The sequence below is a fragment of the Achromobacter sp. Marseille-Q0513 genome (genome assembly GCF_018195695.1).
Classification (GTDB): Bacteria; Pseudomonadota; Gammaproteobacteria; order Burkholderiales; family Burkholderiaceae_B; genus Achromobacter.
On record NZ_JAGTJY010000007.1, the window covers coordinates 11,603 to 68,888 of the forward strand.

General features: G+C 66.2%; 49 protein-coding genes and 2 pseudogenes. 17 read left to right on the forward strand and 34 right to left on the reverse strand.

What is annotated here, in order from left to right:
- From KDH83_RS32440 to KDH83_RS03140, 5 genes and pseudogenes are all read right to left on the reverse strand, one after another.
- Nucleotides 1–459: pseudogene (locus tag KDH83_RS32440) on the reverse strand (3-oxoacyl-ACP synthase); the annotation flags it as partial.
- A 28-nt stretch (nt 460–487) separates the two neighbouring features.
- Entirely contained in the window at nt 488–1,396 is a 909-nt protein-coding gene (locus KDH83_RS03125) for a fatty acid desaturase (protein ID WP_212312712.1), read from the reverse strand.
- Nucleotides 1,380–2,156 carry a sterol desaturase family protein gene (locus KDH83_RS03130; protein ID WP_212312713.1) on the reverse strand — a complete coding sequence of 259 codons (777 nt, stop codon included), beginning with the start codon at nt 2,154–2,156 and terminating at the stop codon, nt 1,380–1,382. The genes KDH83_RS03125 and KDH83_RS03130 overlap by 17 nt, the downstream gene beginning before the upstream one ends.
- A gap of 144 nt (nt 2,157–2,300) precedes the next feature.
- Nucleotides 2,301–3,194 carry a 4-hydroxy-tetrahydrodipicolinate synthase gene (dapA, locus tag KDH83_RS03135; protein ID WP_212312714.1) on the reverse strand — a complete coding sequence of 298 codons (894 nt, stop codon included), beginning with the start codon at nt 3,192–3,194 and terminating at the stop codon, nt 2,301–2,303.
- Between the two features lie 336 nt (nt 3,195–3,530).
- Complete coding sequence (locus KDH83_RS03140) at nt 3,531–4,016, reverse strand: GAF domain-containing protein (RefSeq protein ID WP_212312715.1); 486 nt, start codon at nt 4,014–4,016, stop codon at nt 3,531–3,533.
- Nucleotides 4,017–4,174: 158 nt separating this feature from the next.
- Between KDH83_RS03140 and KDH83_RS03145 the strand changes: the two genes are divergently transcribed.
- From KDH83_RS03145 to KDH83_RS03165, 5 genes are all read left to right on the forward strand, one after another.
- Entirely contained in the window at nt 4,175–5,374 is a 1,200-nt protein-coding gene (locus KDH83_RS03145; protein ID WP_212312716.1) for a PLP-dependent aminotransferase family protein, read from the forward strand.
- A gap of 97 nt (nt 5,375–5,471) precedes the next feature.
- Nucleotides 5,472–6,398: a 4-hydroxybenzoate octaprenyltransferase gene (gene ubiA, locus KDH83_RS03150; RefSeq protein ID WP_212312717.1), complete on the forward strand. Its 927-nt coding sequence runs from the start codon at nt 5,472–5,474 to the stop codon at nt 6,396–6,398.
- A gap of 109 nt (nt 6,399–6,507) precedes the next feature.
- Nucleotides 6,508–6,906 carry a DUF1090 domain-containing protein gene (locus tag KDH83_RS03155; protein ID WP_212312718.1) on the forward strand — a complete coding sequence of 133 codons (399 nt, stop codon included), beginning with the start codon at nt 6,508–6,510 and terminating at the stop codon, nt 6,904–6,906.
- 432 nt (nt 6,907–7,338) lie between these two features.
- A complete protein-coding gene (locus KDH83_RS03160) occupies nt 7,339–7,722 on the forward strand; it encodes a DUF4148 domain-containing protein (protein ID WP_212312720.1) in 384 nt (127 codons plus the stop codon).
- Between the two features lie 223 nt (nt 7,723–7,945).
- Entirely contained in the window at nt 7,946–9,064 is a 1,119-nt protein-coding gene (locus tag KDH83_RS03165) for a saccharopine dehydrogenase C-terminal domain-containing protein (protein WP_212312722.1), read from the forward strand.
- An 87-nt stretch (nt 9,065–9,151) separates the two neighbouring features.
- Here the strand turns inward: KDH83_RS03165 and glcC are convergent, their stop codons facing one another.
- Nucleotides 9,152–9,916 carry a transcriptional regulator GlcC gene (glcC, locus tag KDH83_RS03170; protein WP_212312724.1) on the reverse strand — a complete coding sequence of 255 codons (765 nt, stop codon included), beginning with the start codon at nt 9,914–9,916 and terminating at the stop codon, nt 9,152–9,154.
- A 247-nt stretch (nt 9,917–10,163) separates the two neighbouring features.
- On the opposite strand from glcC, the gene KDH83_RS03175 reads away from it, so the two are divergent.
- The 3 genes from KDH83_RS03175 (at nt 10,164) to KDH83_RS03185 (ending at nt 14,272) form a co-directional block, all read left to right on the forward strand.
- Entirely contained in the window at nt 10,164–12,338 is a 2,175-nt protein-coding gene (locus KDH83_RS03175) for a malate synthase G (protein WP_212312726.1), read from the forward strand.
- A 213-nt stretch (nt 12,339–12,551) separates the two neighbouring features.
- On the forward strand, nt 12,552–13,169 hold the full coding sequence (locus KDH83_RS03180) for a TetR/AcrR family transcriptional regulator (RefSeq protein WP_212312728.1): 618 nt from the start codon (nt 12,552–12,554) through the stop codon (nt 13,167–13,169).
- Between the two features lie 248 nt (nt 13,170–13,417).
- Nucleotides 13,418–14,272, forward strand: a complete 855-nt coding sequence (locus KDH83_RS03185) for a cysteine hydrolase (RefSeq protein WP_212312730.1) — start codon at nt 13,418–13,420, stop codon at nt 14,270–14,272.
- Between the two features lie 262 nt (nt 14,273–14,534).
- Here the strand turns inward: KDH83_RS03185 and KDH83_RS03190 are convergent, their stop codons facing one another.
- From KDH83_RS03190 to KDH83_RS03245, 12 genes are all read right to left on the reverse strand, one after another.
- Entirely contained in the window at nt 14,535–15,137 is a 603-nt protein-coding gene (locus tag KDH83_RS03190; RefSeq protein WP_212312732.1) for a TetR/AcrR family transcriptional regulator, read from the reverse strand.
- 138 nt (nt 15,138–15,275) lie between these two features.
- On the reverse strand, nt 15,276–15,581 hold the full coding sequence (locus KDH83_RS03195; protein WP_212312735.1) for a DUF4148 domain-containing protein: 306 nt from the start codon (nt 15,579–15,581) through the stop codon (nt 15,276–15,278).
- Nucleotides 15,582–15,660: 79 nt separating this feature from the next.
- The gene (locus tag KDH83_RS03200) at nt 15,661–15,966 is read right to left on the reverse strand and encodes a DUF4148 domain-containing protein (protein WP_212312737.1); all 306 of its coding nucleotides are present in this window, start codon (nt 15,964–15,966) and stop codon (nt 15,661–15,663) included.
- A gap of 228 nt (nt 15,967–16,194) precedes the next feature.
- Entirely contained in the window at nt 16,195–17,391 is a 1,197-nt protein-coding gene (locus KDH83_RS03205; protein ID WP_212312739.1) for a glycosyltransferase, read from the reverse strand.
- 43 nt (nt 17,392–17,434) lie between these two features.
- Nucleotides 17,435–18,445, reverse strand: a complete 1,011-nt coding sequence (locus KDH83_RS03210) for a hypothetical protein (protein ID WP_349291595.1) — start codon at nt 18,443–18,445, stop codon at nt 17,435–17,437.
- Between the two features lie 418 nt (nt 18,446–18,863).
- Nucleotides 18,864–19,991, reverse strand: a complete 1,128-nt coding sequence (locus KDH83_RS03215) for a glycosyltransferase family 1 protein (protein ID WP_212312741.1) — start codon at nt 19,989–19,991, stop codon at nt 18,864–18,866.
- A complete protein-coding gene (gene asnB, locus KDH83_RS03220) occupies nt 19,975–21,858 on the reverse strand; it encodes an asparagine synthase (glutamine-hydrolyzing) (RefSeq protein WP_212312743.1) in 1,884 nt (627 codons plus the stop codon). The genes KDH83_RS03215 and asnB overlap by 17 nt, the downstream gene beginning before the upstream one ends.
- A 22-nt stretch (nt 21,859–21,880) precedes the next feature.
- Complete coding sequence (locus tag KDH83_RS03225) at nt 21,881–23,290, reverse strand: hypothetical protein (protein WP_212312745.1); 1,410 nt, start codon at nt 23,288–23,290, stop codon at nt 21,881–21,883.
- The gene (gene wzy, locus KDH83_RS03230; protein ID WP_212312747.1) at nt 23,218–24,654 is read right to left on the reverse strand and encodes an O-antigen polysaccharide polymerase Wzy; all 1,437 of its coding nucleotides are present in this window, start codon (nt 24,652–24,654) and stop codon (nt 23,218–23,220) included. The genes KDH83_RS03225 and wzy overlap by 73 nt, the downstream gene beginning before the upstream one ends.
- 188 nt (nt 24,655–24,842) lie before the next feature.
- Complete coding sequence (locus KDH83_RS03235) at nt 24,843–25,661, reverse strand: hypothetical protein (protein WP_212312749.1); 819 nt, start codon at nt 25,659–25,661, stop codon at nt 24,843–24,845.
- Between the two features lie 506 nt (nt 25,662–26,167).
- Nucleotides 26,168–26,683, reverse strand: coding sequence for a single-stranded DNA-binding protein (gene ssb, locus KDH83_RS03240; RefSeq protein WP_103271690.1), 516 nt, complete (start codon nt 26,681–26,683; stop codon nt 26,168–26,170).
- A 292-nt stretch (nt 26,684–26,975) separates the two neighbouring features.
- Nucleotides 26,976–28,160: an MFS transporter gene (locus tag KDH83_RS03245; protein WP_212312751.1), complete on the reverse strand. Its 1,185-nt coding sequence runs from the start codon at nt 28,158–28,160 to the stop codon at nt 26,976–26,978.
- Between the two features lie 131 nt (nt 28,161–28,291).
- On the opposite strand from KDH83_RS03245, the gene uvrA reads away from it, so the two are divergent.
- Entirely contained in the window at nt 28,292–31,150 is a 2,859-nt protein-coding gene (gene uvrA / locus KDH83_RS03250; protein ID WP_212312754.1) for an excinuclease ABC subunit UvrA, read from the forward strand.
- A 26-nt stretch (nt 31,151–31,176) separates the two neighbouring features.
- On the forward strand, nt 31,177–31,806 hold the full coding sequence (locus tag KDH83_RS03255; RefSeq protein ID WP_103271693.1) for a glutathione S-transferase family protein: 630 nt from the start codon (nt 31,177–31,179) through the stop codon (nt 31,804–31,806).
- 75 nt (nt 31,807–31,881) lie between these two features.
- Here KDH83_RS03255 and KDH83_RS03260 read toward each other — a convergent pair whose 3' ends face one another.
- Nucleotides 31,882–32,784, reverse strand: coding sequence for a LysR family transcriptional regulator (locus KDH83_RS03260; protein ID WP_212312756.1), 903 nt, complete (start codon nt 32,782–32,784; stop codon nt 31,882–31,884).
- Nucleotides 32,785–32,893: 109 nt separating this feature from the next.
- Here KDH83_RS03260 and KDH83_RS03265 point away from each other — a divergent pair, with 109 nt between their 5' ends.
- Nucleotides 32,894–33,901 carry a tripartite tricarboxylate transporter substrate binding protein gene (locus KDH83_RS03265; RefSeq protein ID WP_212312757.1) on the forward strand — a complete coding sequence of 336 codons (1,008 nt, stop codon included), beginning with the start codon at nt 32,894–32,896 and terminating at the stop codon, nt 33,899–33,901.
- Between the two features lie 42 nt (nt 33,902–33,943).
- Nucleotides 33,944–35,137 (forward strand): M20 aminoacylase family protein, encoded by a 1,194-nt coding sequence (locus KDH83_RS03270; RefSeq protein WP_212312758.1) that lies wholly within the window; start codon nt 33,944–33,946, stop codon nt 35,135–35,137.
- Nucleotides 35,138–35,279: 142 nt separating this feature from the next.
- On the opposite strand, the gene KDH83_RS03275 is transcribed toward KDH83_RS03270, so the two are convergent.
- Genes KDH83_RS03275 through KDH83_RS03285 form a run of 3 tightly spaced genes read right to left on the reverse strand, consistent with a single transcriptional unit; the run spans nt 35,280 to nt 38,012 of the window.
- Nucleotides 35,280–36,407: a deoxyguanosinetriphosphate triphosphohydrolase gene (locus KDH83_RS03275; RefSeq protein ID WP_212312780.1), complete on the reverse strand. Its 1,128-nt coding sequence runs from the start codon at nt 36,405–36,407 to the stop codon at nt 35,280–35,282.
- A gap of 34 nt (nt 36,408–36,441) precedes the next feature.
- A complete protein-coding gene (gene aroB, locus KDH83_RS03280) occupies nt 36,442–37,518 on the reverse strand; it encodes a 3-dehydroquinate synthase (RefSeq protein ID WP_212312759.1) in 1,077 nt (358 codons plus the stop codon).
- Nucleotides 37,515–38,012 carry a shikimate kinase gene (locus KDH83_RS03285; protein WP_249204802.1) on the reverse strand — a complete coding sequence of 166 codons (498 nt, stop codon included), beginning with the start codon at nt 38,010–38,012 and terminating at the stop codon, nt 37,515–37,517. Before KDH83_RS03285 ends, aroB begins: the two co-directional genes overlap by 4 nt.
- A 258-nt stretch (nt 38,013–38,270) precedes the next feature.
- On the opposite strand from KDH83_RS03285, the gene KDH83_RS03290 reads away from it, so the two are divergent.
- Entirely contained in the window at nt 38,271–40,715 is a 2,445-nt protein-coding gene (locus KDH83_RS03290) for a penicillin-binding protein 1A (RefSeq protein WP_212312761.1), read from the forward strand.
- Between the two features lie 134 nt (nt 40,716–40,849).
- On the opposite strand, the gene cyaY is transcribed toward KDH83_RS03290, so the two are convergent.
- Nucleotides 40,850–41,179, reverse strand: coding sequence for an iron donor protein CyaY (gene cyaY / locus KDH83_RS03295; protein WP_103271701.1), 330 nt, complete (start codon nt 41,177–41,179; stop codon nt 40,850–40,852).
- Between the two features lie 55 nt (nt 41,180–41,234).
- Between cyaY and KDH83_RS03300 the strand changes: the two genes are divergently transcribed.
- Nucleotides 41,235–41,399, forward strand: coding sequence for a lipoprotein (locus KDH83_RS03300; RefSeq protein ID WP_233772643.1), 165 nt, complete (start codon nt 41,235–41,237; stop codon nt 41,397–41,399).
- 96 nt (nt 41,400–41,495) lie between these two features.
- Here KDH83_RS03300 and ccsB read toward each other — a convergent pair whose 3' ends face one another.
- The 3 genes from ccsB to KDH83_RS03315 all read right to left on the reverse strand — a co-directional run bounded on the left by ccsB (nt 41,496) and on the right by KDH83_RS03315 (nt 45,744).
- A complete protein-coding gene (gene ccsB, locus KDH83_RS03305; protein WP_212312763.1) occupies nt 41,496–42,845 on the reverse strand; it encodes a c-type cytochrome biogenesis protein CcsB in 1,350 nt (449 codons plus the stop codon).
- Between the two features lie 7 nt (nt 42,846–42,852).
- Nucleotides 42,853–44,931 carry a cytochrome c biogenesis protein ResB gene (locus tag KDH83_RS03310; RefSeq protein ID WP_212312764.1) on the reverse strand — a complete coding sequence of 693 codons (2,079 nt, stop codon included), beginning with the start codon at nt 44,929–44,931 and terminating at the stop codon, nt 42,853–42,855.
- A gap of 111 nt (nt 44,932–45,042) precedes the next feature.
- Nucleotides 45,043–45,744 carry a c-type cytochrome gene (locus KDH83_RS03315; RefSeq protein ID WP_212312765.1) on the reverse strand — a complete coding sequence of 234 codons (702 nt, stop codon included), beginning with the start codon at nt 45,742–45,744 and terminating at the stop codon, nt 45,043–45,045.
- Between the two features lie 215 nt (nt 45,745–45,959).
- On the opposite strand from KDH83_RS03315, the gene yihA reads away from it, so the two are divergent.
- On the forward strand, nt 45,960–46,583 hold the full coding sequence (gene yihA / locus KDH83_RS03320) for a ribosome biogenesis GTP-binding protein YihA/YsxC (RefSeq protein WP_103271705.1): 624 nt from the start codon (nt 45,960–45,962) through the stop codon (nt 46,581–46,583).
- Nucleotides 46,580–47,596 carry a porphobilinogen synthase gene (hemB, locus tag KDH83_RS03325; protein WP_212312766.1) on the forward strand — a complete coding sequence of 339 codons (1,017 nt, stop codon included), beginning with the start codon at nt 46,580–46,582 and terminating at the stop codon, nt 47,594–47,596. The genes yihA and hemB overlap by 4 nt, the downstream gene beginning before the upstream one ends.
- Before the next feature lie 7 nt (nt 47,597–47,603).
- Here hemB and KDH83_RS03330 read toward each other — a convergent pair whose 3' ends face one another.
- The 7 genes from KDH83_RS03330 to KDH83_RS03360 form a co-directional block, all read right to left on the reverse strand.
- Complete coding sequence (locus KDH83_RS03330; RefSeq protein ID WP_349291596.1) at nt 47,604–48,557, reverse strand: DMT family transporter; 954 nt, start codon at nt 48,555–48,557, stop codon at nt 47,604–47,606.
- Between the two features lie 88 nt (nt 48,558–48,645).
- Nucleotides 48,646–49,356 carry an ABC transporter ATP-binding protein gene (locus KDH83_RS03335; RefSeq protein ID WP_212312768.1) on the reverse strand — a complete coding sequence of 237 codons (711 nt, stop codon included), beginning with the start codon at nt 49,354–49,356 and terminating at the stop codon, nt 48,646–48,648.
- A gap of 12 nt (nt 49,357–49,368) precedes the next feature.
- Entirely contained in the window at nt 49,369–51,156 is a 1,788-nt protein-coding gene (locus KDH83_RS03340) for a branched-chain amino acid ABC transporter ATP-binding protein/permease (RefSeq protein ID WP_212312770.1), read from the reverse strand.
- A complete protein-coding gene (locus KDH83_RS03345) occupies nt 51,153–52,076 on the reverse strand; it encodes a branched-chain amino acid ABC transporter permease (protein WP_212312772.1) in 924 nt (307 codons plus the stop codon). Before KDH83_RS03345 ends, KDH83_RS03340 begins: the two co-directional genes overlap by 4 nt.
- Nucleotides 52,077–52,107: 31 nt before the next feature.
- The gene (locus KDH83_RS03350) at nt 52,108–53,298 is read right to left on the reverse strand and encodes an ABC transporter substrate-binding protein (protein WP_103271710.1); all 1,191 of its coding nucleotides are present in this window, start codon (nt 53,296–53,298) and stop codon (nt 52,108–52,110) included.
- Between the two features lie 76 nt (nt 53,299–53,374).
- Entirely contained in the window at nt 53,375–54,136 is a 762-nt protein-coding gene (locus KDH83_RS03355) for a glucose 1-dehydrogenase (RefSeq protein WP_212312774.1), read from the reverse strand.
- Nucleotides 54,137–54,196: 60 nt separating this feature from the next.
- Nucleotides 54,197–55,942, reverse strand: coding sequence for an FAD-dependent oxidoreductase (locus KDH83_RS03360; protein ID WP_349291597.1), 1,746 nt, complete (start codon nt 55,940–55,942; stop codon nt 54,197–54,199).
- A 164-nt stretch (nt 55,943–56,106) separates the two neighbouring features.
- Between KDH83_RS03360 and KDH83_RS03365 the strand changes: the two genes are divergently transcribed.
- Nucleotides 56,107–56,958 carry an IclR family transcriptional regulator gene (locus KDH83_RS03365; protein WP_249204800.1) on the forward strand — a complete coding sequence of 284 codons (852 nt, stop codon included), beginning with the start codon at nt 56,107–56,109 and terminating at the stop codon, nt 56,956–56,958.
- A gap of 90 nt (nt 56,959–57,048) precedes the next feature.
- On the opposite strand, the pseudogene KDH83_RS03370 reads toward KDH83_RS03365, so the two are convergent.
- A pseudogene (locus tag KDH83_RS03370) lies at nt 57,049–57,286 on the reverse strand (protein-disulfide reductase DsbD); the annotation flags it as partial.

Consider the following 57,286-nt stretch of genomic DNA (forward strand, 5'->3'; position numbering starts at 1 on the left):
GGCCAGGGCGCTGGCGTGACCGCCCATTTCCACGCCCTGCGCGGCCGCCTGGATGGCCGACACGCCGGCGGCGCAGATGCCGTGCACCGACAGGGTTTCCATCGGATGCGCGGCCATCTCGCCCTGGATCATGTTGGCGAAGCCCGGCATCAGCGCGTCGCCGCCTGACGAGCCGCTGGCCAGCATCGACACGTCGGCCAGCTCGGATTCGTTGCGCCGCAGGCAGTCGCGGATGGCGTTGGCGGCGAGCTGCGCATTGCTGAACACGGTCTCGCCTTCCGGCCCGATGGCGTAATGGCGCTGCTTGATGCCGTTCTCGGCCAGGATGCGCTGCTTGATGCGCCCCGAGATGCGGTTCAGCGGCGCGATGTAGCGGTCCATGTCGTCATTGGACACGGGCTCGCCCGGCATGAAATAGCCGGCGCTTTCCAGGTAGACACGATGAAACGCGATGGGCATGACGACCTCTGGTGATGTGCGTGGCGGCCTAGCGGATGTGCTCGGCCGCCATGCGGGAACGGGTACGGAAGCGCGGGCTGAACGCGCCCAGCACGAAAACGCGGAACATGTAGGGGACCAGGCCGCCTTCGTTCAGCGCGGCGGGCACCTGGTCGCGGTAACGGCCGTAGTGCAGCTCGGTCAGCTCGGCCCAGTGCGCGCGCGAATGCTCGTGATGCGCGGTGTGCAGGCCGATGTTGAACAGCAGCGGATTGAGCAGGCCCTCGAAATTGCGCGCGTAGCTCAGCGCCGCGCCGCGTCCGGGACCGCCATCGGCGTGGGCGTGCTGCAGGTAATTGGTGGCCAGCAGCCAGTGCAGGCCGTGCAGCTGCGGCACGATCACGAACACCAGCGCCTTGGCCGGGTTCAGCGCCAGCAGCCCCGCCCACAGGCCCAGCCAGGCGCCGTACTGCGCCATGCAGTAGCGCCAGGCGCCGGGCCAGTGCCGGCGCAGCCGGCCCAGCCAGGTGAAGAACAGCGGATACAGCACCCAGACCGCCTGCGCCGGATGGATCAGGTAGCCCCACAGATGGTTGGTGTCGCCGCCGAAACGATAGGTGCGCGCCTTGTCGTCCGGACCGTGCTTGTAGCGATGGTGGTTGGCCACGTGCGCCGGATAGAACACGAAGGTGGGGTGTCCCTGCAGCAACGTGATCCAGAAGTCGGTGGCGCGGTTGGCCCAGCGCCCGCGCCACATGCGCAGGTGCGTGTGGTTGTGGTGGATCACGCCGATGCCCAGCGTGAGGAACAGCATCAGCGCATACAGCGGCCACCAGAAGCCGTGGATCCATTGCCAGGCCGCCAGCGCCGGCAGCGCGGCCAGATAGGCCAGGCTCTGCCAGTCGCGCCGGTTGCGCAGCGTGGGCAACGCAAAGCGCCGGCTACGCGCGTCCGCCAAGCGACTCTCGCTTCTGGTGAGCCTGCAGCTGGGCGGCGGCCGCGTCGGCCTTCAGCCGGGTGCGGAACAGCCGGTCCATGAAGGTGAACTGGAAACCGTAATTGCCGTTGTAGCAGGCATGATGCAGGTGGTGCCGGCGGCTGGCGGCGAACCAGTGCGCATAGGACACCTTGGGGAAGAAATCGTAGTTGGCGTGGCCGATGCAGTTGAAGAACAGGCTGAACAGCGGCACCGAGGCCAGCGACCAGAAGCTGAAGTCGTGCAGCATCATGGGCAGCATGATCACGTTGCCCAGCATCAGCGCCTCGATCGGATGGAAGCTGTAGGTCGAGAACGGCGTGGTCACCACCGAGCGGTGATGCGGCAGGTGAAAGCGCCGCAACGGCCGGGTGTGCAGCAGGCGGTGGTTGACCCAGAAGTGCACGTCGTTCCAGGCCAGCAGGAACAGGATCTCCAGCGTGATCTTCTGCCAGCTGGCGTCCGGATCCAGATGCGCCCAGCCCAGCTGCAGCAGCCCCCAGGGAAAGACCATGCCGGTGCCGAACAACAGCACCGACACGCCGGACTGCGCCAGCTCGCGGCGCAGCTGGCCCGGCGCCAGCGGACGCGGATCCAGCGGGCGCCCGATGCCGAGCGCGGGCAGGATGTGATGCGTCAGCAGCCAGGTGGCCGCGCCGAACAGCAGGTAGATACCGCCGAAAAACAGCAGCCCCGCCAGCATGACCTGCCAGACGGACAAGGCTTGAAAAGCTTGGGCCATGGAGTTTTTATTTCACCCGGAGAATGGCCGCATCATAAGCAATCCGTCAGCATCCGGGGGAGGCATGTATTACCAAATGAATCCGAAGCGGACAAAGCCTGCCGGACGCCCCATCCGCGCGGCCTGCAGGCGCCCGCGCCGCGCTCAACGCGGCGGAAACGCACGGTCCAGCTCGGCCACCGCCGCCTGCAGGCGGTCCGCCAGCGCGGCGCTGGCCGCCGGCATGGGCGCGCGCAGCTCGTCGGTCAGCAGGCCCTGCCGCGCCAACTGCGCCTTGACGGGTCCGGGATTGGGCTCGGCGAAGGCCAGCTGGATCATCGGCGCCAGCGCCAGGAACAGGGCGCGGGCCTGGTCCAGCCGCTGCTCCCGCACGGCGCGGTACAGCGCCACGAACAGGTCGGGCCGGATGTGCGCGGCGGCCGCGATGATGCCGGAGCCGCCCAGGCACAAGGTCGACAGCGTCTGCAAATCCTCGCCTGCCATCACTTGCAGCCGGCCGTCGGCGATCAGCGCCACGGTCTTTTCCAGCGAGCCGCCGCAGTCCTTGATGGCCGCGATGTTCGGGTGCGCCGCCAGCTCCAGCAGCGAGGCCGTGTCCAGCGTAGCGCCGGTGCGGTAGGGAATGTCGTACAGCGCCAGCGGGAAGCGCGAGGCGTCGGCCAGGCAGCGGAAATAGGCGGACGCACCGGCCTGTCCGGGCCGCACGTAGTACGGCGCGGGCGCCAGGATGCCCGCCAGCGGCCGCGTGCCGAAGGCCGACAGGCGGCGCAGCACATGGCCCTGGTGGTTGCCGGCCAGGCCCATCATCACGGGCAGGCCGTCGGCGACGTTCAGCACCGCGTCCAGCACGGCCAGCTGCTCGGCGTCGTCCAGCGCCGCGGCCTCGCCGGTGCTGCCGCACACGACCAGGCCGTCAACGCCGGCCGCGGCGTAGTAACGCACCAGCCGGCGCAGCGCGCCGCCATCGACGGCGCCGCCCGAGAACGGCGTGACCAGGGGAATCCAGATGCCCTGGAACGGGGATGTTTGAGTCGGCATGAGAGAACACTCCTTCGGTATGGACCGTGGTTGGACCGTACAGAAGTGCTCGGGAATGCGCTGGGAGGTCGCGGGCGGCGCCATGCGCCGCCAGGAAGGCCGCTGTTCCGTCGCCCATCTGACGGAACAGCATGCTCCGGTCAGATGAGCGGCTGTTTTTTGGATTTCAGGCCGGCAGCAGCCAGCGCCACGCACAGGGCGCGGAACGGGGCAGCGGATTGAATGGCCTGGATCATCATGAATCGGAAAGCGCCGCGCGGCATGCGCGGATGCGGAAATCTACCGGGCGGCAGGCAGGCTGTCAACGGCGCCGGCCGCCCGCTGCGCAACGGACGCTCAGCGCAGGCTGGCCAGGAAGATCGCGCACAGCGCTTCCATGCCAGCCTGGTCGTCGGCGTCGAAACGGTCGGGCACCGGGCTGTCCACGTCCCACACGCCGATCAACTCGCCGTCACGAACCAGCGGCACCACGATCTCGGAACGCGAGGCCGCGTCGCAGGCGATGTGGCCGGGAAACGCGTGCACGTCCGCCACGCGCTGCGTGCGTCGCTGGCTGGCGGCCGCGCCGCACACGCCGCGATTCAGCGGAATGCGCACGCAGGCCGGCTTGCCCTGGAACGGGCCCAGCACCAGCTCGGTGCCGTCGTAGAGATAGAAGCCCGCCCAGTTCAGCTGCGGCAAGGCCTGGTAGACCAGCGCGCTCAGGTTGGCGGCGTTGGCGATGCGGTCGTGTTCGCCTTCCAGCAGCGCGCGGGCCTGCGCGGCCAGCTCGGCGTACAGGGCAGGCTTGGAATCGGCGGAAATCGGGGCGGCTTCAAACATATGAGTAAATGTAACTGTACAGGCGCTTATCGATGCAAGTGATTTTAGGGCCCGCCAGCATAAAAGGGGCCGGCCCGCGCGCCTGTGTGACAATAGATTTTCGCCGGCGCCCGTGCCGGCATCCCTTTCCCAACCCTTCTTGGTCAAGAAGCCCATCCATGGACAAGCCTTTCGAACCTGCGTTTTCCTTCTCGGAACGCGCCCAGCAGCTCACCAGTTCCGCCATCCGCGAGATCCTCAAGGTCACCGAGCGGCCCGAAGTCATTTCGTTCGCCGGCGGCCTGCCTGCGCCCGGCGGCTTCCCGGTAGAAGTGGTACGCGCTGCGTTCGACAAGGTCCTGTCCACCAACGGCCGCGCCGCGCTGCAGTACGGCCCGACCGAAGGCTACGCGCCGCTGCGCAAGTGGGTCGCCGAAGACCTGACCCGCGCCGGCGCCGACGTGTCGCCCGACCAGGTCCTGATCGTGTCCGGCTCGCAGCAGGCGCTGGACCTGCTGGGCAAGGTGCTGATCGACAAGGACAGCAAGATCCTGGTTGAAGACCCCAGCTACCTGGGCGCGCTGCAATCGTTCAGCCTGTACCAGCCCAAGTACGTGCCGGTGCCCACCGATGACGGCGGCCTGATCCCCGAGGCCATCACCCCCGAGCTGGCCAGCGGCGCGCGCTTCCTCTATGCGCTGCCCAACTTCCAGAACCCCACCGGCCGCACGCTCAGCCTGGAACGCCGCATCGCACTGGTCAAGCGCGCCGCCGAGCTGAACCTGACCATCATCGAAGACGATCCCTACGGCGAACTGCGCTATGCCGGCGAGCCGCAGCCGGGCCTCTTGACGCTGGCCGCCGAATACGGCGCCAACGTCGTCCGCCTGGGCACGTTCTCGAAGGTGCTGGCCCCCGGCCTGCGCCTGGGCTTCATCGCCGCCGCGCGCCCCATCATCAACAAGCTGGTGCAAGCCAAGCAGGCGACCGACCTGCACACGCCCACGCTGACGCAGATGGCCGTGTACGAGATCGTCAAGGACGGCTTCCTGGAAGAGCACCTGCCCAACGTGCGCGAGATCTACCGCGCGCAGGGCAGCTGCATGCTGGACGCCATCCAGAAGGAATTCCCGGCCAGCGTCAGCTGGACCAAGCCGGAAGGCGGCATGTTCATCTGGGTCACGCTGCCCGAGCACATGGACAGCGCCAAGCTGCTGGAGAAGGCCATCGCCCAGAACGTGGCCTTCGTGCCGGGCGCGCCGTTCTACAGCGGCGGCGGCCGCGCCAACACCCTGCGCCTGAGCTTCGCCACGGTGCCGGAAGACAAGATCCGCACGGGCATCGCCATCCTCGGCAAGCTTCTGAAAGAGGCTGTGTAAGGTAAGCCCACCTGCGGTATCGAAGTCACGGCCGGGCAGATGCCCGGCCGTTGTTGTTTTATGCTGTCGGTTTTCCCCCTTCCTCAAACCCGTGACAGTGAGCGCCTCGCCCCAATCCCCCGTCGACCTCAGCGACATCGTCTTCACCGACTGGGTCGAACGCTGGCTGCCCAAGTCCTGGCGTCCCTATGCCCGCCTTTGCCGGCTGGACCGGCCCATCGGCACCTGGCTGACGCTGCTGCCCTGTATCGCCGCGCTGGTCCAGGCCGCGGGCGGGCTGCCTGACCTGCAACGGCTGATCGTGTTCTCGCTGGGCGCGCTGCTGATGCGCGGCATCGGCTGCACGGTCAACGACATGTGCGACCGCGACTTCGACAAGCACGTCGAGCGCACGCGCTTTCGCCCCCTGACCAGCGGGCAGCTGAGCATGCGCCAGGCGGTGGCGTTCCTGATCGGCCAGCTGCTGGTCTGCGGCTCGCTGCTGTTCTTCCTGAACGACATGAGCCGCTGGCTGGCGGTGGCCGTGCTGCCCTTCGTCTTCGTCTATCCGCTGTGCAAGCGCGTGACCTACTGGCCGCAGGTGGTGCTGGGCATCTGCTTCAACTGGGGCATGCTGATGGCCTGGTCCGACACGCAGAACCACCTGCCGCTGGCCGCCGTGGCCATGTGGCTGGGCGCGGTGCTGTGGCAGGTCGGCTACGACAGCATCTACGCCTATGTGGATGTGCGCGACGACCGCAGCCTGGGCCTGCATTCCACCGCCATGCGTTTCGGCGACCAGGGCAAACTGTGGATCGGCGGCTTCTACCTGGCCACCGTCGTGCTGTGGGCCTGGGGAGGCTACGCCATCGGCATGTCCTGGGCCTACTACGTCGGCATCGCCGCCGTGGCCCTGCACCTGGCCTGGCAGCTCAAGGTCTTCGACATCCAGCACCCCGCCCGCAACTTCCGCCTGTTCCGCGCCAACCTGTGGCTGGGCGCGCTGTTGATCGCGGCCGCGCTGGCGGGCACCTTGATCCGCTGAGCAATCAGCCATCGTCTGAAATCGCGGCCGGCTTTGCGCCGGGCACATTGCCCGGCGCCTCGCGCCGCGCGATGATGAAAGCTCCTTCGATCATCCAGGAGTTTTCCGCATGCGTGCCCTGTTCCCTACGCTCATGACGGCCGCCGCCCTTGCCCTGCTGGCCACGGGTCCCGCCCAGGCAGCCGACTGCTCGGCCGCGCGCGGCTGCGCCGCCAAGTTCTGCCAGATCGAAAACGACATCGCGCAGGCCCAGGCGCACGGCAACAGCCGCCAGGAAGCCGGCCTGCGCCGCGCGCTGGCCGAAGCCAAGGCGCACTGCACCGATAGCCGCCTGCAGAACCAGCGCGAAGCCGACGTGCGCGAGAAACAGAACAAGGTCGCCGAACGCGAAGGCGAACTCAAGCAGGCTCGCGCCAAGGGCAAGCAGGAAAAGATCGACAAGGCCCAGCGCAAGCTGGACGAGGCGCGCGCCGAGTACGACGCCGCGCTGGCCGACCTGAACCGCTAAACCCGACTACACGCAGCGCTTGGCGCCGGCCGGTATTGCCGGTCGGCGCCGCATGGCTGCCGCGGCGCCCACGCCGGCATCGACGACAAGAGGCAAGGCGGCGCTGAACGCGCCAGCCGTCGCGCCGGCTGGAGTCCGCCGCCGGCCATCCAGCAGCCTGACCCCACCCATCCCGCTGCTCCAACGCGACCGCGGCCCTCCCGGCGTCGCCCATTCGCTACATGTCATTCACTGGAAATATCGCCATCTATGGATCCATTTGGTGGAATCTATCTCCATTAGTACTGATTTTGGAAAGATGTTTTCAGGGAATCAGGGTTTATCCGGGGAGACATTGAGCACAGAATGCATCTCATCGGGACACAGCAAGCGAACCCCCCGCAATCAGGCCCGAGGTTCGGATCCCAAGCTCAAGACAAATGGAGGTCTGCTATGAAAACCCTTGCTACCGCTTTGATGCTGTCCATGTCCGTCATCGCCGCCGGCGCCCAAGCCGCTGAAACCGGCCCGTCGCGCGCCCAGGTCCAGGCCGAGCTGCAACAGGCCAAGGTGTCGGGCCAATACACCTTCGGCGAAGAAGGCTACCCCGCCCCCATCGCCCAGACGTCGAGCCTGAGCTCGCAGCAAGTGCAAGCCCAGCTGGCTGAAGCCAAGACCGCCGGCGTCGTCACCTTCGGCAACCTGGACTACCCGCCCGTCGCCCAGTCGCAAGCCAGCACGCTGAGCCGCGCCGAAGTCCAGAACGAACTGGCCCAAGCCAAGACGGCCGGCCTGGTGACCTACGGCAACCTGGACTACCCGCCCCTGGGCAGCTGATCCAGCCGCCGCGCGCCGGACCTACCCTCACGGGTCCGGCCCAGGCGCAGCAAAGCCCTTCCGCCACAAGGCGGAAGGGCTTTGTTTTTGTCGATTTGATGTCTTGTTTCGTCGAAACAACGTTACATATAGCCGTTACGGCGTTTTGTGCTCTACAAATCGACAGTACCCAGGCATAGCATGAGGCCATCCCAACCCGCTCCCTATCCGCAGGAGACGCCTCATGTCCACCGCCACCAAACCCGTCCTGTTGCTGGGCGCCGGAAAAATCGGTTTCGCCATCGCCCTGATGCTGGAACGCAGCGGCGACTATTCGGTCCTGGTGGCCGACCAGGATCCGGCCCGGCTCGCCGCCGTGGCCGAACTGGGCTGCGAAACCCGGCTGATCCCGGATGACGACGCGCTGGCGCGCGCCATCGAAGGCCGCCATGCGGTGCTCAACGCCTTGCCCTTTCACCGCGCGATCGCGGTCGCGGGCCTGTGCGCCAAGGCCGGCGTGCACTATTTCGACCTGACTGAGGACGTGGCCAGCACCCACGCCATCCAGGCGCTGGCGGCCGACGCGCGCAGCGTGCTCATGCCGCAATGCGGCCTGGCGCCCGGCTTCATCGGCATCGTCGGCAACGCGCTGGCGCGCCGCTTCGACACGCTGCTGGACCTGCGCATGCGCGTGGGCGCGCTGCCGCGCTATCCGTCCAACAGCCTGCGCTACAACCTGACGTGGAGCACGGAAGGGCTGATCAACGAATACTGCAACCCCTGCGAAGCCATCGTCGACGGCCAGCTCAGCAGCGTGCCCGCGCTGGAAGGCTATGAGACCTTCGCGCTGGACGGCGTCGAATACGAAGCCTTCAACACCTCCGGCGGACTGGGCACCCTGCCCGCCACCCTGCTGGGCCGCGCGCGCAACGTGGACTACAAGTCGGTGCGCTACCCGGGCCACTGCAACCTGATGAAGCTGCTGCTCAACGACCTGCGGCTGCGCGACCGGCGCGACCTGCTCAAGGACATCTTCGAGACCGCCATCCCCACCACCGAGCAGGACGTGATCGTGATCCTGGCCTCGGCCTCCGGCCACCGCCACGGCCGGCTGGAAGAAGAGTCGTATCCGATCCGCGTGTTCGGCGCCGACGTGGACGGCCACCGGCTCAGCGCCATCCAGCTGTCGACCGCCGCCGGCATCTGCGCGGCGCTGGACCTGGTGACGCAGGGCGCGCTGCCGCAACGCGGTTTTGTCGGGCAGGAGACGATCGCGCTGGAGAACCTGCTGCAGAACCGCTTTGGCCGCGTCTATGCCGGCAAGCCTCTGGCCCTGGATAGCGCGGTATTGAACGACCGCTGACATCCAGCGTCACGGCATTCGCCAGGCGACTGCGATCCGGCGCCTGGCGAATGCCGCAAGCCGGAGCGCGACCCTTCGCGCGCCGGCCTAGGCCCAGCCCTCCAGCCGCCGCGTCGCGCGCACCAGGCGCTGCTCTTCCTGCTCGATGTCCGCCAGGCTCTGGCGCACGCTGTCCACATGCTCGGCGGCAGCGCGGCGGGCCTGCTCGGGCTGGCGCGCGATCACGGCGTTGTACAGGCGCGCGTGCTGACGGTCGATTAGTTTTTTTTCCGGCTCGCGGTGATAAAGATTGTTCACGCAGGCGAAGACCGAGCCCAGCAGCAGGTCGGTCAGCGATTGCAGCGTGTGCACCAGCACCGGATTGTGCGAGGCCTCGCAGATCGCACGGTGGAAGGCGTGGTCCAGATGCGCGTGCGTGGCGGCGTCGGTCTCGATGCCCTGGGCGGCCATCATCTCGTCATAGCGCCGGCGGATCATGATGAAGTCCGCCTCGGTGCCGCGCAGCGCGGCCAGCCGGGCGGACTCGGCCTCCAGCAGCGAGCGCACCTCGAGCAGGTCGTACAGCGTGCGCGGCTGCGAGTTGAACAGGTGCATGAGCGGCCCGGCGTCCACCTTGGAGATCTGGGCCACGAACGAGCCCTTGCCCTGCGAGGTATGGATGATCTCGCGCGCGCGCAGCAGCTTCAGGCCTTCGCGCAACGCCGTGCGCGATACGCCCAGCTTTTCGGTCAGACGCCGTTCCGACGGCAGGGCCTGGCCGGCCTTGAGCACGCCGTCCAGGATCAGGCGCTCGATGCGCTCGGCCACTTCGTCCGCCACCTGGCGGGGTTTTTCTTCGGTTTCCGCGTACATGCCCACTCCGGACCAGTGGTATGACCAAGCGGCCGTCCGGCACGATCGCCTTGCATCATCCCTCTGTAAGTCGCTGATATGAAACCATAAAAAATTGATTCTTGCCAAAACTGGCGTAAACAAACTGGTATGACCAGCGGGTTTTCGTATGGACATCGGCACGCGCGCGGACGATCATGTGCGATGACCGATCCGTCCGGCGCCCCTCGCGGCGCCGTCCAGCCATACCCCTCAGTCAGAGATCAGCATGACGCAACGCATCGAGCATCACGGCCTGCAAGTGGCGGCCAATCTCAACCAGTTCATCGAACAGGAAGCCCTGCCCGGCACCGGCCTGGACGCCGCCAGCTTCTGGCAAGGCTTCTCGGCGCTGGTGCATGACCTGGCGCCGAAGAACCGCGCCCTGCTGGCCGAACGCGACCGCCTGCAGGCCGAGCTGGACGCCTGGCACCGCGCGCATCCCGGCCCCATCGCCGACCCGGCCGCCTACCGCAAGTTCCTGGAAGGCCTCGGCTACCTGCTGCCGCAGCCCGCCCAGGTGCGCGCCACCACCGAAAACGTCGATACCGAGATCTCGCAGCAGGCCGGTCCGCAGCTGGTGGTGCCGGTATCCAATCCGCGCTACGCGCTCAATGCCGCCAACGCCCGCTGGGGCAGCCTGTACGACGCGCTGTACGGCACCGACGCCATTCCCGCCACGCCCGGCGACGACGGCAAGGGCTACAACCCCGAGCGAGGCCGCGCCGTGATCGCGCGCGCCCGCGCCTTCCTTGATTCGGCCGCGCCGCTGGCGCAAGGCTCGCACGCCGACGCCACCAGCTACGCCATCGACAAGGGCCAGCTGCGCGTGACGCTGGCCGGCGGCGCCACGACGCTGAAGTCGCCGTCGCAGCTCATCGGCTACCAGGGCCAGGCCGACGCGCCGTCGGCCATCCTGCTCAAGAACAACGGCCTGCATTTCGAGATCCAGGTCGACCGCGGCCACGCCATCGGCGCCACCGACGCCGCCGGCGTCAAGGACGTGCTGCTCGAGGCCGCGCTCACCACCATCATGGACTGCGAGGATTCGGTCGCGGCGGTGGACGCCGAGGACAAGGTCCACATCTACCGCAACTGGCTCGGCCTGATGAAGGGCGACCTGACCGAGCAGGTCAGCAAGGGCGGCAAGACCTTCACCCGCAAGCTCAACGCCGACCGCCAGTACACGCGGCCGGACGGCTCGGCGCTGACGCTGCACGGCCGCTCGCTGATGTTCGTGCGCAACGTCGGCCACCTGATGACCAACCCCGCCGTGCTGGACCGCGAAGGCCGCGAGATTCCCGAAGGCATCCTGGATGCCGTGGTCACCAGCCTGGCCGCGCTGCAGGATCGCAAGAACAAGCTCAACTCCCGCACGGGCTCGGTCTACATCGTCAAGCCCAAGATGCACGGCCCCGTCGAAGCCGCCTTCGCCAGCGAGATCTTCGACCGCGTCGAAGACCTGCTGGGCCTGCCGCGCCACACGCTCAAGATGGGCATCATGGACGAGGAACGCCGCACCAGCATCAACCTCAAGGCCTGCATCGCGGCCGCCGCGCCGCGCGTGGCCTTCATCAACACCGGCTTCCTGGACCGCACCGGCGACGAGATGCACTCCAGCATGGAAGCCGGCCCGATGCTGCGCAAGGGCGACATGAAGTCCACCGCCTGGATCGCGGCCTATGAACGCAACAACGTGCTGGTGGGCCTGGACACGGGCCTGCGCGGCCGCGCCCAGATCGGCAAGGGCATGTGGGCCATGCCCGACCTGATGGCCGCCATGCTCGAGCAGAAGATCGCGCACCCGAAGGCCGGCGCCAACACCGCCTGGGTGCCCTCGCCCACGGCCGCCACGCTGCATGCGCTGCACTACCACCAGGTCGACGTGCAAGCCGTCCAGCAGGAACTCGAGCGCATCCGCCTGACCGACGTGCGCGACGAACTGCTCGGCGGGCTGCTGACCGTGCCGGTCGGCGACCGCGGCAAGTGGTCGGCCGCCGACATCCAGCAGGAACTGGACAACAACGTGCAAGGCATCCTGGGCTATGTGGTGCGCTGGATCGACCAGGGCGTGGGCTGCTCCAAGGTGCCCGACATCCACAACGTCGGCCTGATGGAAGACCGCGCCACGCTGCGCATCTCCAGCCAGCACATCGCCAACTGGCTGCGCCACGGCGTGACGCAGCGCGAGCAGGTCATGGAGACCTTCCAGCGCATGGCCAAGGTGGTGGACGGCCAGAACGCCGGCGATCCGCTGTATCGTCCGATGGCCGGCCATTTCGATACCTCGCTGGCCTTCAAGGCGGCCTGCGCGCTGGTTTTCGAGGGGCTGACCCAGCCCAACGGCTACACCGAGCCGCTGCTGCACAAGTACCGCCAGGAGTTCAAGGCCGCGCAGGCCTGAGCGACGCGGTATCGCCAGAAAGCCGGACGGCGCAAGCTGTCCGGTTTTTTTTGGCCACCAGTCTCGACGCCGATCGCCGACGCGTCTCCGATGTCCTGCCTGCCCGCCGGGCGCTTCGCATTGCCGACGCGCTACGTCGCGCCTGCCGCCGATTTTCAACCGCCCCCAATTTAAAGTCATGTTCTTTTAGCACGGTCGTGCTAAATTCTGCCCATGTCTGCCAAAACGGAAAAAAGCGAGCTCACCTACGCGGCCATCGTGGACGCCGCGCTGGATCTGGCCGCCGCCCAGGGGCTGGAGAGCCTGTCGCTGGGACAGGTCGCCAAGCACCTGGGCATCAGCAAGAGCGGCGTGTTCTCGCGCGTGGGTTCGCGCGAAGCGCTGCTGCAAGCCGTGCTGGACGAGTACGACCGCCGCTTCGTCGCCGCCGTGTTCACCCCGGCGCTGGAACAGCCTCGCGGCCTGCCGCGCATGAACGCGATGGTGACGCACTGGATAGACCGCGCCTGCAATGTCGAGACGCTGACCGGCTGCATCTACGTGGCCGGCGCCTTCGAATACGACGACCGCGAATCGCCGTTGCGGCCGCTGCTGGAAAACAATGTCCGACGCTGGCGCGCGGCGCTGGTGCGTACCGCCGGCCAGGCGCTGGAAGCCGGCCATCTGCGCCCCGACACCGACCCGGAGCAACTGGTGTTCGAGATCTACAGCCTGATGGTGGGCCTGATGCACGACGCGCGCTTCCTGCGCGATCCGCAGGCCCACGAGCGGGTGCGCAGGGCGTATGAACGATTGATCTCCACCTACCGCAGCTTCAGCTACATCGAGTAAGCCCCAACCCGCGCCGGCCCGTGCCGGCGTTTCTTGCGACCAATTTCGCACGATCGTGCGAATTTAAGAAGGATAGAGCCATGTGGATTCTTGTCGTCATCGTCGTCCTCGCGGTGCTGGCGCAGGCCTGGCGTGCGCTGCGCGCGCTCTCGCGCCAGTTGCCGGACCGGTCGGAACACCTGGTGCTGTTCTAACGCATGGCGCGCATCCCGTTCTATATTGCAGGAACTTCCCCTCCGAACCGCGTCATGTCCCGCTCCGTACAGCTGCTGATCGTCGATCCGCAAAATGATTTTTGCGACCTTCCCGATGCCTACCTGCCCGTCGATCCGCTCAGCGGGCAGCCCGTGAAACCGGCGCTGCCCGTGGCCGGCGCGCACGCCGACATGCAGCGGCTGGCCCGCTTCATCGATGCCGCCGCGCCCGCGCTCACGGCCATCACGGTGACGCTGGATTCGCATCATCGCCTGGACATCGCGCACCCGACCTTCTGGCGCACCGGCGACGGCCGGCCGGTGGCGCCCTTCACATCCATCACCGCCGCCCAGGTCCGCGCGGGTGATTTCCTGCCCCGCCACGACGACGACCTGCCGCGCACGCTGGCCTATCTGCAGGAGCTGGAAGCGCGCAAGCGCTACACGCTGATGGTGTGGCCGATCCATTGCGAGATCGGCAGCTGGGGCCACAACGTCCATGCCGACGTGCGCGCGGCCTACAGCCGCTGGGAAGACGCGGGCCAGCACATCGTGCGCAAGGTGCCCAAGGGCACCAATCCCTGGACCGAGCACTACAGCGCGCTGATGGCCGAGGTGCCGGACCCGGACGATCCCCGCACCCAGCTCAATCGCGGCCTGCTCGATGCGCTGGACCGCGCCGAACTGCTGCTGATCGCGGGCGAGGCGGGCAGCCATTGCGTCAAGGCCACGGTCGAAGACCTGGCCCAGCACCTGCCGGGCGGCAAACTGTCGCGCATCGTGCTGCTGACGGATTGCATGAGTCCGGTGACGGGCTTCAACGCGGGGCAGACCGCCTTCCTGCAGCGCATGCGCGAACTGGGCATGCAGACCCGCGGCAGCACGGACGTGCTGCAGTCCCTGCGCTAGTGTGCTGTCCCGTAGGTACGTCCGCCTGACGAAATTCATCCATAGACGTCAGGGCTAGGCGCAAACCGCAGTGATACCCGTAGGTATCACGAGGATTTGCAACGACGCCATGGCGGCTAGGGGTGGATTTCGTGCGGGCGTATCTGCGGGACAGCACACTAGGCTACCCATCGCCCGGATTGGCGACGCCAATGAACACGGCCGCGAGCATACGCGTCGCGGCCGGGATCGGGGAAGAACAGAACGGTAGCGGCGCCGCGCCTCAGTCCTTGCACGGCACGTAGAGCGCGCCGATGGCCTCGCAGAACGCGGGCGGCTGCTGGAACAGGCGCGACACCAGCATGCAGCCCTGCACGGTGGCGAACACCGCGCGGCCCGCCGACTCGGCGGTGCCGTTGAATTTCAGGGTGCCCTGCGCCTTGCCCTCGGCCAGCAGGCGCGCCAGCCAGGCCTCATGCGCGCGGAAAAATCCTTGCAGCGCGCCGCGCACCCGCTCCGGCAGCGTCATGACTTCGGCGGCCAGCATGCCGCCCAGGCACAACTCGCCGGAATCACAGGCACGCGACTCCATCAGCGACAGGTAGGCCTCGAGCTGCGCGCGCGCGGGCAGGGACTGGTCGATGGCGCGCACGGCCGCCAGCGCGCGGGCGCTATACGCCTCGACTGCTTCGTACAGCAGGTCGTCCTTGCCGGGAAAGTAGTAATGGATGCTGGACGTCTTCACGCCCACATGCTCGGCCAGGTCGCGATAGCTGAAACCGTTGCAGCCGCGCGTGCGGATCAGCTTTTCGGCGTGGGCCAGCAATTGGTCGCGGGTATTGGCCGAGGAAGCGGCCGGAGACTTGGCGGAGGTCGGGGTATCCATGGCTGAATATTACCTACTAATAGATCGGTTCGTCATCGTCGTAAACGCTACGCGTTCGATCTGCAAAACTGCGCGCCCGCGAGCCCCGGCCGGGATAGCCATCCCGCCCCCCGAGGCTCGCGCTTGCTTGCATGGTGCTCAGCCTTGCACGGGCGGGTAATCCAGTTCACCGCTTTCGGTCAGGCCTTGCGCACGGGCGGCAGCCAGCTCTTGCTGCACCTGGGCGCGAGTCTTGTTACCGGCTTGGGCGTAGGCGGTGGCGGGATAACCTTCTTCACCGGACACCAGCTCGCCGTTGGCACGGGCCGCGGCCAGCTCCTGCTGGACCTGGACACGGGTCAGGCTGCTCTGCGTATCCAGGGCGGGCGGATAGTCCAGCTCGCCGGCGTAGGCCGAACCCATGAACGTGGCGGAAAGAATCAGGGCGGAAACAAGGGTCTTCATGAGGGATCTCCAGTAAACGGGTTGCGCATGATTGAGCGCATGAAACTATCTATTTATAGATAGGTATCAAGAGAAATGATCAGCCGCGGACGGGCGGGTAGTCCAGCTCGCCGCTTTCGGTCAGGCCTTGCGCACGGGCGGCAGCCAGCTCTTGCTGTACCTGGGCGCGGGTCTTGTCGCCGGTCTGGACGAACGTGGCGACGGCGTAGCCTTCTTCTCCCGACACCAGCTCGCCGTTGGCGCGGGCCGCGGCCAGTTCTTGCTGGACCTGGGCGCGCGTCACGCTGCTGTGCGTGTCCAGCGCGGGCGGATAGTCCAGTTCGCCGGCCTGGGCGGCGCCGATGAAGGAAGCGGACAGGATCAGGGCGGATACGAGGGTCTTCATGAGGGATCTCCGGTTGGAATCAGGTCTTGCTGTTATTTGGCTATCTACTTATAGATAGATACTCAGGGTAAAAAAATTTACTGCTTGCCACTGTATTTCTGGATTCGACCTTGCGGGCTTGTTGGTCCGCTGCGTCGATGGATGAATATTACCTACTAGTAGATAGATAGCGCAAGCGGCTATTGTGAAACAACATATTTCACCAATGCCGGCGCACCAGGCCGGCCCTCAGATGAGCAGGTCCTGGACCCAGAACGTGGCGGCGCCCAAGGCGAACCATCCGATGGGCCACAGGCGGCTGGGCTGCGGCAGATCGAGCGCCTCCTGGTACACCGCCTGTGTCTGCGCGACAAAGCGCGGCAATCCGAACTCGGCAAGCGCCCTGGCGCGCGCGGCCTCGCCCATGACCTCAAGCGCCTCGGGTTCGCGCAGCGCCTCGCGCAGCACCTCCGACACGGCCGCCGGCGCACACGCCGGCACGACCCAGCCGTCCACGCCGTCTTCCACATTTTCCGGCAGGCCCGCGACGTTGCTCACCACCACGGGCAAACCCATGGACATCATTTCGCGGCAGGCGAAGGAAATCGTCTCCACGCGGGACGACAACACGAAACCCAGGTCCAGCGCCGCCAGGAACGGCCGCACATCGCCAAGCAGGCCGACGAAGATCACGCGGTCCTGCATTCCCAGCGACGCGACGCACCGCAACTGGTCCTCGTCCGGCGGCTCGCCCGCGATCAGCACCACGATCCGCCTGCGCAGCGCGCCAGGCAACATGGCCACGGCTTCCAGCATGTCAGGCCAGTTCTTGTACGCAGCGGTGCCGGCATTGCTGCCGACCACCAGGCAGCCTGTCTGCGATGGCGGCAGCCAGCGTTCGCGGGCGAGCGCCTTCTGCGCCGGCGTGGCCGGCGTGAAATAGTCCACGTCGACCCCATTTTTCACCGTGCGCAAGCCACAGCCCGCGTAGGGAGAGCGCATCAGGCCGCGCCGGGTATGTTCGCTGACGCAGATCACGCGATCCGTGGCCAGGCGAGCCCGCAACGCCGCGCCCAGGCTGCGGCCGGAACGCGAATTGTGTTGCGTGTAGACGATCGCCGGACGCCCACCGCGCAGTCCCGTGCTCGCCAGCATGCAAAGCCGGTGATCGGCCGCGCCGTTCACGTGCACCAGGTCAAAGCGCTCGATCTTCAGCAACGCGCGCATGCGCCGGATCTGTGGCCAGGCAGAGAGCAATCCGCCCTTGAATTCCATCGGCACGACACGCACGCCCGGCATGCCCGAGGCTTCCAGAAACAGGCGGCTGCCGGCCGGCGCGGCAACCACGATGTCGTGCGCGGCACGCAGCGCCCGCACCAGCGACAGCACGTAGGTGGTATGGCCGCCGCCGTCGGCCTGGTGAAAATTGGTATAGAGAATGCGCATGAAGTGGCCTTGAACGAACGGGGATTGCCGCCGCGCCGCGGGATCAGGACGGAAGCGCGTGCCGCTTCAGCGTCGTCCAGTGGCGCTTGGGAAACACGCTCTCGTCCAGGGCGCTGTCGGGCGACAGGTTGTAGATCCGCAGGCCGCGCAAGCCGAGCAACCGGCTGGCGCCGCGAAAAGCGGGCTCGATGTGCGAGTCGAACTGCCTGTCCAGCGCGCTCGGCAGGCGCGCATCGGCGGACTCGTAGAAGCGCGGCGAAGTGCTCGCGCCGCGCAGGTCCAGGCCGTGCAGATAGAGCGTGCGGAATCCCAGCCAGACCAGCAGCTGCAAGGCGCTATAGGCCACCGTGCCGCCGCCGAACAGCCCGCGGGCCGGATCCAGGCTGAAGCCCAGCGGATGCACCGGCGCATGGGCATCGAACAGCACCAGGTCCAGGTCGCCGCGCAGCGTCCGCGCCAATTGTTCCGGCTGCGCGCGGGGCTGGTAGGCGCGCTGGTGCACTTCCTCGAAGACCGCGATGCGGCAACGCACGTCGCCCGGCGAAAACAGCTGCGCGATCCCGCGCAGCACCTCCGGCGTGACGAACAGCAGCAGGTCTTGCGCCAGCACGTCGGCAACCAGGTCGCGGCGGCGCGACACGAAACCGGCGTCCAGCATCGCGTAGTACGAGAAACGCAGGTGCGGATGGCAGCGCCGCAGCGCGATCGAACCGTTCACGCCCATCACCGCGGGCAGGTCCAGTTCGGAATAGCCGATATCGGCCACCGACGGGCCGCTCAGGATCAGGTGGGCGACATCGCCCGCGGGGCGCCGGATGCTGGAAAAGGCGGTCTGGACGGGCGTGACGCCCCAGCGCAAGGCGCAACGCGCCAGCCTGCCCAGGTCATCGCGCTCGATGCGCAACAGCGGCCACAGCACCTGGTTATGGCGCAGCGCGCGCGAGTGGGTCCAGCGGTATAGATTGCGCAGGATCCTGGCCACGGCGCTGCTGGCCAGCAGGCGCTGCGCGATGGACCGGGATTGCCCGGCGGCCGGCGAAGCAGAGGTCTTCACGGGCCGTCCTTGCCATAGCGGCGAGGCCGGCGCAGGACATGAGGATCAGGCATGGAACGCGTAGCAGTCTCGAATGGGGGCTGCCGGCTTGCCGGCGAATCCGAAACACTCTACGCAGGGTCCGGTGACACGAACCGAACCCGGGGATTACGTTTTGGCAAGAAAATACGGGCTACGCGAGCCGGATTTGTCCACAGTGAATACACAGCGTTTCCACAGGCTACCCACTGCCTTGCCCACAGGGATATGCACAGGCTGTCCGCGCAGCTTGCCGGGGCAATAAAAAACCCGGCAAGTCATCGACTTGCCGGGTTTGGGGGATGCGACCGGATGCCGTTCAGAACGGAATATCGTCGTCCATGTCCGCCAGGTTGGCAACCACCGTCGGCCCACTGCGGGTTCGGGCTGGATGTGGTGTTCAGCCCTTGGCACGTCCTAGCGCAAGGATTTCATCCCACGTCCTGCGAGCCGTGGTCGCCCAATCGTACATTTCGCTCCGCGCTATCGCCTTGTCCGACAAGGCTTGCGCCAGGGCATCATCCGAAAGTATATCCACGATGCTGCGGGCAATTTGCTTGGGATCGTGTGGATCAAAATATACGACCGCATCGCCTCCAAACTCGGGCATGGGCATGATGGCCGAGCACGCGATAGGCCGGCCTGCTCCAAGCGCTTCCAGAAGGATATTGGGGCAGTTCTCACAGGAAGACGCAAACAGCGTCAGCTTGGCCGCTCGATAGACGTCGGGCAGATTCTGGTAATTGACCTTTCCCACCATTTCAATGCGGTCAGTCAAATTGGCATCGATTATCCAATTTCTAACGCGATCACCGAATTCGCCCTCATTCTCGCCAACAAGCAGAAGCTTGTATTGCTTTCGAACATGGTCCGGCAAGAGCTGATAAGCCTTCACCACTTCCATGTGGCACTTGTACGACTCAAATCGCGAGACGTAGAGTATGTACTCTTCGTCGCAGATGCGTGTTACCTCAGCGCCAGCCTTCTTATGACTGAGAAAATGCTGAGATATGCCATGAGGAATGGTCACCGCGCGCTTGACGGAAATGTAATTCTCAATGACTGAACGCGCATAATCGGAAATGAAAATAACCAGATCTGCCTTCTTCATGCTTTTCAGCATCAATGGCTTGAGAATCCTGGAACGGATTCTCTGCAATCCAAAAGGTGTCTCCCGCTTGACGCGGTCGTCAAACGGAACCATGTTGCGAAACATGGTTACAGTTCTGCATCCATCATGCACTGGAGTATTCAGCAAACCGCCTGGACAAAAGAGAATATCCGCATTCATTTCCTTCAAAATGCGTGGCAACTTTATCTTTTCCCAGAATGCCCGGCGAAGTGGATTATCTAGATTCACGTCTGGCGACAGCCGAGTCAGATTCCTTCCAGTAGGAAGTTCCAAATCAGCGGGTGCATAGACATAGATCTCAACATCCTCATTTTTCGGCAATCGGGCGAGCAGATTCTTGATATACGTCTGACCGCCGCCCATGCGAGAAGACAGAGAGTTAATGACTATTTTCATCGAAGCGACCGCTGTTGTTGAATTGAAGCAGCACTAGGATAGTCCACAGGCAACTGTGCGCATTGCGGGCGCCGCTTTGATGCAGCTCCCAAAGCGTGCGCACTCTCTTTGCATCCAGGCCGAGCGCTTCCATGGCGGCAGTCTGCTCAAGCAATTGTTCCGCCCAGTTCTTAAGTGGACCGCGCAACCAGTCCGCCATGGGGACGCCAAAGCCCATCTTGGGCCGGTCCAGCAATTCCTTGGGCATATGGCGATACGCCAGCTGTCGCAAAAGGTACTTGTTGACACCCCCACGCACTTTCCATTTCAAAGGCAGGCGCGCGGCCCATTCCATGATGACATGGTCAAGCAAGGGATCCCGAGCCTCCAGGGAAAAAGCCATGCTGCCTACATCCACCTTCTGTAAATAATCGTCCGGCAAGGTATAGGCGACATCCAACCGCATGGCTGCTTCAGCCGCCGAAAGGCCCTCAGGCATTCGGCGCCGGCGCAGCTCGAACATTTCCGCCATCGACATGGTGCTATCGCGCAAGCGGGGAGACATCACATCGGTGAAATCCTTCATGGCGCTACGCATGAAAGCAAAGACACCCACATTCGATTTCGCCTTGAGCGCATTACCAAGCAGCGCCAATTTGTGCCCCATGGACTTCGTCAGTATGGATCCGGCGATATGCCGCAACAACTTGGGAAATCTCTGGGTGATTGCCAGCCTCTCGGCATGGGCGTAATAGTGGTATCCACCAAATGCCTCGTCCCCCCCGTCGCCAGACAAGCTGACTGTCACGTGGTCGCGCGCAAGCCGGGAGACTGCCATGACAGGGAAGGCGGAGTAGTCGAAGAACGGCTCGTCAAACTGCTCCAGATACGTCGGCATCAGCGCAAGCAGATCTTCCGGTGTCATCCTTTGGCAAATGTGCTCGGTGCCTAGATGATCGGCAATCGCTTGGGCATGCTCGCTTTCATCAAACTCCTTGCTTTCGAAGCCGATCGTAAAGGTCTTCAGCGCTCCGGATGCATGCTTCTTCATGTATGCAACGACAAGCGAACTGTCGATACCTCCCGACAGAAAGGCTCCCACAGGCACATTGCTCACCAACCTCAGCCGGATGGATTCGTCTATCAACCCATCAAGCTGGTCCAGCAATTCTGCCTCCGTCGCCTGTTCCAGCGCCGGGTCCGTGCCGATGCTATCCAAGGACCAGTAACACTTGGTGGACACCCCTGCTTCAGTGACCTCCATATAGTGCCCAGGTTCCAATTTCCTGATCGCGGCAAAGCAAGAATACGGAGCCGGCACATAGCCAGCCTCGAGATACAGGCGCAAGGCTTGCGGGTCCGGCTTGCGCGGCAATTCTGGCAGCAGTTGAAATAGTGCGCGAGGCCGAGAAGCGAACGCAAAGCCGCCCGCATCGCTAGTGTAGTAAAGCGGCTTGACGCCGAGCCTGTCGCGAGCAGCGAAGAGCCGCTTGGTTTCGCGGTCCCATATTGCGAAAGCAAACATGCCCCGCAGCCTGGAGAGACATTCGTTGCCCCATTTCTGATAGGCTGCCAAGATGGTCTCGGTGTCAGATTCCGAATGCCAGTTGTAGCTATCGCCAATGGCTTCTCTTATCTCGGAGTAGTTGTAGATCTCACCGTTGAAGACGATGTAATACCGCCCCGACTCCGAAGCCATCGGCTGAGAAGCATTGGTCGACAGGTCAATGATCGCCAGGCGCAAATGTCCGAGACGGCATTGATCATCCTCCCATACAGCGCGACCGTCGGGGCCTCTCGACTCGATAGCCGCCAGCGCCTGCTGCATGTTCACCGCAGAGCCGGGATCGATTCCCGCCCAATTCACTTGGCCAACCAGCCCGCACATACTTTTTCCAATTGGGTTGAATTCATGGAGTAACCGCGCGCGAGTCCGCGCGCCGGTCCGGCCCAAACACGAGCACAATCTGTATTATTCCCTGCACGATGCCCGCCCCCAGGATGGCCCATGCCAGGCCGGCAGCCCCCAGGTCGTACAGCTTTACAAACACGAAGGCGCCAAGGACATAGAGCGAGCTGTACACAAGCACCACGACCAGATTGCGCCAAGACCGTCCGCCGGCCCAGGCCACCTGATTCATCACCGCGGCCAACACCGCAAACACGCCGCAAGCTGCTAGCAGGACCAGCACATTGCCCCCGCCAGCGAAGTCAGGCCCATACAGGCCGACCACATAATCCTGGCCAATATACGCGAACAGAAGCAGGCACAAGGCGATGGCGACGTTCACGCCGATGATGAGCAGAGCCTTCTTCCTGAACGCATCAGTTCCGCTGTGCGCTGCGAGCCAGGGAATGGTGAAGTTGTTGAGCGCGGCCGGCAGGAATGTGACCAGCGAATACCACTGGAAGAACGCGGAAAACACCGCCACGCCATGCAGACCAGCCGGCGACGAAGACAGGATACTCAGGCAATACCAATGCACTGGCCCCCCCATCGCCATAGTAGCTACGGTAGGGACGGCAAACTTGCTGAACATCTCCGATTTGACGAAGCCCGCAGCCAGCGTTGGCGACAGCACGCCGAAGCCGAATCGCCTGAACACCAGGCCCGCATAAAAAGCGGTCCCGATCAACGTGCCGCCAAGAAAGCCGACACACATGCCATAGGCCCCCCCGATCGAGGCCCCCCATAGCCCGCCGCCCAACACCGTCAAGGCGGTCAGCAGCGCGGCCAATGCCGCGGCCTTGCTCATTCCCACGCTATGCAAGACGGCATTCATCACCGTATTGGGAATCAGGCCCAGGACAATGAAGCTGGAAATATGGATGAGCGCTTGAAGATCGATTGCACGGCTCATTACCCGGTTCAGCACTGGCGCACTTACTGCTACTGCTGCCGCCAGCAGCACTGCCACGGCCACAGCAGCGCTGATGATGTTGCCCACGGTCTTGCGCAACGCTTCCGGCTCCTGCTCCGCCAGCAGCGGCATGTACCTATTAGCCGTAGCGGCCAAGCCATCGCCGACAAAAAGAGTCAGATTTATGCAAGTGGCGTAGATAATGGCGAAACGCCCAAACTCGTCAGATCCGAGCATCCGGCTCGCCAGTATGGTCAACGCCATTACCGAGAGCCGCTGCACTACAGACGAAGCAAAAATAATGATTGCTCTTGAACGCATCAACGATCTAGGGATATGAGGAAGGAGCCAGGCATGCAGTACCGTCTTCGGCATAATCGCCCGCGTTAGCGGCCGCGCCGCCTTGAGGGTACGCTGCGTATCGGTGTCATGCTCTTGCGCCACCAGAGGAGGGCGCAAGCAAGTCCGTGCAGGATGACGAACAGGATGACCGCCGAAACCATCGACTTGTAAAATGCGAAAGTCTGATACCACGTTCCCCGGATCCAGACGCAAAGTACGGATGCGAGCATGAATACGCTGAACAGTCCAGAATATGCTTTTACCTTTCCGTGAAAGAGCGAGATCATCAGCGAAATGACCAAAGGAACAAAGAACAGGCCCGCAAAACCAAAATTAAGATATGCTTCTGACAGCTCGAAGAAACCGCCGCCGGCAGATAATCCGAATTTCTCGAAGATCGCCGCATAATCCTCCGGACGATCCGGATACATGAATTGCGGAGGCGTTCGCAAGATATAGTCAACATAGCTGCCGCCGTACAGAAACTCCAGCGAGCGCTCCTGCAACAGGAATATCGTATTTGCAAACGTAGTAGTAATGGGTCCCAGTGTGCCGGAATAGACCACGTTATTCATGGCCGCGGCGTTGCCCAAGCCCATGCTGAACATCGCGGCCGCGTCGATCTCACCGGCGAGATACATGCTGAGGCCGCTGCGCATCAGCCCCCACAATTCCATCAGTGCCCAGACCGGCACAAGATAAAGCGCATATCGTGCCTTTACCGATACGTCCTTCAAGACGACGGTCATGTAAATAATGATGCACGAAAAGACTGCACATATTGCATCCTGGCGCAGCCCGCGCAACAACTGGCACCATACCAACAGGAATAGTCCAACGGCGGCGATGATCAGATAATAGTTTCTCTGGCGCAGGTGCAGCGAACAATAGAACATCACCGAAAACGCCACCCCACCGATGGCACTCGTGCTGCCGAGGATGGGCACGCCCTCGGTTCCCGTCCCATAGGCCGCATCGAATATGGTTCCGCTTGAGGTGCTGACGATCATCAACCCGGCGATCACGGCCGCCGCCGCGCCCAGGTAGAACATCGTCCTCAGGTATTCAATGGAAGGTGACACGCTCGGCCGCTGCGCTTGGCTCCGCATGCAAGCGCGTTCACCCAAGCGCCATCCGGCAATAGCGCCCGCCACGCCGACAAGTACAGCGCCATACATTATGGTCGCTATTTCCAGGGACTGCGTCCTGAATTCATATACTGAAAAGTACATGTTCGGATCGTACAGTTTCACCCCAAGCGGGTAGGCGCCCACCGCGAAGATCAACGTCGCCCTGGAAACCAATAGAATATTGTCCAGCGTAGACAGCAACAACAATCCCACAGGCAACATGGACCAGATGTAGACCATCGCCAGCGTCGTACTGTCCATGGGAAAGAAAAATACTGCTGTGCCGATGGCGCCGACGACAACGAGGAGAAGAACCTCGATGTCTATCCTATGGCCCGTCAATTTTTCCATTGTTATTGTAGGCATATGCCGCTCCCACTCTCAGCCAGAACGGTCGTCCGCCGCGAAGACGTCTGACTGAAAAATCGAGAGCGATGACTCCGATGACACCACGCATAACTCCGCTGTGAGGAAGCGAGGAGATGGTAATGCTGGTTTACTTCATTCCAGAAAATCCGGGTTAAAAATCAACCCCTGAATCAAGTGGAATTTCGGCGAAAAATTAAGAACATCAAACCAACAGCCAAACCAGCAATGACTCCGATAAACAGGAAAACTCCCAACACTGGAAATACTGGTTTGTCGGCGATTTGAACCTTTGAAACAGTCGTCAAATACAGATTCGAGGGAAACAGACGGCGATCGATATCGCGTTGTACGCTACGCAAGGCATCTACCAAGGAAGCGCTGTTCTGAATCTGCGATGTCAAGATTGAAATTGGCAGCAGTTGCTGGTCAGCCGGCAGCTGCTTCAACCGATTGTAATCCTTTGTCAACCTGTCATACATAACTTCCGCATCGGCAAGTTCCTGTTTGTTCTTTGTCGATTCGGCCTGCAGTTCCTTTTTCAAGGTTTCCGGAACGCGGTTATGCAGAGTGAGCAATTCCTGCGTCAAGGCTGCCGCGTACTTTTCCAGCTGACCTTTCGAATATCCAAGAAAAGTGACACTCACAAACTCAGTGTTGCGGACTTCGCTCGATTTCAGAGATTCACGAAACAGCTTTATCTCGCTCGTGTCCTCAGTGCCAGCGCCTTCCGCTCCTGCGCCAACCACCTTGAGCAGCACCGCATCCACGAAATCTCTGCTCCGAATCCGGAATGCCGTCTGGTCCACTCCCTCAATCAGGGAACCGTCCCGTATGCCTCCTGGCGTCACCTTGCCAATCTGAATCAACAGATTCGCCTGCCACTTCGGCGTGACATAGTAATAAGCACAGGTTGCAACGACAGCACCAAGAATCACCATTGCAGCCAGCTTCTTCCAATTGTGTGCCATCTTTCCGAAAAACACGTCCATCGGAGACACTTCAGATGACCTCACGCCTGAAACGGCAGCGCCGTTTTCCGGCAAGTCCCGGGTGCAACAATTATCCGGCATACATTTCCTTTAGTAATGAAACCCGCATCTTTCAATGATAGGCCCAGCCTCGTCACGATTCCTGAGCCATCAAATCAAGTCAAGAGAAAAGCGTATCAACGAGTAAAGCCGGTCAAAATGTTACATTTTGAATGTTGCACCCAAAAGAACGTTGGACCGCTATTTCAAACACATGAGCGAGGAACACTACACAGCAGGCCGATCACTGCGATCTCTCAATAAAAAGCGGCATTGATCATGCAACTTGTTGCATAGTCAATTGCCGCTCACAGATCGCGACGCATGGTCCGGGAGCCATGCTGCGATCCTCAAGTCATCCAGGTATCCAAACCAACTACTTCTGGGCCAGAAATACTGAAGCGCCTTTAGGCTCTTCAGGGCAGATCAGAACTCAACAGATCGACGTTCTAATCACGCGCCAGACCTCAGAACGGAATATCGTCGTCCATGTCCGCCAGGTTGGCGCCGCTGCTGGCCGGGGCGGCCTGCGGAGCGGGACGCTGCTGGGGCGCCGGGCGCGGGGCCGGCGCGGCGCGCTGCTGGCGCGGGGCTTCGTCGAAGCCGCCACCGCCGCCGTAGCTGCCGCCGCCGCCTTCACCGCCCTCGCGGCCGCCCAGCATCTGCATCTGGTCGGCGACGATTTCGGTGCTGTAGCGGTCGGCGCCGGTGTCCTTGTCCTGCCACTTGCGGGTCTTCAGGCGGCCTTCGATGTAGACCGAGCGGCCCTTCTTCAGGTATTCGCCAGCGATTTCAGCCAGGCGGTTGTACATGACCACGCGGTGCCACTCGGTTTCCTCGCGGCGTTCGCCGGAGGCCTTGTCCTTCCATTGGGAGGTGGTGGCGATGGACACGTTGCAGATTGCCGCCCCGTCCGGGCTGTAGCGGACTTCCGGGTCGCGACCCAGGTTGCCGACGAGTATGACTTTGTTGACCGATGCCATGCCGATGTCCCTCTGTTGTTGGCCTTGCGCCCACGCGTTGCCGCGAGCGCGCCGGCAACAACATAAAAAAACGATGTTGAAGACCGGCTTCATGAAACACGCCGGTCACCATGATGATGACCGGCGGCACAGTATGAAACCGTAAATTGATCCCGCTATTATCGACGAAAAGCGCCTGCCGCGCCAACGCCATTCGTGACAAATCTATCTCTGCGGCCCGCCGATTTGCCGGATGTTCGCGCCTGATGGCGGCGCGTTCCGCGACTTTCTGGCGTATCCGCCGCCCCGGACGCTAGGCCAGCGGCCGCAGCGCCCAGGTAACGGCCAGCCAGAGCAGCGCCAGCGCCGCCGCCGCGATGAAGACCGCATTGGCGCCCGAGTGCGAAGCCAGCCAGCCGCCCAGCGCGCCGCCGGTGAACAGGCCGGCGGCCTGGGCCGTGTTGTAGAAGCCCAGCGCCAGGCCCTTGTAGGCCGCCGGCGCCACCCGCGACACCAGCGACGGCTGCAAGGCTTCGAGCACGTTGAACACCACGAAAAAGCCCGTCAGGGCGATGGCGAAGCCATAGAAGCCCTGGCTGGCCATCGGCAGCAGCGCGCACACCAGCGCCAGTCCGGCCACGGCCGCCCGAAGGGCGCCGCGATGGGCGCGGCGCTTTTCGGCCACGAACACGACCGGCACCATCAGCACGAAGGACACCAGGATGACCGGCAGATAGACCTTCCACAGTTCGCGCGCGTCCAGCCCGCCGACCTTGGCCAGCAGCGCCGGCGCGACCACGAACAGCGCCACCTGCACCAGATGCAGCACGAATACGCCGAAGTTCAGCCGCAACAGGTCGGGATGCAGCAGCACCTCACGCGGCCGGGCCGCCTGCATGGCGCGGGCCTGGGTGCGCGGCACCACCGGCACGACCCAGCGCGCCACGGCCAGGCACACCACGCCCAGACAGGCGATGGTCCAGAACAGGCCGGACAGCCCCCACCAGCCCACCAGCACGGGCGACAGCACCAGCGAAGCGGCGAAGGACAGGCCGATCGAGCCGCCGACCATGGCCATGGCGCGGGTGCGCACCTCGTCGCGGGTGGCGTCGGCCAGCCAGGCGGTGACGGCGGCGGAAATGGCGCCCGCGCCCTGGATGGCGCGGCCGATGGTGATCCAGAACACGTCCGACGCCTGGGCGCAGACCACGCTGCCGGCCACGAACAGCAAAAGGCCGGCGATCACCACGGGCCGGCGGCCCCAGCGGTCGGATGCCAGCCCGAAGGGAATCTGCATGAAGGCCTGGGTCAGGCCGTACATGCCCAGCGCCAGGCCCACGCGGGCCGGATCGTCGCCGCCGGGCAGGCCGCGCGCCGCCACCGCGAAGACCGGCAGCAACAGGAACAGCCCCAGCATGCGCGCCGCGAACAATCCCGCCAGCGCCACGCTGGCGCGGCGCTCGGAAGGGGTCAATTTCAGTTTGGTTTCTGCCGGCATGCGGATTATTGGACGGTAATGGCCTCGGAGCGGCCCCTCGGCAAACCTGGCGGACCAACCTTGAACGCGGGACTACTCGGCGCGCTATAGTACCAAGTTGGCCTGCGATGCCACGACGACGGACGCAATCGATGGACTCGACGATACGCATACGGGGTGCGCGCACCCACAACCTCAAGAACGTCTCGCTGGACCTGCCGCGCCACAAGCTGGTGGTGGTGACCGGCCTGTCCGGCTCGGGCAAGTCCTCGCTCGCCTTCGACACGCTGTACGCCGAAGGCCAGCGTCGCTATGTCGAGAGCCTGTCGGCCTACGCGCGGCAGTTCCTGCAACTGATGGACAAGCCGGACGTGGACCTGATCGAGGGCCTGTCGCCGGCCATCTCGATCGAGCAGAAGGCCGCCGGCCACAACCCGCGCTCCACCGTCGGCACCATCACCGAGATCCACGACTACCTGCGCCTGCTGTACGCGCGCGTCGGCACGCCGTATTGCCCAGACCATGGCCTGCCGCTGCAGGCGCAGAGCGTGAGCCAGATGGTGGACGCCGTGATGGCCTGGCCGGCCGACACCCGGCTGGCCGTGCTGGCGCCGATCGCGCGCGGCAAGAAAGGCAGCTTCGAGGACGAATGCGCCAGCCTGCAGGCGCAGGGCTATGTGCGCCTGCGGGTGGACGGCCAGCTGCTGGAAATCGACGGCATGGCGCCGCTGAAGAAATCCGAGAAGCACGACATCGACGTGGTGATCGACCGCCTGCGCATCAAGCCCGAAAGCAAGCAGCGCCTGGCCGAGAGCTTCGAGACCGCGCTGCAGCTGGCCGAGGGCCGCGCGCTGGCGCTGGACATGGACAGCAGCCGCGAACAGGTCTTCTCCAGCCGCTACGCCTGCCCGGTCTGCAGCCACAGCCTGCCGGAACTGGAGCCGCGGCTGTTCAGCTTCAACAACCCGATGGGCGCCTGCCCCAGCTGCGACGGCATCGGACAGGTCGGATTCTTCGACCCCAAGCGCGTGGTCGCCTTCCCCGAGCTGAGCCTGGCCGCCGGCGCGATCCGAGGCTGGGACCGCCGCAACGCCTTCACCCACTCGCTGCTCACCAGCCTGGCCGCGCACTATGAATTCGAGATCGAAGCGCCGTTCGAGGAACTGCCCGAGGACGTGCGCCAGAAGGTGCTGTACGGTTCGGGCGACGAAGAGATCTCCTTCGTCTATCTGAACGAAAAGGGCCGCAGCACGGTCAAGCGCCACACCTTCGAAGGCGTGATCCCGAACCTGGAGCGCCGCTGGCGCGAGACCGATTCGGCCACCGTGCGCGAAGAGCTGGGCAAGTACCGCAACATCAAAACCTGCCCCGATTGCGGCGGCTCGCGCCTGCGGCCCGAGGCCCGCAACGTGCTGATCGGCCAGGACCCGCGCGGCGGCGAACGCCAAGGCCAGGCCATCTACGAAGTCGAGGCCATGCCGCTGTCGGCCTGCCTGGCCTGGTTCCGCGACCTGAGCCTGGCCGGCGCCAAGCAGGAGATCGCGCAGCGCATCGTGCGCGAGATCGAGGCGCGGCTGAGCTTCCTGAACAACGTGGGCCTGAACTACCTGTCGCTGGACCGCAGCGCCGATACGATTTCCGGCGGCGAGGCCCAGCGCATCCGGCTGGCCAGCCAGATCGGCTCGGGCCTGACCGGCGTCATGTACGTGCTGGACGAGCCGTCCATCGGCCTGCACCAGCGCGACAACGACCGCCTGATCGGCACGCTGCAGCACCTGCGCGACCTGGGCAACAGCGTGATCGTGGTCGAGCACGACGAGGACATGATCCGCATGGCCGACTGGGTCGTGGACATGGGCCCCGGCGCCGGCGAACACGGCGGCCAGGTGGTGGCGCAGGGCGATCCCGAGGCCGTGCAGCGCGACCCCGCCTCGCTCACCGGCCAGTACCTGAGCGGCGCGCGCGCCATCGCCATTCCGCAGCGCCGGCCGGTCAACGACGAGCTGCCCTGGCTGACGCTCACCGGCGCCACCGGCAACAACCTGAAGAACGTGGACCTGCGCATCCCCGCCGGCCGGCTGGTCTGCGTGACCGGCGTGTCCGGCTCGGGCAAATCCACGCTGGTCAACGACACGCTGGCCGTGGCCGTGTCGCGCCAGCTGCACCACGCGCAGAGCGAGCCCGCGCCCTACGCGGCCATGCAGGGCCTGGAGCATTTCGACAAGATCATCAGCGTCGACCAAAGCCCCATCGGCCGCACGCCGCGCAGCAACCCGGCCACCTACACGGGCCTGTTCACGCCGATCCGCGAACTGTTCGCCGGCGTGCCGGAAGCGCGCACGCGCGGCTACGATCCGGGCCGCTTCAGCTTCAACGTCAAGGGCGGACGCTGCGAGGCCTGCCAGGGCGACGGCGTGGTCAAGGTGGAGATGCACTTCCTGCCCGACATGTACGTGCCCTGCGATGTCTGCCACGGCAAGCGCTACAACCGCGAAACGCTGGAGATCCGCTACCGCGGCCGCAATATCAGCGAGGTGCTGGACCTGACGGTGGAACAGGCGCTGGAATATTTCGAGTCGGTGCCGGCCATCGCGCGCAAGCTGCACACGCTGATCGATGTGGGCCTGTCCTACATCCGGCTGGGCCAGAGCGCCACCACGCTGTCCGGCGGCGAGGCGCAGCGCGTCAAGCTGTCGCTGGAGCTGTCGCGCCGCAGCACCGGGCGCACGCTGTATATCCTGGACGAACCCACCACCGGCCTGCACTTCCGCGACATCGAACTGCTGCTGCAGGTGCTGAACCAGCTGGTGGACAGCGGCAACACCGTGCTCATCATCGAACACAACCTGGACGTGATCAAGACGGCCGACTGGCTGGTCGACATGGGCCCGGAAGGCGGCGACGGCGGCGGGCGCGTGGTCGCGCAAGGCACGCCCGAAACCGTGGCGGCCGCCGAGGCCAGCCATACCGGCCACTACCTGGGCAAGGTGCTGCGCCGCACGGCCAGCTGAGTTTTCACCCACATAGAACGCGACACATGTACACCCTGATCATCGGCAACAAGAATCTCTCTTCCTGGTCCATGCGCCCCTGGCTGGCGCTGCGCGCGGCGGGCATTGCCTTCACCGAGCAGAAACTGGCGTTCAACACCGAGGCGTTCGCCCGCGGCGTGGGCGAAGTCTCGCCCGCCGGGCTGGTGCCGGTGCTGCTGGATGACGAATTCGCGATCTGGGATTCGCTGGCCATCTGCGAATACCTGGCCGACCGCCATCCCGAGGCCGGCCTGTGGCCGGCGCAGCCCCAGGCGCGCGCCCGCGCGCGTTCGCTGGCGGCGCAGATGCACAGCGGCTTCGCCGCGCTGCGCCAGGCCATGCCGCTGAACGTGGCGGCGCGCCTGCCCGCCGCCGAATTCTCCGACGCCGTCCGGCAGGACATCTCCCGGATACTGGACCTCTGGCAGGACGCGCGCGCGCAGTTCGGCCAGGGCGGTCCCTTCCTGTTCGGCGCCTTCTCCATCGCCGACGCGTTCTACGCGCCGGTGGTGTCGCGCTTCACGACTTATGGCGTCAGCGTCACCGGCGACGCGCGCGCCTACATGGATGCCGTGCTGGCGCACCCCGCCATGCAGGAATGGATCCGCGACTCGCAGGCCGAAGCGGCCGCGTGACCGCAACCAAGGCGCGCTGAAACGCCTGGCCGCGAGGCAGCGCGCCGCCAGCCAGCGCACCGGGCCGGCGCGCGCTCAATCGCGCAAGCGATCGCTCACGAAGGCGCGCAGCAGTCCCATCGCCGGCGCCTCGGTGCGGCCGGCCAGCGTCACCAGCGCGAACTGCGCATGGCTGTCCAGCGGCGGATCCAGCATCAGCTCGATCAGCTCCCCCGACAGGATGCCCTCGCGCGCCGCCGCCACGATGCCCAGGAACACCGCGTCCGACGCGCGCACCGTCTCCAGCAGGCTGCCGATCTCCTCGCAGCGCAGGCGCACGGCGGTCTTGGGATCGGCGCCGATGCCGTAGCGGTCGATGAGGATCCGCGCGGTGTCCGCCGGCAGGAAGGTGGACGCCAGCGGGTACGCGGCCACCTCGGCGAAACGCGGCGGCCGGTGTAGCGCCGCCAGCGGATGGCCGCTGCGGCAGATGAAGCCCGCGCGCATCTGCGACACCGGTTCGATGCGCAGGTCCGCCGACGGCGCGATGCCGCGGATGTCCACCACCAGCGCATCCAGCCTGCGCGTGCGCAGCATGCCCAGGTGCGCTTCCTGCGACCCGCGCATCACCTCGATGCTCAACTGCGGGTGCTGCTGCGCCACGTGCACCAGCAGCGGCGTCAGCAGCAGCACGCCCGGCCCCGAGCCCAGCGCGATGCTGATGGTGCCCTGCCCGCCTTGCGTCAACAGGTCGGTGCTGCGGCGCAGCTCGGCCGATTCGAACAGGATGCGGCGCGCGCGGCTGGCCACGGTCAGGCCCAGCGGCGTCAGCTCGGTGCGCTTGCCCATGCGGTCCAGCAGCCGCGTGCCCAGGTCTTCCTCCAGCAGGCGAATGCTGCGGCTCAGCGCCGACTGCGTGAGGTGCAGGCGCTCGGCCGCGCGGCTGAACGAACCGGCCTCGGCCACGGCCAACAGGTGCTCCAGCTGCTTGAGGTTCATGTCCAAGTATGAGTTTTTTTTCTACATCCCAGAATAACAAGTCGTTAGACAACTAGCGAGCACTGTCCCTAGGATTCCGGATACTCATAACACTTCAAGGGAAACAAGTATGGGCACGCTATCCGGATGCCTGCGCCTGGCCGGCTGTATGCTGGCGCTCGGCGCCACGCTGATGAGCCAGGGCGCGAGCGCGGCGGACTACCCCAGCCGCCCCGTCATGATGATGGTCCCCTACCCTGCCGGCGGCGCATCGGACGCCATCGCCCGCGTCGTGGCGGCGCCCACGTCCAAGCAGCTGGGCCAGCCGGTGCTGGTGGAAAACCTGGGCGGCGTCAGCGGCGCGCTGGGCGCGCAGAAAGTGCTGTCGGCCCGCGCCGACGGCTACTACCTGTTCCAGGGCTCGCCCAACGAACTGATCCTGGCGCCCCTTGCCAACGCCAGCGTCAAGCTCAAGAGCGAGGACTTCCAGCTGGTGCAGATGATCGGCCTGGCGCCGCTGGTGATCGTGGCGCGCAAGGACCTGCCGGCCAACAACGCCGATGAACTCGTCAAGCTGGCGCGCTCGCGCGCGGCCACGCAGCCGCTCAGCTTCGGCAGCGTGGGCGTGGGCTCGCTGTATCACGTGCTGGGCGAACACATGGCGCGCACCATCGGCGCGGAAATGATGCACGTGCCCTACAAGGGCGGCGCGCCGCTGATGCAGGACATGGGCGGCGGCCAGGTCGATTTCGCCATCATGCCGCTGGCGCAGCAGCACGTGGCGCTGGCCGAGCAGGGCCGCGTCAAGCTGCTGGGCACGCTCAGCCCGCGCCGCAGCGCCCTGCCCGCGCTGGCGGCCGTGCCCTCGGTCAACGAGGGCGAGCTGCTCAAGGGCTTCAACTTCACCACCTGGACAGGCTACTTCGTCAAGCGCGACACCCCGGCGGACGTGGTGACGCGGCTGCACGCCGCGCTCAACGCCGCGATGCAGGACGCCGAGGTCAAGCGCGGCCTGGAGGCCCAGAACATCGAGGTGTCTGCGCCCATGACCCCGGCCGAGGCCGACGCCATGTACCAGGCCGAGACCGTGCGCTTCCGCGAAATTTCCAGCCATGTGAAACTGGCTGACGCGCCCTGACCGCCCCCCGCGCGCCACACACTCAAACGGAGACACACCGACATGCATCCGATTCTTGAAACCGTCACCCAAGGCGCCGACGAATTCGTCGCGCTGCGCCGCGACATCCACCGCCATCCCGAACTGGGCTACCAGGAATTCCGCACCAGCGACCTGGTGGCGCAATGCCTGACGCAATGGGGCTATGAAGTCGAGCGCGGCCTGGGCGGCACCGGCGTGGTCGGCCAGCTGCGCCGCGGCAAGGGCGGCAAGCGCCTGGGCCTGCGCGCCGACATGGACGCGCTGCCGATCCAGGAAGCCACCGGCCTGGAACACGCCAGCTGCAACGAAGGCATCATGCACGCCTGTGGCCACGACGGCCACACCGCCATGCTGCTGGCGGCGGCGCATCACCTGGCCAAGCATGGCGAGTTCGACGGCACGCTGAACCTGATCTTCCAACCGGCCGAGGAAGGCCTGGGCGGCGCCAAGCGCATGATGGAAGACGGGCTGTTCAGCAAGTATCCCTGCGACGCCATCTTCGCCATGCACAACATGCCCGGCCATCCGCAAGGCCACCTGCTGCTGCGCGACGGCGCGGCCATGGCGTCCTCGGACAACGTCACCATCACGCTGGAAGGCGTGGGCGGGCACGGCGCGATGCCGCATTGTGCCGCCGATCCGGTGGTCGCCGGCGCGGCCATCGTCATGGGCCTGCAGAGCATCGTGGCCCGCAACGTCGATCCGCTGCACATGTCGGTGATCACGGTGGGCGCCTTCAACGCCGGCAAGGCCAACAACGTCATTCCGCAGACAGCGACGCTCAAGCTCAGCGTGCGCGCGCTGGACCGCGACGTGCGCAACCTGCTGGAAGACCGCATCACCGAACTGGTCCACAACCAGGCCGCCAGCTACCAGGTGCGCGCCACCATCGACTACAAACGCGGCTATCCGGTGCTGGTCAACACCGTCGCCGAAACCGATTTCGCGCGCCAGGTGGCGCTGGAACTGGTGGGCGCGGACAAGGTCGTGCCGCAGACGCGGCCGCTGACCGGCAGCGAGGACTTCGCCTTCATGCTGGAGGAAGTGCCCGGCTCGTACCTGCTGGTCGGCAACGGCGATGGCTCGCCGGACGGCTTCAACAGCGGCCACGGCGCCTGCATGGTGCACAACCCCGGCTACGACTTCAACGACCACAGCCTGCCGGTGGGCGCGGCGTACTGGGTGCTGCTGACGCAGCGCTTCCTGAGGGGGTAGGCCCACCCCCGAAGCGCTAACGCGCTTCCCCCTCAAGGGGGCATGCCTATGGACCGGCAAAGCCGGCTCCATGGCATCCCGATGGGGTGATACCTGTCGCATGCGGCGCAATCGCGCCATGGGGACCGGGACCGATCCGCGTCTACGCCATCTCGAACAGGCGCTTGTGTTCGCGGATGGCGTAGCGGTCGGTCATGCCGGCGATGTAGTCGGCGATGGCGCGCGCCTGCTCGTTGAAGGCCGGCCGGCGATAGTCGGGCGGCAGCAGGCGCGGGTCGTCCAGGAAGGCCGCGAACAGTTCGCGCACGATGCGGCGCGCCTTGGTGGTCATGCGCAGCACGCGGTAGTGGCGGTACAGGTTGTCGAACAGGAATTTCTTCAGCTCGTCGGCCTCGCGCCGGATCTCGTCCGAAAAGCCGGCCAGCGGCGGCGCGCGCCGCACGTCGTCGGCGCTGGCCGGCGCATGCTCGGCGATGCGCGCCAGCGAGGTGCGGGTCAGGTCGGCGATCAGCGTGTTGATCATGCGGCGGATGGTTTCCGACACGGCGCGGCGCGACGGCAGATCGGGATAGCGCGCCAGCACCTCGGCGTGATGGCGGCCGAAGATGGCCACGTCCTGCATCTGCTCGACCGTGATCAGGCCCGACCGCAGGCCGTCGTCGATGTCGTGGTTGTTGTAGGCGATCTCGTCGGCCAGGTTGGCCAGCTGCGCCTCCAGCGAGGGCTGGGTGCGCTCCAGGAAGCGCACGCCCACCGCGCCCAGCTGGCGCGCGTGCGCCGCCGAGCAGTGCTTGAGGATGCCTTCGCGCGTCTCGAAGCACAGGTTCAGGCCGTTGAAATCGGCGTAGCGCTCTTCCAGCTCGTCCACCACGCGCAGGCTCTGCAGGTTGTGCTCGAAGCCGCCGGCCTCGGGCGCCAGCTCGCGCATGCAGGCGTTGAGTTCGTCCTGGCCGGCGTGGCCGAACGGCGTGTGGCCCAGGTCATGGGCCAGCGAGATGGCCTCGGTCAGGTCTTCCGACAGGGCCAGGCTGCGCGCCAGCGTGCGCGCGATCTGCGCCACTTCCAGGCTGTGGGTCAGGCGGGTGCGGAACAGGTCGCCTTCGTGGTTGACGAAGACCTGGGTCTTGTATTCCAGCCGCCGGAACGCGCCGGAATGCACGATGCGGTCGCGATCGCGCTGGAACTCGGTCCGATTTTCCGGCGGGGGCTCGGCATGGGTCCGGCCGCGCGATCGGGACGGGTCGGATGCATAGGAAGCCAATTCGTTCATCTGCACTGCACCGTCTCCTGTCACGGTTGTCGATCTAGGCGGTGGTCCGGGCCAATACGGCGCGCACCGCCTCGTCGGGCGCCGCGCGGGTCACGGCCTCGCCGATGCGGGTCATGAGCACGTAGCGGATCGAGCCGCCCTCGGTCTTCTTGTCGACCTGCATCAGGTCCAGCCAGCGGTCGGCGCCCAGGTCGGGCGCGGTGACCGGGCAGCCGATGCCCTCGACCAGCGCGCGCACGCGCGCGACGTCGGCGCGCGCAAAGCCCGCCACGTCGGCCGACAGCTCGGCCGCCTGCACCATGCCGCAGCCCACGGCCTCGCCGTGCAGCCAGGCGCCATAGCCCAGGCCCGCCTCGATGGCATGGCCGAAGGTGTGGCCCAGGTTCAGGATGGCGCGCAGGCCGGACTCGCGTTCGTCCTTGCCCACCACCTGCGCCTTCAGCTCGCAGGAGCGGCGGATGGCGTAGGTCACGGCGTCCGGATCCAGCGCGCGCAGCTTGGGCGCGTTCAGTTCGCACCAGGCCCAGAATTCCGGGTCCAGGATCAGGCCGTACTTGATCACCTCGGCCAGCCCGGCCGACACTTCGCGCGCCGGCAGCGTGTTCAGCACGTCGGTATCGATCTCGACCGCCACCGGCTGATAGAACGCGCCGATCATGTTCTTGCCCAGCGGGTGGTTGACCGCGGTCTTGCCGCCCACCGAGGAATCGACCTGCGCCAGCAGCGTGGTCGGCACCTGCAGGAAGCGCACCCCGCGCATGTAGACGGCGGCGGCGAAGCCGGTCATGTCGCCGATCACCCCGCCGCCCAGCGCCACCAGCACGCAGCGCCGGTCCAGCCGCTGCGACAGCAGCGCGTCGAAGATCAGGTTGAGCGACTGCCAGTCCTTGTAGGACTCGCCATCGGGCAGCTCGATGCGCAGCACGCGCTTGCCGGTACGCGCCAGCGCCGCCTCGGCGCGCTCGCCGTACAGCGCCGCCACGGTCGGATTGGTGACCACGGCGATGGCGGTGGCGTCGGCCGGGATGCACTGGTCCAGGCGGTCCAGGCGGCCGGGGCCGATATGGATGGGGTAGCTGCCCCCGGGAGTGTCGACCTCGACTACATTCATGTGCGCTTCTCGAAAGCTTGCAATTGCGGCAGCAGACCCTTGACCAGAGTCTGGATGGGCGTGGAACCGGTCTCGACCACCAGGTCGGCGACTTCGCGGTAGTAAGGCTCGCGGCGGGTCATCAGGTCGCGCAGCGTGCCCTTGGGATCGGCCGTGGCCAGCAGCGGGCGGTTGCGGTCGCGGCAGGTGCGGCGGAACAATTCATCCACGCTGGCCCTCAGATAGACGACGATGCCGCGCTCGTGCAGCCGCTGGCGGTTTTCCGGCGCCAGGATGGCGCCGCCGCCGGTGGCGAGAATAATGTTGCGCCGTTGGGTACACTCTTCCAGTGCGGCGGATTCCCGGCGACGGAAACCGGCCTCGCCCTCGATTTCGAAGATTACCGGCACACGCACGCCGCAACGCGCCTCCAGCTCATGATCCAGATCGACGAAGTCGCGCCCCAGGGCGCGCGCCAGGCTGCGGCCTATGGTCGTCTTGCCCGCCCCCATCATGCCCACCAGGAACACGGGCAGGTCATGCGGCAGGGTCACGGTCTTGCCGGCGCATTCGGCGGCGCAGGGCTGGAGTTCGGGCGCCTCGCCGGAGGGCGCCAGGTCCGGGTCAGCCTCCGGACATGAGCTTGCGGATACGTTCATGACGGCAATTATCACATTGCCGCCAGTTGCCCGCGCGCCACACTGAACGATATTGTTACAGAAACCGGCTTCCCGCTCCCAGGCGGGACCTGAGATACCCGTAAAATCGCCGCGATGAGCAAGCCCCAGAATTCCTCCAAGAAAGACAAGCCCGCCAAAGGCGGTTCGCCGTTCCTGCGATTTTTCGTCAAGGCGGGCATTTTCTGCGCGGGCCTGTTCCTGTGCGGCGTGCTGCTGGCCGGCATGGCGCTGGCGCTGGCCTGGCCCAACCTGCCCGACCTGAACGCCATGACGGACTACCGTCCGCGGGTACCGCTGCGCGTCTACACGGCCGACCGGGTGCTGATCGGCGAGTTCGGCGAAGAGCGCCGCAACGTGCTGCGCTTCAACGAAATCCCGGACGTGATGAAGTCCGCGGTGCTGGCGGCCGAGGACGACCGCTTCTACCAGCACGGCGGCATCGACTGGGTGGGCGTGGTGCGCGCCGGTCTGACCAACCTCGTCAACATGTCCAAGACGCAGGGCGCCAGCACGATCACCATGCAGGTGGCGCGCAACTTCTACCTGTCGTCGGAAAAGACCTACTCGCGCAAGTTCTACGAGCTGCTGCTCACATTCAAGATCGAGTCCCAGCTCACCAAGGACCAGATCCTTGAGCTGTACATGAACCAGATCTACCTGGGCCACCGCGCCTACGGCTTCGCCGCCGCGTCGCGCACCTATTTCGGCAAGCAGCTGTCGGACATCACGCCGGCCGAGGCCGCCATGCTGGCCGGCATCCCCAAGGCCCCGTCGCGCTTCAACCCGATCGCCAACCGCCCCCGCGCCGAGCTGCGCCAGCGCTACGTGCTGGGCCGCATGCAGTCGCTGGGCTACCTGACCGAGGCCGAGTACAAGCAGGCGATGGCCCAGCCCATCGTGATGAAGTCGGCCGAGGGCACGCCCGCCGGCGGCTACGCCATCCACGGCGAATACGTGGCCGAGCTGGCGCGCCAGCTGCTGTTCAACGTGTACCAGGACAACGTCTATTCGCGCGGCCTGAACATCTACACCACGGTGCAGTCCAAGGACCAGGAAGCCGCCTACCGCGCCGTGCGCGAGGGCGTGCTGGAATACACCCGCCGCGCGCCCTACCCCGGCCCGGAAGAGCAGCTCGACCTGCCCGCCGGCACCGAGAGCAACCCGCAGGCGCTGGACGACTTCCTGGACGGCGTGTTCGACAAGTTCAGCGACAGCGGCGACCTGCTGACCGCGCTGGTGCTGTCGGCCAGCCCCACCGAAGTGAAGCTGGCGCGCAGCTCGCGCGAGATCATCACCATCACCGACAAGAAGGTGCTGGGCGTGGTGGCGCGCGCGCTGAACGACAAGGCCAAGCCCGAACAGCGCATCAAGCGCGGCTCGGTGGTCTACATCCGCAAGTTCGGCGACAACTGGGAAATCATCAACCTGCCGGCCGTGCAGGCGGCCTTCGTCGCCCTGTCGCCGCAGGACGGCGCCATCCGCGCCATGGTGGGCGGCTTCGACTTCTATCGCGGCAACTTCAACCGCGTGACCCAGGCCTGGCGCCAGCCGGGCTCGAACATCAAGCCCTTCATCTACGCCGCCTCGCTGGAACGCGGCCTGACGCCGGCCACGCAGATCTCCGACCTGCCGTTCGAGCTGTCGGCGGCCCAGACCGGCTCCAAGGCCTGGACGCCCAAGAACTACGGCAACCAGTACGAGCCCATGCTGACGCTGCGCCAGGGCCTGTACAAGTCCAAGAACATGGTGTCGATCCGCATCCTGCAGGCCATCGGCCCGCAGTACGGCCAGGACTACCTGACCCGCTTCGGCTTCGACAAGGCCCGCCAGCCCGCGGTGCTGCCGCTGGCGCTGGGCGCGGGCTCGGTCACGCCGCTGCAGGTGGCCGGCGCCTACGCGGTGTTCGCCAATGGCGGCTACCGCATCACGCCCTACCTGATCGACCGCGTGACCGACAGCAACGGCAAGGTCATCATGCAGTCCAAGCCGGTCGTGGCCGGCGACGCGGCGGCCCGCGCCATCGATCCGCGCACCGCCTGGATCATGGACGACATCCTGCGCGGCGTGGCCACCTACGGCACCGCCGCCCGCGCGCGCGTGCTGCTCAAGCGCAACGACATCGCCGGCAAGACCGGCACCACCAACGAATCGGTGGACGCCTGGTTCTCGGGCTACACGCCCTCGCTGGTCGCGACCTCGTGGCTGGGCTTCGACCAGCCCAAGTCGCTGGGCTCGCGCGAGACCGGCGGCGGCGTCGCCATGCCGATCTGGGTGGACTACATGCAGACCGCGCTCAAGGGCGTGCCCGAGGAAAAGCCGCGCCCCCGCCCGGACGGCATCATCGTCGAGAACGGCGAATACTATTTCTCGGAATTCCCGCCGGGACAGGCGGTGGCCCGCCTGGGCCTGCCGCAAGCCGACACGCTGGGCGAGTTCCTCAACGGCCTGGGTGGCGGCGGCGAGGACAACAGCATCAAGGTGGCGCCGGGCGTCGGCGCCCAGGGCTCCGCCCCCTGGTCGCAGAAGATACCGTTCTGAACGTGAAAAAGCCGGCTCTGACAGAGCCGGCTTTTTCATGGCCGGGCCGCCGCCCGACGGGTGTTCGCGTCCGGTCGGACAGGGGCCTCGAGAGGCGCCCGCGCGGCGGACGGCGCGAGGCCCCGCAGGAACGGCTACAGGCGGATCGTCACCGGCACGCCGGCGGCGGCCGAACAGATCTGCGACAGCGCGTCCGGCAGCTGCGGACCGCCCCGCGTGTCATTCCAGTGCTGTCCGTCGAAGCGATAATGGAAGCCGCCGCTGCGCGCCGCGACCCACAGCTCCTGCATGGCGGCCTGGCTGTTCACCACCACGTGGGTGTTGTCTTCGAATACCATCGTCAGCACGTTGCCGCTGCGGCTGGTTTCGACATCGACGTCGAGCGAAGCCGCCCAGTCATCGGCCTGGCTTTCGATGCTGTTCAGCACCTGGTCGATCAACGCAAGAAATTCGGTTTCGGTCATAATCGAGCCTGCAAGAATTACGGAGTTCCCAGTGTCCCAATTGGCATCTAGCCGCATGGCTCTTCGCATTGTAGCCACGCTCGTGGCGACCGGCCTGGTCGCGGCCTGCGGTTACAAGGGTCCTTTATACATGCCGACGCCCGATGGCAAGCCGCCGTCGACCGCCAAGCAGCAGAAACAACAGCAGCCGATCATCCCGCCCGCGCCTGCGCTGCCCTGACGCGCAAGGACCGTATGCGCCTGGGCTGCCGGGCGCGGCAGGCAACAAAAAGCCCCCGCATGCGGGGGCTTTTTGCTGGAGCGCGATCCCGGCCGATCAGAGCTGGCCGTAGGAATGCAGGCCCGACAGGTACATGTTCACGCCCAGGAAGGCGAAGCCGGTGATCAGCAGGCCGGTCAGCGCCCAGTACGCCGCCATGGTGCCGCGCAGGCCCTTGATCAGGCGCATGTGCAGCCAGGCCGCGTAGTTGAGCCAGACGATCAGCGCCCAGGTTTCCTTCGGATCCCACTGCCAGTAGGCGCCCCAGGCGTCGGCCGCCCACAGCGCGCCCAGGATGGTGGCCACCGTGAAGAAGGCGAAGCCGATGGCGATGGCGCGATACATGATGTCGTCCAGCACCTCCAGCGACGGCAGCGCGGCGGCGATGCGGCGCCGGCCCAGCAGGATGGCGCCGACGATCACCGCGCCGATGCCGAAATACAGCATCCAGGTAGCCGACAGGCCTTCCGAGCGGAACACCATCGGTTCGGCGCACAGCAGCACGCCCAGCACGAACAGCGGCGCCAGCTTGAGCCAGGACGAGGTCTGGCCGTGCTGCTTGACCAGGTAGGCGAAGCCCACCATGGCCGCCAGCGAGAAGGTGCCGTAGCCGATGAAGTTGGCTGGCACATGCAGCTTCATCCACCAGCTCTTGAGCGCCGGCACCAGCGGCTGGATCTGCCCGGCGTCGCGGGTGAACGAATACCACAGCAGGAACACCACCGCCGAGGTCACCACCAGCAGCACGAAGCCGCCCAGCGCGCGGGTGGCGTACTTGCGTTCGTAGTACAGGTAGAACAGCGCCGTGATCAGCGCGAACAGCACGAACACTTCATACAGGTTGCTGACCGGGATGTGGCCCAGGTCCGGGCCCATCAGGTGGCCTTCGCGCCAGCGCACCAGCATGCCGGTGGTGCCGGCGAACACCGCGCCCCAGGTCAGCGCCGTGCCCAGCCAGGCGGCCGTGGGGCTGAAGAAGCCGATCCAGTAGCAGGCCATGGCCAGCGCGAACAACGCGCTCATCCACAGGATGGCCGATTGCGACGAGAACAGGTATTTCAGGAAGAACACCTGCTCGGCGCGCGCCAGGTCGTTGCCGTAGAGCATCAGCGCCACGCCGGCCGCGATGGCACAGGCCACCATCAGGCCGCGCAGCGGACGCCACAACCAGCCCAGCCAGGCCAGCGCCGGCACGGTGCCGCACAGGATGATCTTCTCGTAGTAGTCCATGGCGCCGCCATGGCGCATGAGCGCATAGCCCGCGCCGGCCGACAGCAGCAGGAAGAACACGAGGTCGGTCCAGTCGGGCCGGCCGCGCTGGGCGCGGCTGTCGCCGGTTTCGGACAGCCCGTCCTGCCACAGCGTTTCAGGCGAGGAGGAATGCGTGGTGGTGGTCGTCGTGGACATGGAACCCTCAGGACCTTTTCTGGCGCAGCAGCGCCGCTTTGAACCGCTCGAACTCCTGGTTGAAGTCGAGTGTACGCTTCTGCGATGTCATGGCGGCCAGGATGCCGCTGCCGCCATCCTGCGGCTTGACCCAGATCCAGATGCGGCGATCACGAATATAGAACATCGCGAACACGCCCAGCACCAGCAGCAGGCTGCCCAGGTAGACCGCGCTCTTGCCCGGCGTGCGGCTGACCTGGAACACGCTGGCCTGGACATGCTTGAAGTCCGCCAGCGACAGGAAAACCGGGGCCGGATATACGGTCAGGTCCGACAGCGCCGCCACGGCCAGCCGCGACCAGACCGCGGCGCGCTCGCCATCCGGACCCGAGGTCGCCACCGGCGGCAGGCCGGCGCGCTCGCGCTCGATGGCGCGCAGCTCGTTCATGCTGGCGCCGATCAGGCGGATCACCACGTCGGCGGCGCGCTCCAGGTCGGCGGGCGGCGTGTTGGCTTGCAGGAACGCGGCCACGGCCTGCAGGCCGCCGCCGGCGAAGGTTTCCAGCGCGCGCTCGGCGGCCGTCTGCAGCGGCTGGCGGTCGGCGCCCGACGGGCTGTTGCGCTCGGCGAAGCGGCGCGCGGCTTCCTGACGCGCCGCCGGATCGGCCAGCGTGGCGCGCAGGCGCATGAATTCGGCGACCGAGCTGTCGTCATCCGCCGGGATGCGCAGGTAGCGGAAGGCTTCGGACGCGTTGTTGCGCACGCCGGCCAGGAACACCGTGGCGCCGTCCAGCTCGACCGGCAGCATGTAGTTCTGGAATTCGTGGGCCTGGCCGGCGTCGTCGATCAGCTTGTACTCGACGCTGGGGCCGACGTTGCGCAGGTTCTCGTTCTTCTTGCCGGCGGCGCTGCCGGCCACCGAGGCCACGTGCTCGGCGAAGCTCTGGTTGCCGCCCTTGGGATCGCCGCGCGTCAGGTCCTCGACGTTGATCGGGCGCAGCGCGGTGATCTCCACGCCCATGCTGCGCGGACCGCGCGCGGTCTGGGCCGACACTTCGGTGGTCTTGCCCACGGTGCCGTCCACGGTGAACGTGGCGTCGCCCGCGCCCACCAGCGGATAGCCCTTGAGCGCCACCGTGCTGCCGCCGTCATCGAAGCTGGACTGGTAGACCGTCATGCCCTTGAAGCGCAGCGGCTCGTTGACCTCGATGGTGGACTCGAAGCTCTTGCCGGTGTCGGGATCGGTGACCACCACTTCGCTGGCGAAGCGGCTGGGCATGCCGGTGGAGTAGTAATCGACGACGAATTTCTTGAGCTTGAGCGTGAACGGCATGGGCTGCACCAGCGCGCCGTCGCCCACCATGACCACAGCGGTGGAGGCCTGGCCGTCCTCGGGCACCAGCACGCTGGCGCGGAAGCTCGGGTTGTTGACCGACAGCCGGCCGCTCTCGGGCACCTCGGAGATCAGCATGTTCTCGACGATGGGCTTCTTGCCGCCGAACATGACCTGCAGGCGCACCGGCAATTCGCTGTCGAGCAGCCCGCCGATGCAGATGATGACCATGGCCGCGTGGGCGAACACATAGCCCAGGCGGTTGGCGCTGCCCTTCTTGGCCGCCAGCAGCACGCCGTCGCCGTCGTGACGCTCGCGCACCGCGTAGCCGAAGCGTCCCAGGAGCGTCTTCAGGCCCGTCACCGTGCTCGGCACGTCGGTGGGTTCCTGGCTTTCGACGCGGTGCGGGAACGCGCGCAGGCTGCTGGCGCGGACGTGCTCGCGGAACGAGCGCGCATCGCGCAGCATCTTGGGCGCGTTGCGGATCAGGCAGACGGTGGTCGACACCACCAGGAAAGCCATGATCAGCAGGAACCACCAGCTGTTGTAGACGTGCCAGATCGAGAACTTGTCGAACACCTCGTACCAGAACGGACCGAACTGGTCGATGTAGTTGCTGGACGAGCGGTTCTGCTGCAGCACCGTCCCGACCACGCTGGCCACGCAGATGAACATCAGCAGGCTGACGGCAAAGCGCATCGAGCCGAGCAACTCGAAAAAGTCACCGGGCAGGCTGCGCAGGGAGGGACGGGTATGGGTACGGGTCGAATTCATGAAAAAAGGGGGACCGCGCTGTCGGCTGCCCCCCTCATAGACTGGCGCGAGGCGATCTGGTTCCTCGCGCCCGTGTTGACGACGCGGACGAGCCGCGCGCAGGATGGTCCGCTAGCGCAGGCCCGCGGCGTAGTCGGCCACGGCCTTGATGTCGGCGTCCGACATGCGATCGGCGATGGCGTGCATCACGTCATTCGCGCGGTCGCCGCTGCGGAACAGCTTGAGCTGCTCTTCGATGTACATCGGGAACTGGCCCGACAGACGGGGGTATTGGCCGGGAAGTCCGGCGCCATTGGCAGAATGGCATGCCGCGCAGGCCGGCACGTTGCGTTCGGGCAAACCGCCGCGCCAGATCTTTTGACCCAGATCAACCAGCTTCTCCTGGCCGGCCGTGGCGGGCTCCTTGAGCGGCTGCTGCGCCAGGTACAGCGCGATGTTCTGCATGTCGGCCGGCGTCAGGTTCTGCGCCATGGCGGTCATGGGGGTCGGATTGCCGCCGGCGCCATTGCGCACGGGCAGCTTGGCGCCCTGCTTGACCTGGAAGTCGGTCAGCTGCTTGACGAGGTATTCGTGGGGTTGCGCGGCCAGGTTGGGATTCACCGGGATGGTGCTGTTGCCCGCCGCGCCATGACAGGAGGCACAGGCGATGATGCCGCGCGAGGCGTCTCCCTGGTCGAACAGCTGGCCACCTTTGGCAGCATCGGGTTTGGCCGGACCGGCCGCGCCCTCGGCGGCGAAACTGGCGGTAGATAAGGCGGAGGCGCCGAGCAACAGCCCGCTCGCAACCAACATCCGGGACAGCACACGCTTCATGAAGACCTCGCGACAATCGCACGATCAAGGCGCAAATGGCGCCCACGCCTGCCCGCACACCCTGGAAAGCCGTAACGAACCTGTTCTGCCAGTTTTGCCTGCCGAAAACCGCTGCTGGCAGTGGGCAAAAAAGACGGCTCCGCGCACGGGACCACTGTTGCAAACGCCGGATTATACAATAGGGGCTGAAACCAACCGTATCCAAAAGCCCTGCCGTGTCCCTCCTCCATCGCGCCTCCTTCCTCACTTCCGCGGCCCGCCTCGACCAGCTGCCGGCCGCAAGCGCGCCGGAAGTCTGCTTCGTCGGCCGTTCCAACGCCGGTAAATCCACGGCGATCAACGTGCTGTGCAACCAGCGCCGGCTGGCCTTCTCCAGCAAGACGCCGGGCCGAACGCGACTGATCAACATGTTCGGCCTGCCCGATCCGCTGGACCCCGAAGGCCATATCGGCTTCCTGGTCGACCTGCCCGGCTACGGCTATGCGTCGGTGGCCCGCAACGAAAAGGAAAAGTGGGCCGACATCCTGGGCGGCTATCTGCGCGACCGGGAATCGCTGGCCGGCATCGTGCTGCTGATCGACATCCGCCGCGGCGTCACCGAGCTGGACCGCCGCCTCGCCAATTTCATCGCCCCCACCGGACGACCGGTGCTGGCGCTGCTGACCAAGGCCGACAAGCTGCCGTATGGCCAGCGCATGCGCACCATCTTCGCGGTCCGCAAGGATCTCGCGGACATCGGCGCGCTGCACACCATCCCCTTCTCGGCCACCGAGCGCATCGGCCTGGAAGAGGCCGCCTCCCACATCGAGAATTGGATTTCCCCCAAGGTCGTACCATGAGCCCGCAGATCATCACCCCTGAGTTCCCGGTTTCCCGTCCCCGTCGCCTGCGCCGCGACGACTTCACCCGCCGCCTGGTGCGCGAGAACGCGCTGACGGTCAACGATCTGATCTACCCGGTCTTCGTGGCCGAAGGCAAAGGGCTGCAGCAGGCCGTGCCCTCGCTGCCGGGCGTGGTGCGCTACTCGCTGGACACGCTGCTGCCGGTGGCCGAGGAATGCGTGGCGCTGGGCATCCCGGTGCTGGCCCTGTTCCCCGCCATCGATCCCGCGCTCAAGACGCCCGACGGCATCGAAGCCACCAATCCCGACGGCCTGATCCCGCGCGTGGTGCGCGCGCTGAAGGAACGCTACCCCGAACTCGGCGTGCTGTGCGATGTGGCGCTGGACCCGTACACCAGCCACGGCCAGGACGGCGTGATCGACGCCAACGGCTACGTGGTCAACGAGCCCACCGTCGAGATCCTGGTCAAGCAGGCGCTGACGCAGGCCGCGGCCGGCGTGGACATGGTCGCGCCCAGCGACATGATGGACGGCCGCATCGGCGCCGTGCGCCGCGCGCTGGAATCGAACGGCTACATCCACACGCAGATCATGGCCTACTCGGCCAAGTACGCCAGCGCGTTCTACGGCCCGTTCCGCGACGCCGTGGGCTCGGCCACCAACCTGGGCAAGTCCAACAAGATGGCCTACCAGATGGATCCGGCCAACCTGGATGAGGCGCTGCGCGAAGTGGCCGCCGACCTGCAGGAAGGCGCTGACATGGTCATGGTCAAGCCCGGCATGCCTTACCTGGACGTGCTGCGCCGCGTCAAGGACGCCTTCCGCGTGCCGACCTTCGCCTACCAGGTCAGCGGCGAATACGCGATGATCAAGGCCGCCGCCGCCAATGGCTGGCTGGACCACGACAAGGTCATGATGGAAGCGCTGCTGTCGTTCAAGCGCGCCGGCGCCGACGGCATCCTGACCTACTTCGCCATCGAGGCCGCGCGCCTGCTCTCGCGTCCGCGCTGAGCCGCGCTCAGGGCCGGGCCTTGCCCGGCTCGCCGGCGGCGCGCGCCGGGCTGGCGCCGCGCCGCAATCCCAGCCAGGTACCGCCCAGCACGCAGGCCAGCCCGGCCGCGTGCGTGGCGCCCACCGTCTCTCCCAGGAACAGCGCCGCGAACAGCAGGCCGAATATCGGCAGCCAGTTCAGGAACAGCGAGGCGCGGCTGATGCCCAGCCGCGCGATACCGCCGTTCCACAGGATGTTGCTGATGCCCGAGGCCACCACGGCGGAGAACAGCAGCACCAGCCACGGCCACCACGCCATGCTCCAGGACTCGGCCCGGTAGGTGGATGGCGCCGTACCCGCGTGCGCGGCCAGCATCAGCCCGCCGGCCAGGTACATGTACCAGAGCATGGCCAGCGGCGCCATGCTGCGCGACATACGCTGGATCACCAGCCCGCCGCACACGAACACCACCACCGCCAGGAAGACCATGGCATCGCCCCAGCCGGCCGCGCCCAGCGCCTTGCCGCTGCCCAGCACCACCAGCGCCACGCCGGCCAGGCCCAGCAGCGCGCCGCACACGCGCGCCGGCGTCAGCCGCTCGCGATAGAACACCGCGGCCAGCACCGCCGACAGCAAGGGACTGGTGGCCATAATCAGCGTGCCATTGGCGGCCGAGGTCAGGCCCAGCCCCGCCACCAGCGCCGCCTGGTGCGCGTACACCACCAGGAATCCCGCCAGCGCCAGCCAGCCCAGCTGCGCGCGCGTCAGCTTCGGGATGCGGCCGCCGCGCGCCTTGATGATGAGGGTGACGACAAGCAGCGCGATGACGATGCGCACGGCCGCAAGGATGCGCGCGTCCATGTACTGCGTCAGGTACTTGACCGCGACGATGTTCAGGCCCCACGTGGCCATGACGAACAGCAGTTGCAGATAGATGAAGCCGACGCGGTCATTGCCCGCATCAAGGGTTGGGGACGTCACGGCGTCGGCCTGCGCGTAGGGTGGGTTGCGGATGAAGAGCGCCGCCCGCGCGGCGCCGCCGACATGGTAGCGCGGCGGCCCGTCGGGCTCAATGCGATCCCAGGTAGGCCGCGCGCACCTTCGGGTCGGACAGCAGCTGCGCGCCGGTCCCGCTGAGCGTGACGCGGCCGGTCTCCAGCACATAGGCGCGGTCGGCCACGTCCAGCGCCTGGTTCGCCATCTGCTCCACCAGCACGATCGTCAGCCCGTCGTCGCGCAACCGCCGGATGGCCGCGAAGATGTCCTGCACGATCAGCGGCGCCAGTCCCAGCGAAGGCTCGTCCAGGCACAGCAGGCGCGGCTCGCACATCAGCGCCCGCGCCATCGCCAGCATCTGCTGCTCGCCGCCGGACAGCGTGCCGGCGAGCTGGTCGCGCCGTTCGCGCAGGCGCGGGAACAGCGCATAGCCCCGCTCCACGCCGGCCGCGATGGCGTCGCGGTCCTTGCGCCGCGCATAGCCGCCCAGCAGCAGGTTGTCGTAGACGGTCTGGTCGGCGAACACGCCGCGCCCTTCCGGCGACAGCGCCAGGCCCAGCCCGACGCGCTGGTGCGCGGGCAGCTGCGTGATATCGCGGTCCATGAAGGTAATGCGGCCGTCCTGGGCCGGCTCCAGTCCGGCCACGGCCTTGAGCAGCGTGCTCTTGCCGGCGCCGTTGGCGCCGATGATGGTGACGATCTCGCCCGTGCGGATCTCAAGCGATACGTCGCGCACGGCCTGGATCGCGCCATAGGACACGCGCAGGGATTCAAGTTTCAGCATTTCGTTCCCGCCTCAGGCCATGCCGGCGCCGAGATAAGCTTCGATGACCCGCTTGTCGGCCTGCACCTCGGCGGGCTTGCCTTCCGCGATCTTGACGCCGTAGTCCAGCACGATCACGTGGTCTGAGATCGCCATCACCAGGTCCATGTGATGCTCGACCATCAGCAGCGTGATGCCGCAGGTCGCGCTGATGCGCGCCAGCAAGGCGCCCAGCTCGGCGGTTTCCTGCGGATTCAGGCCGGCGGCGGGCTCGTCCAGCAGCAGCAGCGAGGGCTCGGTCGCCAGCGCGCGCGCCAGCTCCACGCGCCGCTGCAGGCCGTAAGGCAGGCTGCCGGCCGGCGTGTCAGCCAGATGCGACAGGCCCACCATGGCGATCAGTTCGCGGGCGCGCACCCGTGCCAGCCGTTCCTGTTCCCGCGCACCGGGCAGGCCCAGCAGCGAGACCCAGAAACCGTTCGTCATGCGGCTATGGCGGCCCAGCAGCACGTTGTCCAGCACCGACAGCTCGCCGAACAGGCGCAGGTTCTGGAAGCTGCGGCCCACGCCCAGCGCGCAGATCGCGTGCGGACGCGCGCCGGCGATGTCGGCGCCGCGATAGCGGATCACGCCGCTGTCGGGCAGGACCACGCCGCTCAGCATGTTGATCAGCGTGCTCTTGCCGGCGCCGTTGGGACCGATCAGCGCGTGCACGTGGCCGCGCCGCAGGCAGAACGAGATGTCCTGCGCCGGCTTCACGCCGCCATAGGATTTGCACAGGTTCTCCACCACCAGCAGCAGGTCTTCCCGCGCCGGCGCGCACGGCTTGGCGGTGTCTTGCGTCGCCGTCGCGGCGGGCGGCGGCGCGGCGCCCTGTTGCGCATCCGCCTCGTCGACACGGCGCGGACGGCGCGCGAACAGGCCCATCACCCCGCCCGGCATCACGTACAGCGCGAACAGCAGCAACGCGCCGTAGAAGAAATGCTGCACGGACGGCCAGCGCGCCAGCAGCGCGTCCACCACGGTCAGCACGATGGCGCCGACCGCCGGTCCGGCCTTCGAGCCCGCGCCGCCGAACAGCACCAGCAGCAGGATGAAGATGGACAGGTTGAAGCTGATGAAATCGGAATTGATGTACTGGTTCTGCTGCGCCACCAGCGCGCCGGCGATGCCGCAGGTCACGGCCGCCACCACGAAGGCGACGACCTTGGCGCGATAGACCCGCACGCCCACCGACGACGAGGCGATCTCGTCGGCCTGCACCGATAGCAGCGCGCGGCCGAAGCGTCCTTGCAGCACGTTGGCCAGCAGCAGCTGCGTGGCCACGCACAGGATCAGCGCGAACCACACCCATTGCTGGTTGCTGAGCGGATTGCCGTTCCAGGTCGGCGGCAGGATGCCGAACAGGCCCGACGGGCCGCCGAACACGTCCACCCATTCGGTGACGATCTTTTCCATCACGATGCCGAAGGCCAGCGTCACCATCGCCAGGTAGGGGCCCTTGACCCGCAGCGACGGCAACGCGATCAGCACGCCGAACACGCCCGCGACCACGGGCGCGGCCGCCAGCGCCAGCCAGGGATCCACCTGCCAGCGCGAGGTCAGCAGCGCCGCGGTGTAGGCGCCGGCGGCGAACAGGCCCGCCTGCCCCAGCGACTTCTGCCCGGCGTAGCCCACCAGCACGTTCACGCCGGCCGCGCACAGGTAGTACACGCAGGACATGAACAGGATGCGCAGGTAGTAGTCGTTGTCCACCAGCGCCGCGCAGGCGGCCAGCGCCGCCGCCACCACGAGCGTGGTCAGGGTTTGTCCGCGCCGCGTCATACCTTCTCCACCAGGCGCTTGCCGAAGAGGCCCGTGGGACGCACGGCCAGCACCAGGATCACCAGCGCGAAGATCGCCACCTCGCGCCACTGCGACTGCCACAGGTTCACATAGGATTCCAGCAGGCCCAGCACGAAGCCGCCCAGCACGCAGCCGCGCGGATTGGTCAGGCCGCCGATCATGGCGCCGGAAAAGCCCTTCAGGCCGATCGCCAGCCCCATGAAGATCGAGGCCGATGTGATCGGCGCCACCAGGAAGCCGGCCAGGCCCGCCAGCGCCGAGCTGGCGAAGAAGGCGCCGATCATCACCGCGTTGACGTTGATGCCCATCAGGTTGGCCACCGCCGGATTGGCGGCGACCGCGCGCATCGCGCGGCCCAGCATGCTGCCGTTCATGACTCGGTCGAACGCGAGCATCACGATGACGGCCACGGCCAGCAGCAGCAGTTCCTGCGTGCGCACGCCCGCGCCGAACACGCGGATCACCTCGTCGCCAAATGGCGCCGGCACCGTCACGGGCGCCGGCCCCCACACGGCGAAGGCCGCGCTTTGCAGCAGGATGCCGAAGCCCAGCGTGCTCATGACCCAGGCCATGCCCGGCCGCGCGGCGAAGGGCCGCACGCCGAACACGTACAGCAGCACGCCCAGCAGCCCCATCGCCAGCGCCGCCGCGACGGCGGCCAGCAGATACTGCCAACCGGTCAGGTCCAGCCCCGTGAAGGCGGCCGTGGTGGCCGGCTTGCCGGCCAGCAGGAACAAGGCCCCCACGCCGACGAACGCGCCCACGGACACGAACTCCCCATGCCCGAAATTCAGCGTGCGCGTCGTGGTGAAGGTGATGCTGAATCCCAGCGCCACCAGCGCATACGCGCCTCCCACGGCGAGCCCGCTGACGAGCGCCTGCAACAACGTCGCCATCATGATGGCCCCCTCTTCTTTCCCGGCCCCGCGCTTACTTGGCGCCGGCGCGCGTCACGTCGTCCGCGTACGGAACCAGCTTGCCGTCCTGCCAGTGCGCCCACTTGTAGTCGCCCACCAGCAGCGCGTCGTGGCCCGTCGGCGAGAACGGCTTGGTGTAGGTCTTCATGGCGCCGTCATAGGTGCCCTGCAGGTTTTCCAGCGCCTGGCGCAGCTTGTCGCCATCGGTGGAGCCGGCCTGCTTGACCGCCATGGCCATCAGGTGCATGCCGTCATAGGCGTGCGCCAGGAAACCGAAGGCGGTGGGCGAGGTCATCTGGCCCGAGACGCGGTCGTACAGTTTCTGCTGCGCCGGCGAACGGTTGTCGGTGATGGTGCGCAGGAAGAACGGTTTTTCCGACAGCGTCTTGCCGGCCGTGTCGTAGAACGCGATGTTGTCGGCGGCCCAGGACGTCAGCGTCAGCGGGAACCAGTTGATCTTCTCCATGCTGCGGAACACGTGGGCGATGGGCGTGCTCTGCGCCCAGATCACCACCGTGTCCACGCCGGCCGATTTCAGCTTGTTCAGCTGCGAGGTCATGTCGGTGTCGGCCACGCCGAACTTCTCCACCGCCACGGCCTTCACGCCCTGCGCCGCGCCCACTTCCTCCAGGTCCTTGAGCGCGCTCTGGCCGTAGCCGGTGGTCTCGATCATGAAGCCCACGTTCTTGACCTTGGGATTGCGCTTCAGGTAGCCGATCACGCCCTCGACCTGTTCGCGGTCCACCATGCCGACGCGGAACATGTAGTTGTCGGCGCCGGCGCGCATGGGCTTGGTGATGTCGGTGCCCGAACCGATGGCGCCCATCACCGGCACCTTCTTCTGGTTGGGAATGTGCTTCCAGGCCAGCGCGTTGCCCGAGTTGGTCGGGCCGAACACGGCCACGACCTTTTCATTGTCGATCAGGTCCGTCATGTTCTGGATCGACTTGGGCGGCTGCGACAGATCGTCGCGCACCACCAGCACCACCTTGCGGCCCAGCAGGCCGCCGGCGGCGTTGATGTCCTCGATGGCGGTCTTCAGGCCCAACACCGCGGCCTGGCCGCTCTGCGCCGAGGGCGAGGCCGACAGGTCGCCGTTGAAGCCGATCTTGATGTCCTGGGCCAGCGCCTGCTGCGCGCCCGCGGCCAGCGCGATGCACGCCGCCGTTCTGGAAAGACGGGAGAGGATCCCCTTGGTGTTCATCGTTGTCTCCTGTGTTTTTTATGGAAGGTGCTGCGTGTCGATGAAGGATTGCGGCCCGGCGTGGCCGGGCGTGCCGCTAGACCGCCAGGAAGCCGCCGTCCACCGGCAGCGACACGCCGGTGACATAGCGCGCCATGGACGACGCCAGGAATACCGCGGGGCCGACCAGGTCTTCGGGCTGCCCCACGCGGCCCAGCGGAATGCGTTGCATGAAGCTGGCCAGCTTGGCCGGGTCCTCGCGCGTGGACGCCGTCATCGGCGTCTCGATCACGCCCGGCGCGATGGCATTCACGCGGATGCCGTCGGCGGCCAGGTCGCGCGCCAGCGATTGCGTCAGCATCTTCACGCCGCCCTTGGATGGCGAATAGCCCAGCGCCGCGCCCACACCCGCGAACGAGGCGATCGAACCCACGTTGATGATCACGCCGCGCGTGGCGCGCAGCGCGCCCAGGAAGGCGTGGATCATGTTGAAGCTGCCGTTCAGGTTCACGTCCAGCACACGGCGCCAGTTCTCGGCCGCGCGCGGGCTGTCCAGGCCTTCGCGAATCAGGATGCCGGCGTTGTTGACCAGCACATCGATCGGCCCGGCGTGCAGCTGCACGTCGGCGGCGGCGCCCGCGCAGGCCTCGGCGTCGGTCACGTCCAGCGCCAGGCTCCAGGCCTGTCCGCCCGCGGCGATGATGGCGTCGGCGGTGTCGCGCGCGCTGTCCGCGCGCAGGTCCGCCGCCATCACGCGCGCGCCGGCGGCGGCCAGCCCCAGCGCCAGGGCGCGGCCGTTGCCCTGCCCGGCGCCGGTCACCAGCGCCAGCTTGCCTTGCAGCAGTCCTTCCTTGTCCATGTGTTTCTCCGTCGCGTCAGCGAATGCGGGGCGCGTGCGTTGCGCGCCTGGCGGCCCGGCTCATGCCTGAGCCTCGGCTTGCGCGGCGCGCGTGGGCTTGCGGTTCGCCAGCTGGCCGGCGATGCTGCGGCCGGCGATATAGCCGAAGGTCAGCGCCGGACCCAGCGTGATGCCCGCGCCGGGATAGTTGCCGCCCATGATGCTGCAGGCGTCGTTGCCCACCGCGTACAGGCCGTCGATGGCCCCGCCGCCGGCATCGGTCACACGGCCCTCGGCGTCGACCTTCAGGCCGGCGAAGGTGCCGATATCGCCGATCATGACCTTGATCGCGTAGTACGGTCCCTGTTCGATGGGCGCCACGCAGGGATTGGGGCCGTGCAGCGCGTCGCCCTGGTAGCGGTTGTAGGCCTTGCTGCCCTTGCCGTGGAGCGGATCGCGGCCGAGCCTTGCTTCGGCGTTGAAGGCCTCCACCGTCTGGCGCAGGCTGCCGGCATCGATGCCGGCGCGTTGCGCCAGCTCGGCAACGCTGGATCCGCGCAGCAGGTAGCCGGTCCGCAGATAACGCTTGATCGGCATCGGGAACGGCGCGGCGCTGCCCAGGCCGTATTTGCGCAGCGTCTTGTGGTCGCAGACCAGCCAGGCGCAGATCTCGCCGCCGTCCTGGCAGGCGCGCACCATGTCCTGCACGAAGTCGTGATACGAGGCGCCCTCGTTGGTGAAACGGCGGCCGTTGCGCGTGACGGCGATGACGCCGGGCTTGGCGCGGTCGATGAAGTGCGGCATGTAGCCGGGGCTGCCGTCCTTGCGCGTGACCACCGACACCGGCACCCAGGCCGCGGCATTGGGCAGGCCGGTGTTCACGCTGCCGCCCGCGCTCTCGGCCAGGCGCAGGCCGTCGCCGGTATTGCCCGTGGGCGACGGCGAGTAGTGCTCGACGCCGGTGGGCGCGTGAGCGTAGAGCTGCTTGCGCCGTTCGATATCGTAGGGAAAGCCGCCCGCCGCCAACACCACGGCGCGCGCGGCGCGCACGCGCACCGATGCGCCGTCGCGCTGCACCACCGCGCCTTTCACCACGCCGTCCTCGATGATCAGCGACTTGGCCGGCGCGTTCAGCCACAGCGGTATGCCCAGCTTGAAGGCGCTGGCCGCCAGCCGGCCCGCCAGCGCATTGCCGTTGGTCAGCGTCATGCCCCGGCCATGCTTGAGCACGTCCAGGAAATGGCGCGACAGGCGCTTGGCCACGTACCAGGCCGAGGCCAGCGAGCGCGTGGCGCGCATGAAGTGCACGATTTCCTTGCCCGAGCCCAGCATCATGCCGAACACGGTCAGCTCGGGCAGCGCGGGCGCCAGGTCCTTGACGTGAGTACCCAGCTTGCGGCCGTCGTAGGGGCGCGCCACCATCGAGCGCCCGCCCTGCTTTCCGCCGGCGGCTTCCGCGTGATAGTCGGGGAACACCAGCGGCATGTCGAACTGCACGTCGGTGTTGGCGGTGAAGAAGTCGACCGCTTCCGGGCCGTGCGCCAGGAAGGCGTCGACGCGCTCGCCGTTGTAGCTGTCGCCGGCCTCGTGGCGCAGGTAGGCGCGCGCTTCGTCGGGCGTTTCATGGATGCCCTGCACGCGCGCCAGCGCGGTGCCGGGTATCCAGAGCCAGCCGCCGGAGCGGGCCGTGGAACCGCCAAAGCGCGGCTCCTTTTCGATGATCAGGACCTTCAATCCGGCGCTGGCCGCGGTGATGGCCGAGGCCATGCCGGACGCGCCCGATCCCACGACCAGCACGTCGCAGTCGTATTGCCGAGTATCTTCCACGTTGTCTCCATACCCACTTATCGCCCCGCCGGGGCTGGCCCGCATCCGCTCGAAACGGACGGGCCTTGTTATGGTTGCGACTGTAGACAGACGGTTCGATAATGTCAATACTGTTCGCTATTAGCGAAACTACCAACATAGACAACTGAGTTCGACAAAGCAAAATGGTAGCCCACACCTCTTCCGGCAAACGCCAGGCGCCCGCGGGCGCACAGGCCGCCGCGCCCCGGCGCCGCGGCATCCAGTCCATCGAAGTCGGCGGCAAGCTGCTGCTGGCCTTGCTGGAGCATTCCTCTTCCTTGCCGCTGGGCGCGCTGGCCAAGGCCGCCGGCATGTCCGGCGCCAACGCCCACGCCTATCTGGTCAGCTATGGCACGCTGGGCCTGGTGCGCCAGGATCCCGCCTCCGGCCACTATGAGCTGGGGCCGCTGGCCTTGCAGCTGGGCCTGGCGGCGCTGCACCGGCTCGACCCCATCAAGATCGCCGTGCCCATGACGCGCGAGCTGGCCGAACGCACCGGACAGACCATCGCCATCGCGGTGCTGGGCAACCTGGGGCCGGTCATCGTGCACCTGCACGAATCCAACTACCCGATCCACGTGAACATGCGCACCGGTACGGTCATGTCGCTGACCAACACCGCCACCGGCAAGGTGTTCGCGGCGCTGCTGCCGCCCAAGAAGATCGAAAGCCTGCTGCACGAGGACTTCCTGCGGCTGGGCGCGGTGCCCACGCTGAGCCATACCGAGAAGTTCGAGCAGTCGCTGCGCGAGGTGCGCCAGCGCGGCGTTGCGCGCGCCGTGGGCGACCCCATCCCCGGCATCAACGGCCTGAGCGCGCCGGTGTTCGATTCCAATGGCAACGTGGTGCTGGTGATCACCGCGATCGGCGCGGCCGGCGTGTTCGACGCGCGCTGGAACAGCCCGCTGGTCGCGGACATCAAGCGCTGCGCCGACGCGGTGTCGGCCGAGCTGGGCTGGCAGAACGTGGACGCGCGCGCGACGCGGCAGTCCTGAAAGCGCAAGGGCCGCGCATGACAGGCGCGGCCCTTGCGGCATGGAATTGTCCGAGCCTGCCGCGTGCTCAACGCCCGGCAGGCCACGGCCTCAGCGCGTCAGCACGCGGTCCAGCGATTCGGTGAAGCGCTTGGCATCCTGGAAGCCCACGACGCGCGCATCCGGCAGCTCCTTGCCGCCGGGTTCGAAGAACATGATGCCCGGCGGGCCGAACAGGCGGAAGCGCTTGAGCAGCGCCCGGTCGTCGGCGTTGTTGGCGGTCGCGTCGGCCTGCAACAGCAGCATCTGGCCCATCCGTTGCGCGACGCCGGGATCGGTGAAGGTGAAG

Coding starts and splice junctions, on each gene's coding strand:
- KDH83_RS03130 (WP_212312713.1), bottom strand. CDS start 2,156: ATGGCCCAAGCTTTTCAAGCCTTGTCCGTCTGGCAGGTCATGCTGGCG.
- dapA (WP_212312714.1), bottom strand. CDS start 3,194: ATGCCGACTCAAACATCCCCGTTCCAGGGCATCTGGATTCCCCTGGTC.
- KDH83_RS03140 (WP_212312715.1), bottom strand. CDS start 4,016: ATGTTTGAAGCCGCCCCGATTTCCGCCGATTCCAAGCCTGCCCTGTAC.
- KDH83_RS03145 (WP_212312716.1), top strand. CDS start 4,175: ATGGACAAGCCTTTCGAACCTGCGTTTTCCTTCTCGGAACGCGCCCAG.
- KDH83_RS03155 (WP_212312718.1), top strand. CDS start 6,508: ATGCGTGCCCTGTTCCCTACGCTCATGACGGCCGCCGCCCTTGCCCTG.
- KDH83_RS03160 (WP_212312720.1), top strand. CDS start 7,339: ATGAAAACCCTTGCTACCGCTTTGATGCTGTCCATGTCCGTCATCGCC.
- KDH83_RS03165 (WP_212312722.1), top strand. CDS start 7,946: ATGTCCACCGCCACCAAACCCGTCCTGTTGCTGGGCGCCGGAAAAATC.
- glcC (WP_212312724.1), bottom strand. CDS start 9,916: ATGTACGCGGAAACCGAAGAAAAACCCCGCCAGGTGGCGGACGAAGTG.
- KDH83_RS03175 (WP_212312726.1), top strand. CDS start 10,164: ATGACGCAACGCATCGAGCATCACGGCCTGCAAGTGGCGGCCAATCTC.
- KDH83_RS03180 (WP_212312728.1), top strand. CDS start 12,552: ATGTCTGCCAAAACGGAAAAAAGCGAGCTCACCTACGCGGCCATCGTG.
- KDH83_RS03185 (WP_212312730.1), top strand. CDS start 13,418: ATGTCCCGCTCCGTACAGCTGCTGATCGTCGATCCGCAAAATGATTTT.
- KDH83_RS03190 (WP_212312732.1), bottom strand. CDS start 15,137: ATGGATACCCCGACCTCCGCCAAGTCTCCGGCCGCTTCCTCGGCCAAT.
- KDH83_RS03195 (WP_212312735.1), bottom strand. CDS start 15,581: ATGAAGACCCTTGTTTCCGCCCTGATTCTTTCCGCCACGTTCATGGGT.
- KDH83_RS03200 (WP_212312737.1), bottom strand. CDS start 15,966: ATGAAGACCCTCGTATCCGCCCTGATCCTGTCCGCTTCCTTCATCGGC.
- KDH83_RS03205 (WP_212312739.1), bottom strand. CDS start 17,391: ATGCGCATTCTCTATACCAATTTTCACCAGGCCGACGGCGGCGGCCAT.
- KDH83_RS03215 (WP_212312741.1), bottom strand. CDS start 19,991: ATGAAAATAGTCATTAACTCTCTGTCTTCTCGCATGGGCGGCGGTCAG.
- asnB (WP_212312743.1), bottom strand. CDS start 21,858: ATGTGCGGGCTGGTTGGCCAAGTGAATTGGGCGGGAATCGATCCCGGC.
- wzy (WP_212312747.1), bottom strand. CDS start 24,654: ATGGAAAAATTGACGGGCCATAGGATAGACATCGAGGTTCTTCTCCTC.
- KDH83_RS03235 (WP_212312749.1), bottom strand. CDS start 25,661: ATGGACGTGTTTTTCGGAAAGATGGCACACAATTGGAAGAAGCTGGCT.
- ssb (WP_103271690.1), bottom strand. CDS start 26,683: ATGGCATCGGTCAACAAAGTCATACTCGTCGGCAACCTGGGTCGCGAC.
- KDH83_RS03245 (WP_212312751.1), bottom strand. CDS start 28,160: ATGCCGGCAGAAACCAAACTGAAATTGACCCCTTCCGAGCGCCGCGCC.
- uvrA (WP_212312754.1), top strand. CDS start 28,292: ATGGACTCGACGATACGCATACGGGGTGCGCGCACCCACAACCTCAAG.
- KDH83_RS03255 (WP_103271693.1), top strand. CDS start 31,177: ATGTACACCCTGATCATCGGCAACAAGAATCTCTCTTCCTGGTCCATG.
- KDH83_RS03260 (WP_212312756.1), bottom strand. CDS start 32,784: ATGAACCTCAAGCAGCTGGAGCACCTGTTGGCCGTGGCCGAGGCCGGT.
- KDH83_RS03265 (WP_212312757.1), top strand. CDS start 32,894: ATGGGCACGCTATCCGGATGCCTGCGCCTGGCCGGCTGTATGCTGGCG.
- KDH83_RS03270 (WP_212312758.1), top strand. CDS start 33,944: ATGCATCCGATTCTTGAAACCGTCACCCAAGGCGCCGACGAATTCGTC.
- KDH83_RS03275 (WP_212312780.1), bottom strand. CDS start 36,407: ATGAACGAATTGGCTTCCTATGCATCCGACCCGTCCCGATCGCGCGGC.
- aroB (WP_212312759.1), bottom strand. CDS start 37,518: ATGAATGTAGTCGAGGTCGACACTCCCGGGGGCAGCTACCCCATCCAT.
- KDH83_RS03285 (WP_249204802.1), bottom strand. CDS start 38,012: ATGATGGGGGCGGGCAAGACGACCATAGGCCGCAGCCTGGCGCGCGCC.
- KDH83_RS03290 (WP_212312761.1), top strand. CDS start 38,271: ATGAGCAAGCCCCAGAATTCCTCCAAGAAAGACAAGCCCGCCAAAGGC.
- cyaY (WP_103271701.1), bottom strand. CDS start 41,179: ATGACCGAAACCGAATTTCTTGCGTTGATCGACCAGGTGCTGAACAGC.
- KDH83_RS03300 (WP_233772643.1), top strand. CDS start 41,235: ATGGCTCTTCGCATTGTAGCCACGCTCGTGGCGACCGGCCTGGTCGCG.
- ccsB (WP_212312763.1), bottom strand. CDS start 42,845: ATGTCCACGACGACCACCACCACGCATTCCTCCTCGCCTGAAACGCTG.
- KDH83_RS03310 (WP_212312764.1), bottom strand. CDS start 44,931: ATGAATTCGACCCGTACCCATACCCGTCCCTCCCTGCGCAGCCTGCCC.
- KDH83_RS03315 (WP_212312765.1), bottom strand. CDS start 45,744: ATGAAGCGTGTGCTGTCCCGGATGTTGGTTGCGAGCGGGCTGTTGCTC.
- hemB (WP_212312766.1), top strand. CDS start 46,580: ATGAGCCCGCAGATCATCACCCCTGAGTTCCCGGTTTCCCGTCCCCGT.
- KDH83_RS03335 (WP_212312768.1), bottom strand. CDS start 49,356: ATGCTGAAACTTGAATCCCTGCGCGTGTCCTATGGCGCGATCCAGGCC.
- KDH83_RS03340 (WP_212312770.1), bottom strand. CDS start 51,156: ATGACGCGGCGCGGACAAACCCTGACCACGCTCGTGGTGGCGGCGGCG.
- KDH83_RS03345 (WP_212312772.1), bottom strand. CDS start 52,076: ATGATGGCGACGTTGTTGCAGGCGCTCGTCAGCGGGCTCGCCGTGGGA.
- KDH83_RS03350 (WP_103271710.1), bottom strand. CDS start 53,298: ATGAACACCAAGGGGATCCTCTCCCGTCTTTCCAGAACGGCGGCGTGC.
- KDH83_RS03355 (WP_212312774.1), bottom strand. CDS start 54,136: ATGGACAAGGAAGGACTGCTGCAAGGCAAGCTGGCGCTGGTGACCGGC.
- KDH83_RS03365 (WP_249204800.1), top strand. CDS start 56,107: ATGGTAGCCCACACCTCTTCCGGCAAACGCCAGGCGCCCGCGGGCGCA.